Here is a 56,439-nt window from a genome sequence, read left to right on the forward strand (position 1 = left end):
GTTCATCCCGATGCCGAGTTCGCCGAGGTAGCGCGCGCCCTCGTCGGTCTCCAAGATCCCGGTCAGGACCTCCTCGTTGCGCCCGGCGCTGTAGGATTCGATGCGGCCGTCCTCGAACCGGACGCGGACGTCCTCGATCTCGCGGCCCTGCCGGTACAGCGGCATATCGAAGTAGACCTCGCCGTCGACCTCCTCGCGGACGGGCGCGGTGAACACCTCGCCGCCCGGGAGGTTCTTCTCGCCGAAGTCGTTGATCGTCTCGTTCCCCGCGAGGCTCATCGTCACGTCCGTCTCCTCGCCCGACCGGATGCGGACCTCGTCGGCCTCGTCGAGGATCTCGACCATCTGCTGTTGGTGCTCGCGCTGTGCGTCCCAGTCGAGGCTGACGGCGTCCCACACGAAGTCCTCGTAGGCCTCGGTGCTCATCCCCGCGAGCTGTGCGTTGCCGGTCGTCGGGAACTGCGTGAGGCTCCACGTCTTCGAGAGTCGCTCTTGGAGCACAGGCTGCATCGCGCGGCGGTACGCCGCGTTTCGCTCGGGTGCGACGTCGGCGGTCTCGGTCGCGTTGGCGTCGCCGCGAACCGCGATGTAGACGTCCATCTCCTCCTGCAGCGCGAGCAGGTGCTCGGGCGTCTCGAAGTCGCCGTCGTGGTTCCGGAGGAAGGCGCGCGTCGCCCGCGAGTCGCTGTTGAGAGAGACCGGGTGCGCCCCCCGCTCGGCGCACTCCTCGTGGAGCGCGACGACGAGATCCTCTGCGGCGGCCGGGGCGCTGATGACGACTTCGTCCCCGGGTTCGATCCCGGTGGAGTGGTCGGCGACGATCCGAGCGTGTTCGCGGATTCGCGGATCCATACACCGACGGACGGCCGTGCGGACCAAACCCCTTTCGCCACGGCGATCCGCGGGTTCCGATGCCGTCAGGCTCCCGGATCGTTCCGTACTCGGGCCTTGATATGTAGGGACTCTCCCTTTACGTCTCTAGTCCCTCCCTTCGAACAGAGCACCAATGACCGACCCCTCCGATCCCCGTTCTTTCGACGACGGCGACGTCGACGGCGGCGCCCTCGGCGACTCGGGGACGAGCGTCTACACGCGCGACCCCGACGAATCCCCCTCCACGAGCGTCATCCGGGCCGTGTCTGAGCACACCGACACCGACGAGGCGGCCCTGCCGCCGCTCTACGACGCGATCGACACCGACGCCATCGACGACCTCCTCGGCGACAGTTCGGGGTCGCGACGCTCCGGCCACGTCTGCATCACGTTCCGGTTCGCCGGCTGCGACGTGGCAGTGTACGCCGACGGGCGGACGCTCGTCTCCGAGCCCACGTCACCCAGTCCGTGACCGTCGCAGCCGCGGCGTCCCCACCTCCGTCGACGCCGAGGGGCTCACAGCTCCGCGAGTAACGCGGTGAGGAGCTTCCGCTCGGCCGCGTGGATGTGTTCGGAAAAGGTCGCCGAGGAGATCCCGAGACCGTCGGCGACCTCCTGACCGGTGGTCTCCCGCGGCCACTCGTAGTAGCCCGCCTCGAAGGCGGCGTCGATGACCTCTCGCTGCCTGTCGGTCAGGACGTCCTGGAGGAGTCGCTGGTGCGTCGACTCGGGGAACATCGGCGAGACCTCTCCTTTCTCCTGCTTGCCCGCTAGTTCGGCGTCCGGATGGGTCGCCAGGAAGGCGTCGACGATCGGACCCGGGTCGTACTGCGACGGGATCTCCGCGACGATGCGCCCCTCGCCGGCCTCCGCTCGGACGGAACGGGGGAGCGCGCCCAGTTCGGCCAGCCGGTGCGCCGGGCAGTCGCCGGAGACGCTGAACTCGAAGAGCCCGCCGTCCTCGTAGCGGCTGAGAAGCGAGGCCTCGGCCGTCTCGTGCTCGGCCGCGAGCGCGGTGACTCGGTCCGGATCGACCCCCGTGACGTTGAAGAACTCGGCGTATCGCCCGTCGTCGCGCGCGATCATCTCCGCGAGTTCGAACGTACACGACTCCGCTTCCGAGACCCTGACGAACGGATAGTTCGAGTCCCGAAGGATGAATTCGACTTCCAGTACGGCGTCGGCGCGCTCGCGGTGGGCTCTCTCGGACATCGGTGCTCTCGTAGGACTACCGCGTGTTCGGCTATGAAGGTTCGGCCAGTACTGCTCTCGCCGTTTCGGTGCGGGACCGCCTAGTTCGTCGGATCCCGTTCGCCGGCGGCGACGGCGACGTCGAGCCAGTTCTCCTCGGGCGGGAGCGGACACGAGAACGCCTCGCTGAAGGCGCAGAAGGGCGTGTACGCGAGGTTGAAGTCGATCACGACGGTCTCGCCGTCGACGAGGTCGCCCTCGGGGTGCAGTTCGAGGTACCGGCCGCCGCGGTAGGTCTGCTGCCCGGTCGTCTTGTCCCGAAACGGCACGAAAACGGGTTCGTCGGCGTCGTCCGGGCGCTGTTTGTATCCGTGGAGTCGGATGTTCGCCTCTCCCAGTTCGACCTCGAAGGTCACGACGCGCACGTACCGCACCTCCTCGCCGGTGTTCGTCTCCATCGGCACGGGGTCGGGGTCGTCGTGGCGCGTCGCGGTCGCCTCGACGCGGTAGTCGAGGTTCGGATCGAAGTAGTCCAGGCCCTCGAAGTCCTCTCGCTCCGCCGGCGGGACCGGCGACTGCGGGTGCGATCCGAAGAAGTCGTCCTTCTCCCGGCGGTTCGCGCGGAGCGTCTCGACGTAGTCGGCGTCGGAGTCGGTCATACCCGTACAATTCGCCCGGCGCCGTAACCTCTGACGGTTCGGGTCGGCAGCTACGGCTCTTCCGGGGCGACTCGCCGCCGGGGACTACTCTACTGGGCGGTCTCGCGGCTCCGGTCGCCGTAGCCGTGCCCGACGACCAGCGCGACGACGTTCGCGGAGAACAGCGCGAAGAAGACGGTCGGTTCGCTCCCGTCGAGGCCCCCGAGGAGCAGGGGGACGTACAGGAAGGGGAGGGCGACCGCCGTCCAGAAGGCGACGAACCGGAGCGGGACGGCGAGAAAGGCGACCGTACTGCGGACCGGCGACGGGTCCGGGAGCCGTTCGCGTGCGCGGTCGACGCGGTCGAGGGGATCGTGTGAGTTCGACATTCGGGGACACTCCGTGTCACATCCTACGGCGGACGCCGGCATATAGCCGCCCGAGCGTTCCCGTCAGTTTACGTCCGTTCACGACGCCCGGATCGAAGTTAAGGAGATACTTACTACGCCGCGAGATCGACGGATATCGTTTATCTGGAGCGCTAACGCTTTCCCATCCCTTCGGCGGTATCGGCGCGCGCTCGCGGCTGCCGACGCGTGCCGTGCGTTCACCTGTCGGGGCGGCGCGCAGTCCAGCGGCTTTTTGTGCACCGCGAGTAAGTCCCGAACGTCTATGACAGACGACGACGTCCCGACGGCGCGGTCGGTCGACAGCAACCTCTTCATCACTGTCTCGGGGCCGCCGGGCTGCGGTGCGACGACTCTCTGTGAGGGGCTGTCGGCGGCGCTCGACTGCGGGTACGTCTCGGGCGGGGACATCTTCCGCGAACTCGCGGAGGACCGGGACTTGTCCCTGTCGCAACTCATCGCGAAGACCGACGAGACCGACGAGATCGACCGCGCGCTGGACCGTCGCCTCCGGACCATCGCCGAGAAGTGGGGCGCGGCGAACAAGCCGTTCATCCTCGAATCGCGGCTGGCGGGGTGGCTCGCCGGCAACCGCGCGGACCTCCGAATCTGGCTCGACGCGCCCGAAGAAGTGCGCGTCGATCGAACTCGCGACCGCGAGGAGATGGAGGCGGAGATGCGCGTCCGGGAGGTCAGCGAGGCCGGTCGGTATCAGTCCTACTACGACATCGACGTCTCCGATCAGTCCTTCTACGACCTCTCGATCAACACCGCGCGCTGGAGTCCGGCCGCGACCTTAGAGATGGTGCTCACTGCGGTCGAGGAGTACGATCCGGACGTCGACGAGGGCGCGTTCCAGACGAAAGACGTCGAGCTGTAACGGCCCGTTACCGGTCTGTCAGGCCCGCCCTACGGCCGCGACACCATCCTCCTGAGCCGCGGCACCTCCGCGCGGATGGCGCGGCGCTTCAGGAGCAGGAAGCCGGCGAAGATGACGAGGAATCCGACGACGGTGTAGACGGTCGGCACCTCGTCGAGGACGGCCCACCCCGCGAGCGCCGCGAATATCGGCGCGACGTAGGAGACGAGATTGATCTCGATCGCGCCCAGCCGACCCAGCAGGTCGAAGTAGATGAGGAAGCCGAGCGCGCTCGCGACGAGCGAGAGGTACGCCAGCGCCGCCACGGACTCGACCGTCCAGACGACGTCGGCTACCGACTCTCCCATCCCGGCGCTCACGCCGTGCATGATGAGCGCGCCGCCGATCATCGACCACGCCTCCATCGTCTCGATCGGGATGTCGGCGTCGACGCGACGAGTGAGCACCGAGCCGAGCGCGAACGCCGCCGCCGCGCCGAATATCAGGAACTTCGCGACTGCCCCGCCGCTCAGGAGGTTGTTCGGGTCCGGATTCGAGAGGATCGCGACGCCGACCAGACCGAGGAGGAGCCCGGCGAGGCCGACGGTCGTCAGCCGCTCGTCCGAGAGGAACAGCCGGGCGAAGCCGCTCGTCAGGACCGGACTGAGGCTGACGATGACGGCCGCCGCCGCGGAGGTGACGGCCGGGTCGGTCTCGCCGATGAAGAGCAGGGTGTGATAGCCCGCGATGAGGAGCGTCGCGCCGATGGCGACGACGGTCCACTGCTCGCGGGTCCGCGGGAGCGGGCGGTCGGTGGCGTAGAACGCGTACGCGAGCATCAGAACGCCCGCGACGTCGTAGCGCAGCGCGGCGAAGAGCACCGGTGGGATGTACTCCAGCCCGGCCTTGATCGCCATAAACGCCGAACCCCACGCCGCCGCCAGGAGGACGAACAGGAGGAGATTTCGATACCGAGTCACAGCGAACGTGTCGTCGGCGTCGTCGTCAACGTTTCGTTACGGCGACGGGTTCCGACGGCGACGCCGTCGCACGCGCTGGCGACGCCTCGTTCACTCGGCCTCGCCCGCCCGCCGTTCGTCCCGGATCGCCCGGATGACGTCCTGCCGGGCGACGATCCCGACGAGCCGCCCCTCCTCGACGACCGGCAGCCGGTTGATGTCGCGCTCGTCGTCCGCGAGGAGGTCGAGGATCTCGTCTAACGACGTCTCCGGGGCGACGCTCACGACGTCGGCGGTCATCACCTCCCGGATCGGCTTGTTCGTGTTCCGCAGCAGGTCGACCCCGAGGTCCAGATCGTCCCACGAGACGTCGACCGCGTAGGTGAGCGTCTCGAGGAACGGCGGGAACCCGACGGGGATCCACAGCGTCCGGTCCTTCGTCTGAAAGAGCCCGACGAGGTCGTGTTGGGTGACGATCCCGACCACCTCGCCGTCGTCGACGACGGGGAACCCGTTGAAGTCCGCGCGGGCGAGTCGACCGAGCACCTCGCTCACGTCGTCGTCGGGCGAGACCGTCTCGACGTCACTCGTCATCAGATCGCGGGCCGTCAGGGATGTGAGCCGCGCCATAGCCCCCCTTCGTCGCCCGGCGGCCTAACGGTTGTGGGGAGGACGACTCCCCGAGTGACCCAGCGGCGTCTCTCTCCCCGTTCCGACCGACGGCGGTCACCCTCGGCTGAGATATCTTTATGGCCGTCCGTTGACTAGCGGGGGTATGGCCGCTCACGGCCGGTCGAGCCTCCGGGACCTGTTCGACGACTCCCCGACGCCGCACATCGCGCACCCGCCGCGCACCCACCACCGACACTTCTACGTCGCGACCGACGGGTCGTATCGCCGCAACGGCGCGGACGGCGGTCTCGGCGTCGTCATCGAGGCGCACGACGGGACCCGCGTCGCGCGGATCGCGCTGCCCGACGCCGCCCCGGACAACAACGTCGCGGAGTACCGGGCGCTGCACCTCGGCCTCGACGTCCTCGCGGCGCGCGCGCCGCGGCACGCCCGCGTGGGCGTCCTCGTCGACCACGACGACCTCGCCGCCGCGGTCAACGGCGAGGTGCTCGTCGAAGCGGGCGGCGACGCCGGGTGGCGACCGGGCGACTCGCCGAGCGTTCCGGGCGGCAGCGAGTCGCACTGGCGGGGCATCCGGGCGCGCATCGCCGGGTTCGGCGAACTCCGCGCGGCGCGGATCGACAGCCGCCAGAACCCCGCGCACCCCCTCGCGAACGCGCCGGAGGCGTACGCGCACGTGAACAGTCGCGCGGACCGCTGTGTCGTCCCCGACCTCGGCGGTCGCGTCGACGACGTCGAGGCGTTCGGCTCCGAGCACGCCGACCCGCAGTTCCCGCCGCCGTCGCGTTTCGAGGGGAGCGCGAGCGACTGAGACGCGTAGACGCGTGAATGGCGTGGCCGAGAAGTCGTGGGTAGTGTGACCGAGAGCCGCGAATGGCGCGACCGGACTTACTCCTGCGCGTCGACGACGGCGACGCCGGCGAGGTTGACGATGTCCTTCACCTCGTCGCCACGCTGGAGGACGTGCACGGGCTTGTCCATCCCGACGAGCATCGGACCGATTGCCTCCGCGCCGCCGAGCCGCTGCAGCAGCTTGTAGCCGATGTTGCCCGCCTCGAGGTTCGGGAAGACCAGCACGTTCGCGGGCTCGTCGAGCTGTGAGAACTCGTAGGTCCCCTCGAGGATGTCCTCGACGACGGCGGTGTCGGCCTGCATCTCGCCGTCGACCGGGAAGTCGACCTCCTCGTCCCCGTGGAGCGCCGAGACGGCGTCGCGGATCTTTCTGGTCCCCTCGTTGTCGACGCTGCCGAAGTTCGAGTACGACAGCATCGCCGCGCGGGGCTCGACGTTGAACCGCCGGGCGAGGTCGGCTGTGTGTTTGGTGATCTCCGCGAGCACGTCCGAGTCGGGATCGAGGTTGACCGTCGTGTCGGCCGCGAAGATGATGCGGTTCTTGAACGTCAGCAGGTAGACCCCCGCGGCGTAGTCGGCCTCGGGCGCGGTCCCGATGATCGACAGCGGCGGGCGGAGCGCCGAGGGGTAGTGGTGGGTCAGCCCCGTCAGCATCGCGTCGGCGTCGCCCTGCTCGACCATCACGCTCGCGAAGTAGTTGCTGTCCCCGCGGATCAGCTCGTGGGCCTCGTTCTTCGTGACGCCCTCGCGCTGGCGGAGCTCGTAGAGGCGGTCGGCGTAGTGGTCCCAGTCGCCGCTGCGCGGGTCGACGATCTCCGGCGAGAAGTCCAGTCCGAGCTCCTCGGCGGTCCGCTTGATCTTCGTCGCGTTCCCGACGAGGACGGGCTGGGCGATCCCCTGCTCTCGCATCTGGTAGGCCGCGCGGATGATCTTCTCGTCGCCGCCCTCCGCGAGTGCGACGCGCTTGGGGTCGGACTTCGCCTTGTTGAGCACGACGCGCATCATCTCGCGGGACTTGCCGAGCCGCGCTTCGAGGCGTTCCTCGTACTCGTCGAGGTCGACCTCCGTCCGGGCGCACCCGGAGTCCATCGCCGCCTCCGCGACAGCGGGGGCGACGGTGAAGAGCACCCGCGGGTCCAGCGGCTTCGGGATGACGTAGTCTGGGCCGAACTGCAGCGGCTGATCGCCGTAGGCCTTCACGACCGCGTCGGGGACGTCCTGTCGCGCGAGGTCGGCGAGTGCCTCCGCGGCGGCCCGTTTCATATCCTCGTTGATCTCCGTCGCGCGCACGTCCAGCGCCCCGCGGAAGATGAACGGGAAGCCGAGGACGTTGTTCACCTGATTCGGGTAATCGGAGCGGCCGGTCGCCATGATGACCGTGTCGTCGCGGGCGTCCTTCGCGTCCTCGTATTTGATCTCGGGGTCGGGGTTCGCCATCGCGAAGACGATCGGGTTCTCGGCCATCGACGCGACCATCTCCTGCGAGACGATGCCGCCGACGGAGAGGCCGACGAACACGTCCGCGCCCTCCAACGCGTCCGCGAGCGTGTCGTCGTCGGTGTCGGAGGCGAACTCGGCCTTGAACTCGTTGAGGTCCTCGCGGTCGGTGCCGATGACGCCCGAGGAGTCGCACATCGTGATGTTCTCGGTCTCGACCCCCAGCGATGTGTAGAAGCGCGCGGTCGCGATGGCCGACGCGCCCGCGCCGGAGAAGACGACGTCGAGGTCCGAGAGCTCCTTCTCGACGACGTCGGCGGCGTTCAGCAGCGCCGCCCCGGAGATGATCGCAGTGCCGTGCTGATCGTCGTGGAAGACCGGGATGTCGACCTGCTCGCGCAGGCGCGATTCGATCTCGAAGCACTCCGGCGCTTTGATGTCTTCCAGATTGATGCCGCCGAAGGTCGGCTCCATCGCGCGCACGGTGCTAATGATCTCGTCGGGGTCGTCGAGGTCGAGTTCGATGTCGAAGACGTCGATGTCGGCGAAGCGCTTGAACAGGACGCCCTTCCCCTCCATCACCGGCTTCGACGCCTGCGCGCCGATGTCACCGAGCCCCAGCACGGCGCTGCCGTTCGAGACGACGCCGACGAGGTTCCCCTTCGCGGTGTACTCGTACGCGCGCGTCGGGTCGGCGTCGATGTCGCGGCACGGCGCGGCGACGCCGGGAGAGTACGCGAGCGAGAGGTCTCGCTGGGTGTTCGTCGGCTTCGTCGTGGATATCTCGATCTTGCCGGGCGGCTCCTCGCGGTGGTACTCCCTCGCGTCGTCGTCTAGTCCCATAGCGGCGGCTTCCTCACCGGCACAAAAAAAGCTATCTGTCGAACCCCCATTCGACAGACGACGAACAGGGACTCGTCAGTCGAACAACCTCACCGCACGGGAGCGGCCGCCACTTCGGTCGCGCCGTCGGTCAGGAATCGAGTTCGAGCACCTCGTGGCGCTCGATGGAGAACCCGCCGTCCAGCCGGGAATCGACGGTGCGGGTGGGCCACTCGCCCGTCGCGGTCAACACCTCGCTTTCGCCGTCGGCGAGCAGCACCGTGTCCTCGGACTTCGCACCTGACACCGTCGGGTTGTAGGCGTACGCCAGCGGCGTCTCGACGCGCTCCTCTCCCTCTGGGGTGGCGATCCACTCGCGGCCCGCGTAGCCCGCGGCCCCGCCCTGGTGGTGGTTCCGCCACTCGCCGGACTCGCCGACGGCGTCGTAGGCCTCCCTGATCCGGTCGAACACGTCGCCGGCAGTCCCGATTTCTCCATCGTCCGCGGCGGCGCGAAGCGTCGCGTCGAGCGCGCTCGCCTCCACGCGCATCGCCTTCTCGTGCCGTTCGCCGAGCCACTCGGGGGCGTCCCCGAAGGCCACCGTGCGGGTCGTACTCGCGTAGAGGCCGCCTCGCTCGGCGGTCACAGTGACGAGCGCGTACTCGCCTAACTCCGCCAGCGTCGGCGTGAAGTGCCGGTACTTCCGGGCGCGTTCGCCGCCGCCGACGAGGACGACGGGCGATTCGATCCCCTGACTCGCGAGCGTGACCCGCAGACCGGCGGCGACTTCGTGTTCGGTGTCGTCTGGCTGGAGTTCGCGCGCGACGCGCTCGACGGCGGCGGCGACGTCCCCGGCAAACTCGCGGTAGCGCTCGACGTCGGTCGGGCTCAGCGGGCGGCGCAGGCGACTCGCGTTCAAGTGCTCGAACCCCGGGACGTCGAAGTCCGCCGCTCCCGCGCCGTCGGTCGTGGATGCGACGGCGTCAGCCAGCGACGACTCGTACCACGGGACGGCCTCGACGTCGAAGGCGTCCGGAAGCTCCTCGTCGGCGAGCCGTTCGGCCTCGATGTTGTCGGTGACGACCCGAAAGCCGTCCGCGCGGGTGTAGCCCGCGGCCGCGCTCCCGACGTCGGCGTCGCGGTTGACCACGTTGCTCCCGCCGGTGAGCCACGCGAAGGAGTTCGGACGGGCCATCCAGACGGCGTCCAGCTCGGCCTCGTCGAGGAACTCCGCGAGTCGCTCGCGGCGGTGTTCGAGGTGTCTTCGTCGCAACTCCGCTCTCGCGCCGTCGGCGCGTTCGGCGTCCTCCGGCGGCGTCTCGTCGCGCATACCCGCTCGTTCCGCTCCCGCGACTTGAAACGTGCCGAAAGCGAACTCCGGACGAGGCCGAAAGAGCGATTCAAGTAGCTCCGACCCCGACGTGCGCGTATGGACGCGCGTCTCCGACGACTCGTCGGCGCTTCCGCCGCGCTCACGGGTATCCTGATGGTGCTCGGCGTGTACACCGCCTCGACCGGGGCGGGGCTGACCTGCGCGGGCCGGTGGCCCCTCTGTGACGGGTTCTTGGGACTGTTCCCTGCCAACTGGAGCAGCTTCATCGAGTGGTTCCACCGACTCGTCGCGATGATCACCGGCTTCGTCGTCCTCGGCACGACCGTCGTGGCGTGGCGTCAGGGCGCGGAACGGCGCGTCCGGCTCGCGCTGGCCGGCGCGACGATCCTCCTGCCCTCGCAGATCATCCTCGGCGCGCTCACGGTGACGACCTACGAGTGGGCGATCCTGCTGGCGCACTTCGGCACGGCGTCGATCATCTTCACGGGCGTCGCGATGGCGGCTATCTGGGCCTACGAGCCCGCGTCCGGACCCGGCACCGTCGATCGGGTTCGCCGTCCGCTCGCCGTCGCGACCGCGTTGCTTCCCGTGATGCTCGTCTTGGCGCCGCACGCGTTCGTCACGTTCGGCCCGGAGGTCCAAGCGACGTATTACCTCGCCGGGCTCACGGCGTACGTCGGGCTACTCGCGACCGCGGTGTGGGTGACAGACGCCTCCGGTTCGTCCCGCCTGATCGGCCGCGTGAGCGGCCTCGCCGCGCTCGTCGTCATCTCGCTCTTGGTCGTCGGTCGACTGGTGTACGGCGGGACGCTCCAGTACGTCTCGGTCGCCGGCACAATCCTCGCTCTCGGCCTCGTCGCCGCGGCGTGGTTCCTCGCGCGGTCCGGCGGAAGTCCGGCCGACGCGACGGTCGCCTCCCGGAGCGATTGAGCACTGTCGCGGGTGCGGACGGGGAGAGAATTTCGCGGGAACGGCGCGAAACCCCCTGAAAGGGTGACAGACGCGCAATAAAGCGACACGTTGTTATACGGCTCTCTATTACGGGACGATGTTATGGACAGACGGACCTACGTGAAGACCGGCGCTGGCGTGCTCGCCGGCGGTCTGCTCGCCGGATGTACCGGCGGCGGGTCTGGCGACGGCGGAAGCGACTCGACGACCGAAAGCGGCGACTCCGGCTCCGACTCGACGGAGACGGAGGCGGCGACGACCGAATCGGTCGTCCCCTCGACCGTCGTCATCGGCTCGGACATCCCCTACCGGCCCTTCGAGTACGAGACGACGTCGGGCGAACTCACCGGCTTCGACGTCGACATCGCGGCGGCGATCTTCGAGGAGCAACTCGGCGTCGACTACGAGTTCAAGCCGACGAGCTTCGACTCGATCATCCCCTCGCTGAACAACAACAACTTCCGGATCATCATGTCCGCGATGACGATCAACGACCAGCGGGCCGAGCAGGTCGACTTCTCCGACCCGTACTTCACGGCCTACCAGACCGTCATCGTCCGCGCCGACGGCGACATCTCCTCGAAGGAGGACCTCCGCGGCAACCCCGTCGGCGTCCAGAAGGGGACGACCGGGGCCGGCGCGGCCGAGGAACTCAAAGAGGAGTTCGACGGCGAACTCGACATCAAGAGCTACGACCAGATCAACGGCGCGTTCCAGGCGCTCATCAACGGACAGGTCAACGCCGTCATCAACGACAACACCGTCAACGCCGGCTTCGCCAACGACCGCGACGACGTCGTCTTCCTCGAGGGCGAGGGCGTCGCCGCCGAGAGCGACCAGGAAGCGCCGCCGTACCTCACGCTCACGATCGAGAACTACGGCATCGCGTTCCGCCAGGACGACGACGAGTTCCGCGAGCGCGTCAACGAGGCGCTCGCGGCGATCAGAGAGGACGGCACGTACGACGAGATCTACTCGGAGTACTTCGACGGATAATATATCACGGTTCCGCACCACAACCTCGCAACTATGGCTGATTCATACTCGGGCGCATCACCCGAAGCCAACGCTGCGGCCGACGGGTTCCTCGACGACCAGACGCTGAAGTACCTCGGCGTCGGCCTGTCGAGCCTCGTCGCACTCGGGATCGCGCTGCTCGTGCTGTACATTCTGGCCGTCCAGGTCGATTACGCGCTCATCCCGACGATCCTGCCGCAGTTCATCAACGCCTACGTGTTGGTGCTGGGTATCGTCGTCACGGCCAGCGTCCTCTCCGTGACCGCGGGAATCTTCGTCGGTCTCGCTCGCGTCTCGAAGACGTCGATCACGAGCGGGATCTCGGCGGCCTACGTGCAGTTCTTCCGCGGGACGCCGCTGCTCTTTCAGATCTTCGTCGTCTACTTCGGCATCCCGACGCTGTGGCCCGGCACGTTCCCGATCTCGAACTGGGGGATCCCGACGGCGATCATCTCGCTGACGCTGAACCACGCGGCCTACGTCGGCGAGGCGGTCCGCGGCGGGATCGGTGCGGTCCACGACGGCCAGATGGAGGCGGCCCGCTCGCTCGGGATGGGCTACGTGCAGGCGATGCGCGAGGTCGTCATCCCGCAGGCGTGGCGCAACGCCCTGGCGGCGGTTGGCAACGACCAGATCATTCTGGTGAAGGACACCTCGCTGCTGACGGTCATCGCGGTGCCGGAGCTCATCCAGCAGTTCCGCGACGTCAACAGCGCGACGTTCGATCCGTGGACGCCGCTCGTGCTCGTCGCCATCGCGTACCTGTCGATCACGATTCCGATGGGACGGCTCGTGGAGTACCTCGAAGACCGCGCGGACTGGGGCGGTGACTCACAATGAGCGACGCGATCCGATCCGATGACGAGGGGCGAACCGACGGCCACGCGCTGCTCGAATTCGACCACGTGGACAAGTACTTCGGCGAGACGCACGTCCTCAAGGACGTCTCCCTCGACATCCAAAACGGCGAGGTGTGCGTCGTCGTCGGCCCCTCCGGCTCGGGGAAGTCGACGCTGCTGCGGTGTGCGAACCGCTTAGAGGAGATTCAGAACGGCGAGATCCGGCTGGACGGGCGGTCGATCTCCGACCCCGACGCCGACATCAACCGGCTCCGTCAGCGCATCGGGATGGTGTTCCAGTCGTTCAACCTCTTCCCGCACAAGACGGCGCTGGAGAACGTGACGCTCGCGCCGCGGAAGGTCCGTGGGATCCCCGAGGCCGAAGCCCGCGAGCGCGCGGAGGAACTCCTCGCGGACGTCGGCCTACTGGATCAGGCCGACTCCTACCCGAACCAGCTCTCCGGCGGGCAGCAGCAGCGCGTCGCCATCGCCCGCGCGCTCGCGATGGACCCGAAAGTGATGCTGTTCGACGAGGTCACGAGCGCGCTCGACCCCGAACTGGTCGGTGAAGTGCTCGAAGTGATGCGCGGGCTCGCGGCCGACGGAATGACGATGATGGTCGTCACCCACGAGATGGGCTTCGCCCGCGAGGTGGGCGACCGAATCGTCCTGATGGACGAGGGGCGGCTCGTCGAGAGCGGCGATCCCGAGTCGTTCTTCGAGCACCCCGAGACCGAGCGCGGCGAGCAGTTCCTCTCGAAGATCCTCTGAGCCGTCGGGAGATTCCCTCTCGACGCATCACTTCCCGACAAAGCACTTACCGACTCTCCGCGTAGCGTCGCCCGTGACAAACGTTCCCGGACTCGGGCTCGTCGCGGTGCTCGCGATGATCGCGGTGCTCCTCGCTCTCCCGCTTTTGGCCGCGGTGAGCCTGCTCGCCGCCCGTGCAACGGGGATCCGGATCGAGTTCACGCTGCTGGGAACGAACGCCCTCGCGATCGTCTGCGGCGTCGCGGTCGCGGTCGCCAGCCCGCTCGGACTCCAAGAGGTCTCCCTCGGCGCGCTCGTCGGACTGGCGAAGTTCACGGCGGGCGTGCTCGCGGCGGGGCTGTTCGTTTCGGCCGTCTTCGAGGGGCTCCCTATCGCGACGGGGGCCGCGCTGACGGTCGTGTTCCGCGAGGTGTCGTGGTCGCACGCGCTCCAGTACGCGACCGCGGGCTACGCCGTCGGCGGTCTCGGCGGCGCGGTCGCCGGGCTGCTCCTCACCGGCGCGGCAGAGGCCGCGGCGCTCGGCGCGTTGCTCTCGGTGCCGGGCGCGCTCGGGAGCGTCCTGCTGGCCGTCGCCGTCTCGCAGCTTCGTCGGCAGAGAGCGATGTCGGCCTCGTGAGCGTTCGCTCCGACGCGTTCCCCGCATCAGAATCCACGTTCACATAAAGTCGGAGAGCCCCGACTGGCCGTCGTCACCCTCGGAGTCGCCGTCGTCGACCGTCGCCTCCGCCTCCGCTTCGCGGTCCAACACGTCGGCGTCGAGCGTCTGCTGATCCTCGTCGTCTCCGTCGTCGCCGCCGTCGCCCTCCTCGTCGGTGGCGTCCGCGGCCTCTGCGCGTTCCCGGCCGACGAACGCGTCACCGGCGTGCGCCTCCACCGCTTCGGACCGCAACTCTCGGGCGTCCTCGACGATCGACTGCACCTTGTTGGTCGTCTCGCCGCTCCCCGTGACGTAGGAGACGGCCGCCTCGTCGAGGTCGTACCACGCGGCCATCGCGACCGTCAACTCGCGGGGCTTGCAGTGGTGCGTCATCGCCGCGAGGAACGGCAGGACGTCGAGGCGAGCGGTCGTCATCGAGAAGCCGCCGGACTCCGCGATCGAGCGGACGACCTCGTCGCGGGTGCTGTCCCGCGTCGAGCGGTAGGGCGCGCCGCCGTACTGCGTCCACCCGCCGCGGGTGCGGTCGCGCGCGGCGGCGACGCCGCCGGCGAGGTTGTCGGTCGCGTAGCGCCACCACGAGTAATCGAAGTCCGTCGAGTAGACTCGGCTCGTCCAGACCTCAGCGTTCGAGAGGAACTCGTAGGCCCGGGCGAGTTCCTCGCCCTCGTACACCAGCGACACCTTGTCCTCGACCCACTTGAGCAGGTCGTCGGGGGTCTCGTCGACGTCGTAGGCGGTCCGCAGCGCCTCCTCTGCGGGCTTTTCTTTCAACACCGCGTCGAGGAACTCGAAGAGGCCGACCGCGCGGTTTCTCGACCCCGTCGTCACGTCCTCGAGGGTCACCTTCTCCAGTCCTTCGGCGGTCGCCTGGAGGTCTTTCACCGCCGCGCGGAGGTCGCCGCTGTTCGCCTCGGCGATGCGTTCGAGCGCCTCCTCGTCGAACTCGATCCCCTCCTTTCGGAGGATGTCCCGCAGGACGGGCACGATCGATCGCGCGGAGACGTCGCGGAACTCGATTTCCCTCGCTGCGTTGCGCAGCCCGTTCGACATGTCGTAGTACTCGTTGGCGATCAGGACGATCGGCTGGTTCGCCTCCTTCAGGAGGCTCGTGACCGCCCGCTTGCCGCCGCGGTCGTACTGGTAGTGAATGTTGTCGGCCTCGTCCATCACGACGAGCTGGCGGCCGCCGCCCGCGCCCCCGAGCGACCCCGCGAGCGTCGCGTTGCGGGAGGCGCGCCCCGCGAAGCGCTCGATGGCGTCGGCGGTCCGCTCGTCGGAGGCGTTGAGTTCGACGACCTCCCACCCCATATCGTTCGCCAGCGCGTGCGCCGCCGACGTCTTGCCGACCCCCGGCGCGCCGTGGAGGACGACCGGTTCGCGGTGGTCCGGCCACGTCTCCGCCCACTCCTTCAGGGCGTCGCGGGCCTTATTGTTGCCGCGGACCTCCGAGAGGGTCGATGGGCGGTACCGTTCGGTCCAGTCGGTCATTGGTTGTTGATGGGGAGAGCCCCGTTTAGCTTCTGCGGGTCGGACGCTGCTCGCCCGGCGTGGCGTACTGTCCACTTTGTTCGAGATGGTTTCACTTGTTCAATCTGGCCGACAGTTTAACCGTCCACGGAGCGAACGACGGGTATGACCGACGACGAGAGCGGCGTCGTACTGAACGACGAGGAGATCGACGAACTGCTCGGGACTGGCGGCATCGCCGTGTTGGCGCTCGCCGACGAGAGCGACCCCTTCGCGATCCCGGTCTCGTACGGGTACGACGCCGACGAGGGCGTGCTGTATCTCCGCCTCGCCTTCGCCGAGGATTCAGAGAAGGAGCGGTATCTCGCCCGTTCGGATCGAGCCGCTCTCGTCGTCACCCTCGAGCGCGATCAGCAGTGGGCGTCCGTCGTCGCTCGCGGCACTCTGTCGACGATGCCGGAAGCGAGTATCGACGGAACGGTTGTCGAGGCGATCCGCTCGATCGACATCCCGTTCGTGACGATCTACGAGGAGGAACCGCGGGAACTGGACTACCGCCTGTACAAACTCCACCCCGACGAATTGACCGGCCGCAGGGAGAAACCGCGGGTCGGTATCGAATGACAGGCGTCTGATACCCCTCCCACTCAACCAGAAAGTACCTATGTGAGCGTGGCCACCCGTCGACGATGTCACGCCCTGAATCGACCACGACGTCGCGCGGCGGTATCGCACCGACCGGCCGAACCCTCGGTATCGCGGCGATCGGCGGACTGCTCTCGTATCTCGTCACCTACGCCCTCACCTACGCGGTGACCGGCCAGCAGATCGCGAACTCGCTGGCGCCCGCGTCCTCGAACTCTCGACCGGCGATCCCGGCACGTGGAAACTCGTCGGCTGGGTGTTCTACAGCGCCCACTACGTCACGAGCGAGATCCCCGGGCTGTTCGGATCGACGGCGGTCAACCTCATCAGCCGCGGGGACGCCTTCCCGTCGGCGCTCTTCGTCGTCCCGCCGCTCGTCCTCGTGATCGCGGGCGCGCTCGTGGCGGTCGCGGGACGCTCGGAATCGCCGCTCTCGGGCGCGGTCGCCGGCGCGTCGGTCGCGCTCGGGTACCTCCCGCTCGCGGTCGCCGGCGCGTTCGCCTTCTCGATCTCCGTCGGCGACTCCAGTGCCGGCCCGACGCTCGTGACCGCCATCTTGCTGGCGGGTCTCGTCTACCCGCTCGCGTTCGGCGGGGTCGGCGGTGCGCTCGGATCGTTCGCCTCGAACCGGTGACCGGTCGAACCCCGGTTCTGTCCCTCGATTCGACTCCGACTACAGTTCTCTGGCGACCATCTCGGCCCAGTGCTCGAAGCCGTACCGGTCGTAGAACGCTCTGGCCCTGTCGTTCTCGCGGTCGACGTCCAACACGAGTCGGTCGAGCGGCAGGTCCTGCGAGCGGGCACACGCGAGGACCGCGTCCATCAGGTCGTCGGCGACGCCGCTGCCCCGGTAGTCGGAGGCGACGAAGACCTCGTTGAGGACCGCCGCGTCCCAGATGAACGACAGGGTCTCGGGGAGGACGAATGCGTAGCCGACGAGATCCGCTTTCCCTCTCGCCTCCGGATCCGCTTCTGCCTCGGCGTCCGTCTCCGCACCCGCCTCGTCGACGGCGACGATCACGCACTCGGGGTCCTCCGAGACGCACCGCTCGACCCAGTCGAGCCACCGCCTGCGGTACGCCGCGGTCAGCTTCTCCTCGTAGATCCCGCCCTTCTCCTCGCCACCGGTCCCCTCGCCGATCCCCAGTTCGAAGCCGCGTTTGAGCGTCCAGAGGCCGTCCGCATCGGTCGATCCCTCGTACGGCCGGATCGAGATACCCGAATCCGTCGGATGTTCGGTCATCGGTGCTGCTCCGCGTGGGACCGACAAGAGTACTTGTATCTCGTTCGGGCGGCCTCCGACGCGCGAGGTCGATACCGATGACGTGCGGACTGCGGCCCCGCCGCGCATTCTCGTATCGGCGTTCGTCGAACCCCTCCTTCGATACGCTTTTGCGGCCGCCTCTCCCAGATGAGGCAGATATGAACCGAGAGCGCCCGGTCGCCGGGGGGTGTGGCGTATGACGACGGTCCCGCGGGAGGACCTCGCGCGGCGAATCGCCGGCGAAATTACGTTGAGTGACGATCCCGGCGCGACGCTCCGGAAGTGGCGGACCGACTTCGACGTCTCCCAGACCGCGCTCGCCGAGCAGTTGGACGTCTCCTCCTCGGTGATCTCCGATTACGAGAGCGGTCGTCGCGAGAGCCCCGGCATCGGCGTCGTCCGACGGATGGTCGTGGCGCTGCTGGACATCGACGAGTCCCGCGGCGGCGGTCGCATCCGGCAGTACGCCCGCGTCATCTCCGCGGGCTTCGAGAGCGACATCGTTCAGGACCTCCGCGAGTATCCCACGTCGATCCCGCTGGAGACGCTGTACGAGGCGATGGACGCGACCGAACTCGTCCGCGGCGATCAGGACCGGATCAGCGGCCACACGGTCATCAACAGCATCGAGGCGATCACGCGGCTCTCCTCCGAGGAGTTCTACCGTCTCTACGGCCAGTCGACCTCTCGGGCGCTCGTCTTCACCGGCGTCACGCGCGGGGAGTCGCCGCTGGTGGCGATGCGCGTGGTCAACCCCACGCCGAACGCCGTCATCCTGCACGGTCTCACCGAGGACGACCTCTGGGAGCACGCCCCGGCGCTCGCGACGATCGACGGCTTCTCGCTGGCGATCTCGAACCGGGATCTGGACGAGATGCTCGACGACTTGCGTCGGTTGCCGTAAGCCCGCTCGCGGCGAAAGTCCGGCCGATCGACCCTCAACAGGGCGAGACGTCGGTCCCGTCGAGCCGCCGCGTGTCGTTCTCGGTCACGAGATACCGCGCCTCGGAGCCGACGTCGGCGTCTACTTCCGCCGTCGAGTACCAGAACGGCTGGCTGACATCGACGTAGACGCCCTCGGACGTCCGGTTCGCCACCGTGGCCTCGCGCTCGACGCCGGTGTAGGACTCCAGCCCCCACTCGTCGACGCAGGAGGCGTTCTCGAACTGTTGGGTGACGTACTCCGCCTCGGCTTCGAGCGCGCGCTCTTTCGCGTCGCCCGTCGAGACCGTGTCGCCGCCGAGACAGCCGGCGGTCAGGAGAAGCGCCGCGAGCGAGAGGTGGAGGGCGGTTCGCGGCGTGGAGCCCATCGGCTCGTCGACTCGATCTGTCGGAACAAATGCCTTCTGTCGGGTGTCGGAGCCGTTTCCGACTACTCGACGTACTCGTAGCGCCGCTCGTTCATCCGGCCCCAGCCGGTGAAGACGAACTCCGCGGAGGGCTGAGTGAACTCCTCGACGTCGGTCTCCTTCTCGTGGTTGTGGACGTCGTGGACGAGTTCGTACTCCTCGAAGGAGAGGTCGTAGCGCTCTTCCAGTTGCTCTTCGACGTCGATCGCGTCGACGGCCTCGCGCCAGCCGTCTCGGACGGTCTCGGCGTGGATCTCCGCTTGCGCGCCGGAGCCGTAGGAGCCGACGAGCAGCTTCTCACCCGCGAGGTCGACGTCCGCGGCGGCGGCCGCTCGGAGCGCCGACAGCCGTGCGACGTGCACCGAGCCGGTGTACCAGTTGCCGACCTGCCCGGCGATCTGGATCGTCGGCTCGATGGCCGCCTCGTACCACTCGCGGTACAGGCGCGTCTCCTTCAGTTCGTCCATGTAGGCGCGGATGGCCTCCTCGAAGTCCTCGCGCTCCTCGAAGTCGGCCTCGCGGGGCTGCATCCCGATGTCGTCGGCGAGGATGTCCTCGATCTCGGTGTCGCGCGTGATGTGTCGGTAGCCGAGCAGCGCGGCCTTCCGGACCATCCCCGGGTACGGCGTGTGGAAGGGGAAGTACACGAAGTCGTCGGGGTGGGTGTCGCCAGCGACCGACTCGTAGTCTTCCAGCGCCTCGCGCATCCGCGCCAGGTAGACCTGGATCGAGCGCTTGCCGTCGACGCTCGGGAACTGTTGGTTGGGTTTGAGGAAGTCGGTCTCGTCGGCGCTGCCGTAGCCCTGCTCGGTCGAGAGCGCGACGATGTCCGGATCTTCGTCGATGAGCATCGCGACCGCACCGGCACCCTGGGTCGCCTCGCCGGGGTCGCCGCGCTCGTACAGCGCGGTGTCGGTCGCGATCACCAGCGCCGCGCGCCCGCGGTTTCGCCCCGCGCGGATCCAGTTGTACGCGTCGTCAATGACCTGCGTCCCCGAGAGGCAGGCGAACTTCCGCTCGCCCTTGTTCGCGTGGTGGAAGTCGCCGTCGTGGACCTGTTCGAGACAGCCGGCGATGTACGTCGAGACCGGTTTAGAGTTGTCGAACGCGGACTCGGTCGCGACGTCGATGCGTCCGATGTCGTCGGGCGTGAGGTCCTTCCGGTCCATCAGGCGCTTGGCGGCGTTCGCACCCATCGTGACGATGTCCTCGTAGACGTCCGGCAGCGAGGAGTACGCGATGCCGATCCCCTTCGTGTACTTTCCGGGGTCTTCGCCCTTCACCGGTGCGAACGTGTTGGCGAGATCCAGCCGGAGCTTCCCGCTCTGGAACTCGATGGCGTCGATGCCGACGTCGGTCATACCTTCCGTATCTCGCGTACCGCTTATTGGTTTGTCGATAGCGCTGTCGACGATCGTCTAGACCTCGGCTATCTCTTGCTCGCCCGCACGAAGACGGTCTCCGCGGCTCGGTCGCCGTCGCCGTCGGTGACCCGGATCGTCACGGGAACCCGGACTTCGTCGCCCGCGGGGACGAACAGCCAGAGGGGACCGGGTGAGACCCGCAGGCTGGCCTCCGAACCGGCCGATTCGACGGCTCGCGCGTTCACCAACAGCCGGTCGAGGACTCCGCCTCCGACCCGGTAGTCGTACCGCAGTTCGTCGGTCGGGTGCGTGGCGTTCACGCTCACGTCGACGTCGACAGACTCGCCGTCGAGCACGACGCGCTCGGGATCGAGCGACGTCGACTCGATCGTCGGACCGACGTCGGGGTACATCGTCACGTTCACACGGTCTCTCGCGGTCGCGCCCGCAGGATCGGTCACGGTCAACTGCACGGTGGCGACGCGCGTCTCCGACAGCCGCGGGGCGAGCAGGACGAACCGCGGAGTGGGCGTGTCGGCCCCCACGAGTCGCAGCGCCGACTCCGAGAGGCCGCCGGTGTCGACGATCGACCACTCGTAGCCGAGGTCGTCGCCGTCGGGGTCGTAGCTGCCGGTGCCGTTCAGTTCGACGAACGGCCCCTGTGGGTCGCCTCCGTCACCGTCGTCGGCCGCCGCCGCTCCGACGGGCGCGACGGCGCGCACCGGCGGCAAGAGCGAATCCGACTCGCGTTGACCGGGATTGTCCGGCGGTCCGCGCCCGCCGCGGTCGTCCGCTTCTCTTCCGTCCTCGCTATCGTCTCCGCTTGCCCGCTCTCCCCCGTCGACGCCTTCGAGGGCGACGTCGTCGCCCGCGTCGGCGACCGGCGGGCGGTTGCGCGCGAGCACGGTCACCGCCGTCCGGTCGACGTCGGAAGCGACGCCGTCGCTCGCAGTCACCTGGACTGACACCGTGTGGTTCGACCGGGTCACGTTCTCGCGGACCTCGACGGTCGCGTTCGGCGACCCCGCGTCGGTGAGTTCGACTGCCGACTCCGGGAGACCGCCGTAGTCGACGATCCGCCAGCGGTATTCGACCGATCCCGTCGCCCCGCCGACCGTCGCGTTCAGACCGACGATCGCGCCGCGTTCACCGGCGACAGATCGCTCCGGGCCGGCGTCGACGATCAGGCCGTCGTCACTCCCCTCGGCGGACTCGGACCCGCCCGTCGCTGTCGACTCGACGGTCGCGGTCTCGCTGAACAGCCGCGTTCCGGAATCAGCGTCGACGAGTGCGACCGTCACGGTCGCTCCGGCGGTTCGATTCCACGCCAGCGTCCACGTCTCGCCCGGGTCGAACGCGCCGTCGCCGCTGCCGCCGCTGAGCGTGCCGTCCGCCAGTCGGTACGTGGTCTCGCCGCCGCCGTCGGCGACGGTGACTTCGAGCGCGTCGGCCGAGAGCGACGACCCGCCGTCGTGCGAGAGCCGGAGTTCGCCCTCGGTCGCCGACAGGGCGAACTCGACGTTGGTCCCCGCCGCGCCGCCCGCCCCGCCCGCGGCACCGCCGGCTCCGCCGCCACCGCCGGAGGTGACGTAGTAACCGCCGAACGTCACCGCGCTGACGACCACGACCGTGACGAGGAGCAGGCTCCCGAGGGAGTCCGCCTGCGCCCGGTCGATACCACTCATTACAGACCGTAGCGCCGGGGGCGTCCTGAACCTTTCCCGCCGATTATAGCTAGCAAGGAGAATACCTGCGGCTTTAGCCGCAGAATGAATCCGACAAGCCCTTTCACAAACCACCGTTCGATGGAAGTTCTGAGTTTCCAATCCGTAGTTTCAAGTGTTGTAAATTCGTAGCAGAGAACAAGGTCAGGTCGGAACGGAGCGATTCCGAACGGCCTTCGGAGGCGGCCACGCCGCCACTAATGAGACAGTATCTGAAAAACCAACACGGTGAACACGAATGCTAGAAGCGTTCGCCTCTGTGCCGGTTGGTCGAGCAAGCCCAAGATACCTCTGAGTCCGTCGAAGCGACGTTAACTCCTTGCTGGCAAAAACAACAGATGGGATTTACCAACGCCGAGGATAAGAGTAACGGCGGTTTGGCACCGCCAGTCAGCCACTGTTCACGATGACTGGGTTAAACGGGTTCCCGTTAAGTGGCAGAATCTTGGTTGCAAACCTGAAACTCCCACCGCTCGGGATTCCTCCGCGTTCACGCGGAGGAGGATGTCAACAGGGCTGGAAGCCGAAGTGCCGCCCGGCGGGGCCGGAGGACGGTTTCAGGGCTGTTCGAAGTAGAACGTCTTCTGGGATCCGTCGGAGGCTTCGAGTACCACGTACAGGTCCGCCGTCGACGTCGACGAGTCGGGTGCGTACTCGAGATCACGGAGGTCATTCCGTGAGACGGGGGTCCCACCACTTTCGAGGCCGTCTAGTCGGACCTCTGGAGTCTGCCCTCCGGAAACTGTCGCGTTGGTGTCCAAGGAGTAGATCCGCCCGTCGGCGACATACGGATCGTCGTTCGCACGCCCGTTGTCAAGCCTGAACTCGGGGTTCGCATCGGTGAGCGAATCAACGAGCGATCCACCGACGCCGAACCCAATCACTTCGACCACTGTACTTCCGGTGTTTTCGATTCCAAACCTGAACCGGCCGTCGTTGCTGCTTTGCGTCGTTCCACCGAAGTCCAATTGATCTGCGCTTCCCGTCCCGTCGCCCCCACCGCCGCCTCCGCCGCCTCCGCCGCCTCCGCCGCCACCGTCGGCCTGCACGTCGAGTTCGTACCGGACGTTCTCGACCCGTTCGCCGTCGAAGTCGCCGCTGTCGACGTCGTAGGCGGGGTCGCTCGACCCGACCCGCGTGGTCACTTTCACCGAGTCGTCGCCGGACGTGCTCGGCGCGGTGTACTGGTACCGGTACCGACCGGGTTCGACGACGACCCCGTCGGGAACGCTCCCGCGGACCGCAGCGGCCTCGACGGACGTTCCGATGGGGTTGTTGTACTTGTCTCGCGACTCGACGGTGAACGGGTACGTCCTGTCGGTGAACGGGCTCGCCGGCGGGTCGTCGACGCTCGTCAGGTACGCGGGTTCGGTCCCGCTGACGTTCCCGCCGACCCCCACTTTCGAGAGTTCGAGCTGATAGGTCTCACCCGGCTCGAAGTACAGTTCGACGCCGTCGGGTCGGTCGGCCACCCGGTAGACGTACGCCCCGTCTGTCCCGTCCGCGTCGGGATCGTACGCCCCGCTTCGGTCGAGGAGGGCGCGCCAGTCGTCGGCTCCGAGCCGCGAGGGGACGAACACCGAGACGTTCCCGCCAGCGTCGGTGACGCTGATCGTTCGCGTCGAGACGCTCACCGCCCGCGGATCGACCGACAGGGTGGCGCTGCCGCCGCGCGAGAGCTCACCCGAGAGCGCGACGAGGGAGATTCGCTTCCCGGAGACGATCGGCTGCCCCGTCTGCGTGACGTTCCCGCCGTCGAAGCGGTTGTACACGACGCCGTTCTCGTAGACGGTTTCGGGCGCGTCGTCGTAGTTGGCGTAGCTCGGGCGGTACGAGAGCGCTCGGGTCTCGTAGCTGTGCGTCGTCCCGTTCCAGAAGTCCGCCGTCTCGGGGTAGTCGGCTCCCGGCGTGGCGGCGTCGTCGGCGGTCGCGTTCCGCACCTCGATCGAGCCGAGCGCGTCCGTCGAGAGCGTCCCGCCGGGCGGCCCGGGGTTGACGGCGACGACCCGCGTCGGATAGCGCGTCCCGAGTTCGACGCCGACCGGAGCCGACGACCCGGTCGACGCGGTGCCCAAGATCGCGTTCCGGAGTTCGACGAGATCCGCCTGGACCCGCTCGTTGTGCTGGAACTCGACCTGCCGGTTCTCCGCGGGGACGACCGTCGCCTGGTACAGCGACAGCGAGACGACGAGAAACCCGAGGAGGAGCACCGCCCCGATCTGGACGGTCACCCCCCTGTCGTCGCCTCGGAGCATCATACCCCGGAATCCGCAGGTGCCGGATAAAAACGTGCCGCCGGGAGGCGGCCGAGGCCGAAGGGGATCTCGGTTCCACGCCCGTGCATCGTCCGGTCCGTTTCGGCCGGTCGCGCGCCCGACTCCGACGCTCCGTCGCGGACGCCCGATCGACGACCGAGCGACGCGAGCGCGCTCAGTCCTCTTCTTCTTCGACGACTTCGGGATCGCTCATCGCGCTCTGGAGGCTGTCGAGTCCGTTGACCCACTCGGAGACGAGGCCGTACTCGAGTTCCTCGGCGACGGTCATGTCGAGTTCGTCGCCAGCGATGATCCGCGTGCCCGCCTGAACGAGGTAGCCCAGCGCGGCGTCCATATCGTCTTCCTGCTCGGCCGCGGCGGCGGCCTCGACGTACTCTTCGAGGGGCGCTTCCTCGGACGCGCCCGCGACGATGTACTCCTCGGCGGCGTAGAACACGCAGACGAGGCTCGTCTGGACGCCGTCGATGAGCATCGCCTTGTCCTCGCGCGCGGCCTCGTCGTCGATCTCCAGTTCGGGTTCCGCGAGGACGATCGTCCGGACGCGTTCGAGCTCCTCGATGGCCTCCTCGTCGTCGAGGCGACCTTCCTCGAACGCGGAGACGATCTTCGCGACCGCGATGGCGGCGTCGTCCTGCAGGTTCAACAGCAGCCGCGCGGAGTCTTCGTTCTCGGGGTCGAGCTCCTCCTCCTCGACGCGCGAGAGCCAGTTCTGCCAGCGTTCTTCGGTGTAGTAGGTCTCCTCGGCCTCGGTCATACTCCACCATTCCCGCCGGGATTCAAATGCCTTTCTTGTCGGCAGCCACGTGTCGGGTGAGACCGGGTGCCACCGAATCCGCCGCTGCGTCCCCGTCGAGGACTTCGTGAGCACGCTCTCTCCTCGTCGTCGCCCTCACCGCGACAGCGTCTCTCGCGTGTCGATGTCGTAGACGCGCGCCGGGGTTTCGACGTGCGCGCGCTCGACGGCCTCGTCGCACCCCTGGTCGAGCAGCCACCGCACGCGACGTGGCACGGTCTTCGGGCCGAGGACCGCGCCGGGTCGGTCGGGGTCGTCGACGAAGTCCGTCTCCATCAGGAACGGTTCGTCCGCGTCGGCCGCCGTCCTCAGCCGATCCTTCTCGCTCATCACGCTCGGCGTCGGACCCGCGAGCGTCCCGCCGGCGTAGTGTTTGACGACCCGGTGAGCGGGGAGCCCGCGCTCTTCGGCCCACTCGGCGACCTCGGTGAGGTCCTCGGCTGCCTCGGTGTGCAACTGCACGGCGCAGTCGAGGTCCGCACCCAACTCGAAGGCGTGTCTCATCACGTCGTTGGAGGCGTCCCAGACAGCCTCCGTGACGTCGTAGTGGGGGCGACCGGATTTCAGCGCGAGCGCGTCGCCCGCGCGGACGTACTCGGCGGCACAGTCGAGTCCGGCACACATCAGTTCCCGCGCCTCCGCGGGTGAGTATCCGCGGTCGTCGACGAGTCGGGAGACGAGACCGGGGTGAACGCCGAGGACGGGCCACGCGCGCCCGGGGAGGATCTCGTTCGCCTCGCGGACGACCTCGCGGGTCGTCTCGAAGACCGGGCGGAAGTCCGCCCCGGACTCGGGTTCGACGCCGAGGAGCCACGACGGTTTGTTCACCACGAGGAGGTGCGTGCCGCCGAGCCGAGCGAAGTCGCGGACGGCGTCGAGTCCCCTGCCGTGTTCGGGGTCGAGATGGAGGTGGTTGTCGAGCACCGGCGTGCCGAGTTCTTCCATACGCGGTCTCTGCCCCGCGATCCCAAAAGTTCGTCCGCTTTCGCCCCGGCCGCTGCGACTCGCCCGGCGGCGTTCGGCCCCGTCGTCAGGGTTCGGTCGCTTTTCGCACCCGACGTCCGGACTCGATCACTCGTCGTATCCGACGAGCGTCGGGCCGTCCTCCTCGCTCTCCTCGATCGTGATCTGTTCGGTCGCCGCGTTCCGGAGCGCGTCAGACCGGCCGAACTCGCCCGGCGCGATGGCGAACGTCCGGCAGCCGTACGCGTTGGCCGTCTCGATCGCGGGCTTGAAGTCGGTATCGCGGGAGGCGATGGCGATGACGTCCGCGCGGTCTTCGATCGCAAACTGGGTCACGTCGATCGCCAGTCGGACGTCCACGTCGCCGCTCGTGACGACCACCTCGAAACCGCGCGCTTCGGCTGCCTGAATCAGCCCCGGGGTCGCGTGCTCGTCGAGGTACAGACGGAGCGCCGTGATCTGTCCCGCCGTCGCTGCCGCCTCCCGGACGTCGTCGAGGTCGACGTCGAACTCGTCGCGGAGCACGTTCGGCCCGTCGACGAAGAGCGCGACCCGTCGTTCGCCGTCGTGGCCGCCGTCGGCGACGAAGCGGCCTGCCCGCGAGTCCAGCGGGCCTCCCTGCGAATTCATACCCGCCTTTCTCGGGAGCGGACATAACGGCGGCGGATCGGTGATGTACCGGAGGCGCTCGGAAAACCGATCGACTGCGGTGCCGTCTTCCGCAATGCATATTTGCCCCTGCAGCGCCGCCACCGGCTCGAATCTCGACATCGTCGAGATGGGACTGGTGCAGTCAGTCGAGGCCGCGGAGCCGGAACGCTGAACGCGCTCGGGGCCAGCGGACGATACGGGACAGTGAGTCGCCGTCGGGACGTCCGTACCGCGTTCAGTACTGCTAAGTGCTACCAAGCGTACTAGCACTTATGTCAGATATCCGTCCCCCAACGGCGGAGGAGATCGAACAGTACGCCGCCGAGCAGTTCATCTCACTCTCCGAGGAGGAAGTCGAAGAGCTCAGCGCGGTCATTCCGCAACTCCTCGGTGCGTACGAACGGCTGGACGAACTGTCCCCGTCAAAACCGGCGGTGAAGTACCCCGACCGTGAGGAGGGTGACGAGCCGACGCCCGAGGAGGACCCACTCAATGCCACCATCCGTGCGTGTACGGTCGAGGGAGCCGACACCGGGCTGCTGGCGGAGTACGACGTCGGCCTGAAAGACAACGTCTCGCTGGCCGACGTCGAGATGACGTTCGGATCGGACGTCGTCCCGCAGTACGTTCCCTCGATCGACGCCACGATTGTCACGCGACTGCTCGACGCCGGGGGAACGATCACGTCCAAGCTCAATATGGAGAACCTCGCGTTCTCCGGGAGCGGCGAGATGTCCGCGTACGGCCCCGTTCTCAACCCGCACGACGAGGGCCACCTCGCGGGCGGCTCTTCGAGCGGCTCGGCCGCCGCGGTCGTCGCCGGCGACGTCGACATCGCGATCGGCGGCGACCAGGCCGGCTCGATTCGCATCCCCGCATCGTGGTGCGGGTGCGTGGGACACAAGCCGACCTACGGGTTGGTTCCCTACACGGGGATTCTCGGGCTCGGCCGCTCGTTCGACCATACGGGCCCCCTCGCCCGGACCGTCTCCGACTGTGCCCGCGCGCTCGAAGCGATCGCCGGTAAGGACCCACTCGACCCGCGGCAGGGGGCCGTCAGAACCCAACCGTACGCGGACGCCGTCGACGAAGGGCCGACGCCGGACGAGTTCACGATCGGCGTCGTAGACCAGGGGTTCGGCCGCGAAGAGAGCGAGCCGGGCGTGGACGAGACCGTGCGAGCGGCCCTAGACGACTTCGCCGACGCCGGCGCGACAGTCACCGAGGTCGCGATTCCGATGCACTTGGACGGTGTTCCCATCTGGAACGGCATCGCCAACGAGGAGACGACGGCGACGATCGACGGCGAGGGGATCGGCCACTTCGGAAACGGCTACTACGACACCGAGCTGATGGCCGCGTTCGCCGAGGCCCGCCGCGAGAACGCCGATCGGTACCCACCGACGGTCAAACTCGTCGCGACCATCGGGGAGTTCCTCGCCGAGGAACACCACAGCCACTACTACGGGAAGGCACAGAACCTGTCGCGCGACCTCGCGAAAGCCTACGACGAGGTACTCGCGGACGTCGACCTGCTCGCGATGCCGACGACGCCACAGACGGCACACGAGCGGATCGACGAGCCGACCAATCTCCAGATCATCGAACGCGCGGTAAACCAGATCCAGAACACGTGCCCGTTCGATGTCACCGGCCATCCGGCCGTTTCCGTCCCCGCCGGCAGCAGCGACGGGCTCCCGGTGGGCCTGATGTTCGTCGGCGAGCACTTCGACGATGCGACCGTGTTGCAGGCGGCTCACGCCTTCGAGCAACACGTCGCGTAGCGCTCTCGATCCTGGTCGTCGATCGCTGACGAAAATCTCTGCCATATCTCGGACGGCTCCCCTGTCGCTCGTTGCCTCTCCTCCCGTCTCCCGTCGCTCGTTTCGAAAGCGGTGCTGAGATTCGGCGTTGCGACGGTGATTTACGACCCTCGATCGCACTACTCGTGTAAGCTCGCCCCCGCAGAGGGGGAGGGTGTCAATGCTGTCGGAACACGGGAGTCCGAGGGACGAAAACCAATCTGACCACACGAACGAGACTCCGGCGTGAGACATAGAGGGAAGTTATCTACGAGTATGTCCCACTACAGGGCCTCCTTCGAGATGAACTCGAAGACCGATTCGTACGCCGCCCGGCGCATACTGGAGCAGGCATACGATACAATCCGAGAAGAGTCACGGAGCGTTCGAGAAGGGACGGACGACGCCGATGAACTTCTGGCAGCGTTCCGGACGCTTCGAGACGCAGCGAAGCGGCCCACGCCGGGGCGACTGACCATCACCTACGAACAGTACGACGGAGAATTCGAGGACTGATGTCGTGGGCTCTTCGCCGGAGCCGCCCCAGTTGCCTCTGAGAACTTACGGCTACACGCGGGTTGTCGGCGGGGCGAATACAGCCTCTGTCGTCTGCTGGCTCCACCGAGTATTAGTAACATTTGCAAGTCTTCACTCACTCGATCGCACGACTGCGTGCGATCGGATGAGCAATTAGTTGCAAATGCTACTAACAGTGCGTCAACGTCACTACCTGCGACTGACGGTCTCGTACGAACGTTAATTCTCCTGGCCGTCCTACTATACATATGGTCGAGTTTCCAGACGAACGACAGCTCGTACTACTTGCTCGTTCACACTTGGACGAATGGACGAAAAGTGCCCGAATGGAGGCGTACACGGAACTGTTCGAAGGTGACGATCCCGTCCTCTCCCCCGAAGAGGTGCAACTTCTCGACGCACTCGACTCGGAACTGGAGCGACAGGGCGGCGACGGGATCTGGGGGACCGATCAATACGGAATCCACACGGCGGGGACTTCGGGCTCTGCCACCTCACTCGGCGTCGTCTGTGTCTATCACCCACAAATCACTGAGGACTCCGTCCTCCGCGGCGACGACAAACTCGACGACGAGACCGAAGAGCGACTCAACGCGGCACTCTGGCAATACAGCCAGCGCGTCGCGACACTCATCGAAGCCGAACTCGATGAGTTCGTCCGTCGAACGGAGCGTTGACATCTCAGAGCACCGAATCGACGTGGCTGTGCTGACCGTCGGGAGTCCGAATGGAACCGCGATTCCAACCAATCAGGGGCTCGAACTGTTCTGACTCTGCGACTGGAGGGAAATACCTAGCAGTGGGGAAGCCAGCTAGAGACGGATCGACGTCGTGTATTCATCCACCGAGCCACCACCCGTAGAGCCGTTTCTGCTCGTCTGCGTCGGGATGCTTTTTCGACTTGCCGTAGGTTTTCCCTTTGAGGAGTTGGCGCTCGACTGCGTTCGCTGCGAGACGAAGCGCGTGGGAGGCACCGTACCCCTCCCCATCAGCAGTAAAGTAGCCGCGGTCGGTGACCAGTCGAATCCGCGCTAGCACCAGCGGCACGCCCCGGGTCTGTTCCTTGTGCTCCTGCAGTTCGATGCTGGCTTTGATTACGCTCATCTCACCGTACTTCGAGGCCATCTTCTCGATTAACGTCGAGACGTCGTCGTAGGTCATCTCTTCCAACAGGTCGAGCCCGAACACCTGCACGGCGTTCCGGTCGTCGCGCTCCCAAGTGAGTGCCTCGATGACGTCTGTCTTTGTGATGATACCGACCGGCTCGTCGGTGTCGTTGTCCGTGACCACGAGCGAGGAGATCTCTTGCTCGAACATCGTCTCGACGACCTCGTCGAGCGGTTCGCTCCGTTCGACTGCTACGACTGTGTCGGACATCAGATTCCGTATCGGGAGATCGAGCATCCGGTCGACGTCGCCCTCGCGCGCGCCGAACCCACCGCGGTTCTGCCCCCCGCCACCGCGGCCACCGAAACCGCTCGACGACCCGCCCTGACTCTTGCTGCCGCCCCGCGTCGTGAACTCGATGACGTCGTACAAGCTCACCATTCCCGCGAGGTCGTCTCCGTCGACGACTGGCAGATGAGCGATCCCAGCTTCTCGAAGTATGTGAAGCGCTTTCCCGATGGTGGTTTCAGGGGTCGCACTGATCAGTTCCGCCGAGTAGGCGTCGCCGACGGTCACCGCATCGAGAAACGGCCGGACCGCCTCAAGCACGTCATCGCCAGTCACCACTCCGTAGACCCGGCCCTCGTCGAGGACGGGGAGCGTTTTGGCGTCGCTGCCGATCATAAGCCGCGCGACCTCGCGGACGTCTTCGGTACGGTCGACAGTCGGAACGTGCTGTACCTGTGAGCCGACCTTCGCAGACGGCTGGTTGGACGAGGACGCCAGCTGTCGGCGACTCACCACGCCACGGTACTCCTCGCCATCAGTTACGATGACGGCGTCGAGTTCCTGATTCTCGAACGCCCCGGCGACCTTCGAGAGCGGTGTACCGACGTCGAACTCGGTGAATTTCGTCGAGAGTATCTCGGAGATGTTCATGAGTAGCTCCCTAACAGTAGGGGCGCTGGACGGTTATGCCTACCCTTGATTTTGAAAGGCGAGGATGCTGGGCCTCGCTCGTGTTCACGGAAAGTATCTCGGTCGATGGATACGACCGAGATTTGATATCGCACTATAGGATTTATTCGCCTCACGATACGCGCCGCTCACGGCCGACATACCAAAACATTTCTTGCCGCAACCCTACGCTCCGGATATGGCCCTTCGGAAGCCGCCGCTGCACGACGTGTACGCCGCGGACGCGAGTTTCACCGGCTTCGGCGGGTGGGAGATGCCCGTCGAGTTCGACTCGATCCGGGCGGAACACGCCGCCGTTCGGGAGTCAGTCGGGATCTTCGACGTATCACATATGGGTGAGATCGCCGTCAGCGGTCCCGACGCGACCGCGCTGATGCAGCGACTCACCTCGAACGACGTGACCCGGCTCTCGCCGGGAGAGTCGCAGTACTCGGCGATCACCGACGAATCGGGGATCATCATCGACGATACGATCGTCTACCGACTGCCCGAAACGAGAGACGCGGAGTTCCTCTTCGTCCCGAACGCCGGTCACGACGAGGAGATCAACCAACGCTGGGTCGACCACTGCGAGGAGTGGGGGCTCGACGCAGACGTCGAGAACCAGACCGAAGACTGGGCGATGGTGGCAGTACAGGGGCCAGACGCCGCCGCGACCGTCGACAGCGTGACCGACGCCGACGTGACGTCGCTGTCGAAGGGTAACCTCGTCGAGAGCGACGTCGCTACCGTCGAGTCGCTCGTCGCGCGAACGGGGTACACCGGCGAGGACGGATTCGAGATCCTCTGTCCGACGGCGGACGCCGAGGCCGTCTGGACGGCCTTCGCCGGGGATTGTACGCCCTGTGGGCTCGGATCGCGGGACACGCTCCGAACCGAGATGGGGTTCCTCCTCTCGGGGCAGGACTTCGATCCCGAGGACGAGCCCCGGACGCCCTACGAGGCCGGAATCGGCTGGACCGTCGCGCTCGACACCGAGTTCGTCGGCCGCGACGCGTTGGCGGCAGCCGAATCCGAGGGGGTCGAGGAAACCTTCGTCGGGCTCGTCCTCCGCGAACGCGGGGTCGCCCGCCACGGCTACGACATCGTCGCCGACGGCGAGTCCATCGGTCACGTGACGAGCGGGACGATGAGTCCCACGCTGGGCGAGGCGATCGCCCTCGGCTACGTACCGACGTCGTACGCCGAGCCCGGAACGGAGGTCGCCGTCGACGTTCGCGGTCGGGAGAAACGCGCTGAAATCGCCGCTACACCATTCATCGAGGACCACTAATGTTCGAAGCACCTGAAGACCGGAAGTACCTGGAATCGCACGAGTACGCAACCACCGACGGCGAGACCGCGACGGTCGGCATCTCCGACTTCGCGCAGGACGAACTCGGCGACGTCGTGTTCGTCGAACTGCCCGAGGTCGGCGACGAGATCACTCAGCACGAGGAGTTCGGCGTTGTCGAGTCGATCAAGGCCGTCTCGGACCTCTATGCGCCGGTCTCGGGGACGGTCACCGCCGTCAACGAGGCGCTGTTCGACCAGCCCGAACTGGTCAACGAGGACCCCTACGGCGACGGCTGGCTGCTCGAAGTCGAGGTCGCCGACGACCGGAGTTCGAAGACCTCCTCTCCGCCGAGGAGTACCGCGAGCAAACCGAGTGAGCGCCAGTGAACGAGAACGCCGCTTCGGCGGTGCACCGACTCGAAACCGCCCGACCCAGCGGAGACAGAGATGACTGACACGTCACGACACGAACGAACCGACGGAAGCCCCTACGCACCGCACACGTCCGAGGAAACCGCCGAGATGCTCGCGGCCGTCGGCGTCGAGAGCGAGGCGGAGCTTTTCGACGTTCCCGAGCCAGTCCGTTTCGACGGCGAACTCGGGATCGACTCCCGCAGCGAACGAGAGCTCCGCGCGGAGCTCTCGGAGACCCTCGCGAAGAACGACGATCTGACGGAGTTCCTCGGCCGGGACCACCACTCACACTACGTCCCGTCGGTCGTCGAGGACCTCACGCGCCGCTCGGAGTTTCTGACCTCCTACACGCAGTACCAACCCGAGATTACGCAGGGGTTCCTGCAGGCGCTGTTCGAGTACCAGTCGCTGCTCGTGGAGCTGACCGGGCTGCCGGTCGCGAACTGTTCGATGTACGACGCGGCGACGGCGCTCGGCGAGGCCGCGCGTCTGGCCGGCCGCGTCCGGCAGGCGTCGGGAACGACGGTGTTGATCCCCGAGATCCTCCACGACAACAAGCGCGAGGTGCTGGCGAACTACGTCGACGGCACCGACCTGGAAATCGGGACGTACCCGATGGACGACGGCAACGTCGACGTCGACGCCCTCGCCGAGCACGTCGGCGACGAGACGGTGATGGTGTACGTCGAGAACCCGACCGTCCGCGGGACGATCGAGGAGCGCCTCGCCGAGGTCGGCGAGATCGCCGACGGGGCCGACGCGCTGTTCTGTCTCGGCACCGACGTCGTCGCGCTCGGCCTGCTCGAAGAACCGGCGAGTGTCGGCGCCGACGTCGTCGTCGGCGAGGCCGACGCGCTCGGGCTGCCGACGGCGTACGGGATGGGCCTCGGGCTCTTCGCCACCCGTGAGACGTTCCTCCGACAGGTACCCGGACGCCTCGTCGGCGCGGGCGAGGACGCCGCCGGCAAGCGCGCGTTCACGCTGACGCTGCAGACGCGCGAACAACACATCCGGAAGGAGCGCGCGACCTCGAACATCTGCACGAACCAGGCGTGGGTGGCGCTACGGACGGCGATGCACCTCGCGTATCTGGGGCCCGACGGGCTCGTCGACCTCGCGGGTCAGTGCGTCCGCGAGGCAGAATCGCTCTCGGAGGCGCTGAACGGCCTTCGCGGCGTCAAAGCGCCGGTTCACGAGCGACACCACTTCCGCGAGTTCCTCGCTCGGACCGACCAGCCCGCGCCCGCCATCGCGCGGGATCTCGAAACGAACGGCTTCGCCGTCCACGTCGTCGACGATCACCTGTTGCAGGTGTGCGTCACCGACGTGAACGCCGCGCAGACGGACGCCCTCGTCGAGGCGTTCGAGGAGGCACTATGAACTACGATCAGGCACGCTACGGCGACGAGGACCGCTACGAACCGCTGCTCTCGGAGAAGGACACCACGAGCGTCGACGTCGACGAGGCGTCACCGCTGCCGGAGGACCTGACCCGCGACAGCCTCGAACTCCCGAGGCTTTCCGAGCCCGAACTGGCCCGCCACTACACGCGGCTCTCGCAGATGAACTGGAGCGTCGAGAGCGGGCCGTACCCGCTCGGCTCCTGTACGATGAAGTACAATCCGTCCTTCACCGAGGACGTCGCGGCCGATCCCAGCGGGGCGGTCCACCCGGACCGCTCCGACGGAACGATCCAGGGCACGCTCGAACTGCTCTACGGGCTGCAGGACTACCTCGCGCGGATCGGCGGGATGGACGCGGTGACGCTGCAGCCGCCCGCGGGCGCGGCCGGCGAGTTCACCGGCATTCTGGTCGCGAAGGCGTACCACGAGGCCAACGACGACGAGCGCTCCGAGGTGATCGTACCGGCGTCGGCGCACGGGACGAACTTCGCGAGCGCGGCGATGGCCGGCTACGACGTCGTTGAACTCCCATCCGGCGAAGACGGCCGCGTCGACCTCGAAGCCCTCGAGGCCGCCGTCTCCGAGGAGACCGCGGCCTTGATGCTCACGAACCCCAACACCGTCGGGGTGTTCGAGCGCGACATCGAGGAGATCGCCGAGATCGTCCACGACGCGGGCGGCCTGCTGTACTACGACGGCGCGAACCTCAACGCGCTGCTCGGACAGGCCCGCCCCGGCGACATGGGCTTCGACGTGATGCACTACAACGTCCACAAGACGTTCGCGACGCCGCACGGCGGCGGCGGTCCCGGTGCGGGCCCCGTCGGCGTCACCGAGGAACTCGCGGAGTTCCTCCCCAGCCCGCAGGTCCGCGAACGCGAGGGCCACTACGAGCTGTACGAGCCCGAACAGAGTATCGGGAAGGTCCACGGCTACCAGGGCAACTGGCTCGTGTTGGTGAAGGCGTACGCCTACATCGCCCGACTCGGCGACGCCGGGCTGAAAGACGCCGCCGCGAAGGCGGTGTTGAACGCGAACTACCTCGCCTCACAGATCGATCTCGACATCCCGTACGGACCGTTCCATCACGAGTTCGCCGCCACGGCGGGCGACCGAGATGCCGCGGACGTCGCAAAGCGGATGCTCGATTATGGCGTCCACCCGCCGACGACGAAGTGGCCCGAATTCGTCCCGGAAGCAATGCTCACCGAACCCACGGAGGCCGAGAGCCTCGACTCTCTTGAGGACCTCGCGGACGCCTTCGACAGCGCGATGAACGACTCAACGGAAGAAATCGAATCCGCGCCCTCGAAGACGACTGCAGGGCGAATCGATCAGGCGGCCGCCGCGCGGAACCCGCGGCTCTCCTGGCGTGCGCTCGGCGAAGAAGAATAGGCTGCTTTTATAATTCGGCTTTCGCGGTGCTGATACCGTTGATCTCGATGAAGCCGTAGCCGCACTCGTTGCAGCGCCACTTCGTCTTCGTCCCGAGGTGAAGCGTCGTTGACGCCGTCTTCCAGAATCCCGTGTGACCACACTCGGGGCACTCATATTCGCGTTCGAGGCTCATACCCGCGGTTTTCGTGTGGATCGTGTTGAAGATACTGATTCCGGGGAAAAGACACCACTGTTAAATCACATATCGCGATATTAATTCCGTCTATTCAGAAGTTGAGACCGGTTGTCTCAATTCACTCGTTCGTTGACCGCTCTCCCTCGTAGGCGTCGAACCAGCCGCTGACCGTCTGTTGGAGCGCTCCGGTGGTGCTCCCGAGGTTCAACATCTGGTAGCCGTTCGCCGCTTTTTCGTTGACATCGTCCATCCCGAAGCCGAGACCGGCGACGGGAACACCTGCGTCGACGGCGTTCGAGCGGATCGTCTCGACGGCCTTCTGCACGTCCGGATGGTCGATTTCCCCGGGACAGCCGAGCGATACGGAGAGGTCGAGCGGGCCGATGAAGACGAACCCCAGTTCCGGGACATCTAAGATCGCCTCCAGATTTTCGACGGACGCCTCGGTTTCGATGGTCACGCCCACCATCGTCTCCCGGTCTTCGGCGGCGATGTAGTCGTCAGCGAGCCCCCAGCGTCGGGCCCGGGGAGAAGCCAGCCCCCGATGACCGGGGGCCCCATCGTAGCGGAACCGAGCGGATTTGACCGCCTTACGGACCTCTTCCGCCGTCTCCACGCGTGGGAGAAAGACGTTCCTGGCCCCGAGATCGAGAGCCTTCCGGACCAGCGTCGGGTCCGTATCGGGGAGTCTGACGAGCAGTTCGAGGTCCGTCCGTTCGGCCGCGCGTAGTAGGTCTTCCATCAGATTCGCGTCCCACGGATCCGGCCCACCGTGTTCGAGATCGATCCAGACGAAATCCACGTCGAGTTCACCGTAGAACTCCACGAGTGTGGGGCTGTACGTGTTGTCGAGCAGGCCGAGCGCAACGCCTCCGCTCTCTAACGTGTCTGCAAGGTCGTTCGTCGACGCTGGCTGATCCATAGACATATGTTCCGGCACGGGTCGGAAACGTCTACTGCACAGATAGCCATATTTAGTTGAGCGATTACAGCCGTACAACCGGCTTCGAGTGGGAAATGAGAGGGGGCGCTCTCGACGAATACGGCTGATTCACGGAGCGAAGGCACGGGTTCTGCAATGCGATCCCGACAAGCGTCCACACAGTTATCCGAATCGGACGCCTATCTGAAAGTATGTCAGACGACAAACGAGACCGAGACGAGAACGCAGACGACGACCAGCCACAACAGGCAGAGCGGAAGCAAGAGAGTGTGCGTAACCGCGCTACCGAAGACCGAGCAATGAGTGGCGACGCCGGTGGGCGGCTTGGTGACCTCGACGAGGCACTCGAATCTCATACTTATCCAACCACGACAGATGAACTGGTTGGGGCCTACGGAGACTACGAGGTCGAAACGCAGGGTGGAACGGAGTCCCTCGAAGAAGTGCTCGCCTCAACCGACAACCAGACCTACGACTCCGCCGATGATGCCCGAAGTCGAATACTGGGGTTAATACATCGATAACGGATCGCACCGCCCCGATTTCTGTTCGGTCTCGAGATCGTCGCTACGCTTTTGTTATTTCGCTGTGATTTTCTCGTATGGCTTCGTTCACTGACGGCGTCGCGGTCGTCACGGGCGGCGGATCGGGAATCGGCGAGACCACGGCGATCGAGTTCACCGAGCGCGGAGCGAGCGTCGTCGTCGCCGACGTCGACGTCGCGGGCGGCGAAGCGACCGTCGAGGCGATCAAGGAGGCCGGCGGCGACGCGCGGTTCGTCGAGACCGATGTCACCGACCCCGACGCGGCGCGAGAGATGGTTGACGTCGCGGTCGAGGAGTTCGGGGGGCTCGATTACGCGTTCAACAACGCCGGGATCGGCGGTGCGCAGACGCCGATCACCGACTACGACCCCGAGGACTGGCAGCGCGTCGTCGACGTGAACCTGGTTGGCGTATTCAACTGCCTGAAACCCGAGATCGAACAGATGCAGGCGGAGGATGGCGGTGCGATCGTCAACAACTCCTCGATTCTGGGGCACGTCGGGTTCGCGTCCTCGTCGGGCTACGTCGCGGCGAAGCACGGGATATTGGGGCTGACGAAGACCGCTGCACTGGAGAACGGCGAGACCGGCGTCCGCGTCAACGCCGTCTGTCCGGGGTTCATCGAGACCCCCCTGCTGGAAGAAGGCGGGATCACCTCTGACCCGGAGATGCGGAAACAGATCGAGGGGCTGCACGCGATGAACCGGTTGGGGACGCCGCAGGAGATCGCCGACGCGGTCTGCTGGCTCTGCTCCTCGGAAGCGTCGTTCGTCACCGGTGAGGCGCTCGGCGTCGAGGGTGGCTACCTGAGTCGTTGAGTCGAGGGAAGCGCGCTCCTCACCGTTCGTCGTCGCCTTCGTCTCCGGGCCGACCGTTGGCCGCCTCTCGGAGTTCGATCGCTCGCTCGCTGGAGACGTCCAGATCGGGGACGGGAACCGGTTCGTTGTCGTCGTCGATCGCGACGTAGATGAAGTGCGACTCGGTCGTGAGTTCGGCGTCGGCCGTGAGCGGGTCCTCGCTGAACGCGCGCAGGTAGACGTTCACGCTCGTCGTGCCCGCGTCGTAGACGTACGCCTTGATCAGCGCCGCGTTCCCGCGGGGGATCGGCCGGTGGAAGTCGACGCGCTCCATCCGCGCGGTGACGACCGGCTCGCCCGCGAAGCGCATCGCCGACATCGCCCCGACCTCGTCCATCCACTTGACGACGTTGCCCCCGTGGGCCACGTCGTTGTAGTTGATGTCGTTGGGTTGGACGAGCACGCGGTTCTCGACGTACGTCTCTTCGAGCGGGATCATTACCCGACGTTCCGCGACGTCCGTAATTGATCTGTCGTCTGCGGACCGGTCCGACAGCGCGGCACGGCCGGTCGACCCCCGACGCCGGGACGCTTACGGTTCTCGACGCCCTTGTGCACCCGTGGACGAAGACGGACTCGTCATCGGACTCACCGCGGTGCTCGCCGGGACGACGGTGCTCTTCGTCGTCCTCGGATTCGCCTATCAGCCGCTGTTGCTGCTGTTCGCGACCATCTTCGGCGCGGCGACGTATCTGCTCTGGTACCACGCGAGCGGGCGACTCGGCGAGCGAGTCCGGCGGACGGCCGCGAACGCCGAGCGCGGGCGTCGGCGGCGCGCCACCGCGGCCGGGCGGGGACCGCGAGACTTCCAGGGATTCGGCCCGGGCCGGCGCGCGTCCGCCGGGGGCCAACGCCGGCAGCGACGCGAAGCCGCCGGTGAGCGACGACGGTCGGGCGGCGCGCGAGGCGACCCGAACGAGCCGACGCTCGCGGAGGCGTACCGGACGCTCGGCCTCGACGCCGACGCCGACGACGCGGCGGTGAAAGCCGCCTACCGCGAGCGCGTGAAGACTACCCATCCCGACACCGACGGTGGCGACGAGGAGCAGTTCAAGCGCGTGAACCGCGCGTACGAACGCATCAGGGAGTGAGTCGAGCGGGCGGGAGTGACCGATCGACCGGGAGTGAGTCGATGACGATATCTGGGCCCCGCATCTCCGACAGCGTCTCGGTAGCGTTACTGTGACACGGCAACCCACACCACGAAAAGGGTTTTAGCGGGTGCTTCCCTATCCGCGGCCATGAGCGCTGATCGGGCCGTACTGGAATCGGCCCTCGAGCGCGGAGAGGAGGAGGGCGGCAACGTCGAGTTCAAAGAGCGGCTCTCGCGAGAGCTGCACCTCGCCGACGGTCGCCTGGAGAGCCTGGCGGCGCAACTGCGTCACCGCGTGCTCTCCGGGGACGGCACGGCGACCTACGTCGTCGGCGTGACCGACGACGGCGGGATCGCCGGGATCGCCCCCGAGAAGTTCTCCGAATCGATGGACGTCCTCTCGATTCTCGCAGAGGAGGCCGGCGCACACATCGAGGACGTCGAGACGTGGGGGGTCGGCGACGACGGCGACCGCGGACTCGTCGGTGTCGCGACCGTTCAGGAGGGTGCGATGCTCGACGTCGACGAGGACCACCTCGTCGTCGGGACCGCGGGCCACGTCGACCACGGGAAGTCGACGCTCGTCGGCTCGCTCGTCACCGGCACGGCCGACGACGGGCAGGGACAGACCCGCGGCTTCCTGGACGTTCAGCCTCACGAAGTCGAACGCGGTCTCTCGGCGGACCTCTCGTATGCGGTCTACGGGTTCACCGACGAGGGGACGGTCCACATGGACAACCCGCACCGCAAATCCGACCGCGCTCGCGTGGTCGAGGAGTCCGACCGGCTGGTCTCCTTCGTCGACACCGTCGGCCACGAGCCGTGGCTGCGGACGACCATCCGCGGGCTCGTCGGCCAGCGCCTCGATTACGGCCTGATCGTCGTCGCCGCCGACGACGGCCCGACGAAGACGACCAGAGAGCACCTCGGCATCCTGCTGGCGATGGAGCTCCCGACGGTCGTCGCGATCACGAAGGCCGACGCGGTCGAGGCAGACCGGCTCGCCGAAGTCGAGCGCGAGGTCGAGCGGCTGCTGCGGGATGTCGGACGGACGCCGCTGCGGGTCGATCGCCACGGCGTCGACGCCGCCGTGGACGAGATCAGCGACTCGGTCGTGCCGGTGCTGACGACCAGCGCGGTGACGATGGATGGCCTCGACGACCTCGATGCGATGTTCGAACAGCTCCCGAAGACGACCCGGGAGTCGGGCGCGGACTTCCGGATGTACGTCGACCGGACCTACTCGGTGACGGGGGTCGGTGCGGTCGCCTCCGGCACCGTCGACGCCGGCAGCGTCGAGGCCGGCGACGAACTCCTGGTGGGACCGATGCCCAATGGAGACTTCCGCGAGGTCGAGGTCCGCTCGATCGAGATGCACCACCACCGCGTCGACCGGGCGAAGGCGGGCCGGATCGTCGGTATCGCGCTGAAAGGCGTCAGCGAGGCCGAGATCGAGCGCGGGATGGCGCTGCTCTCTCCCGCGGCCGACCCCGACGCGGTCCGCTCCTTCGAGGCCGAGGTGATGGTTCTCAACCATCCGACGCGGATCCGCGAGGGGTACGAGCCAGTCGTCCATCTGGAGACGGTGAGCGAGGCGGTCGTGTTCAAACCCGAGGGCGGGCAGTTGCTCCCCGGCGACACCGGGACCGCGACGGTTGAGTTCAAGTTCCGGCCGTACTTCGTCGAGGAGGGCCAGCGCTTCGTCTTCCGCGAGGGCCAGTCGAAGGGCGTCGGAACCGTCGTCGACGTCGGCGGGACGGAGTAGCTGGGTCGACGGGAGACGGGACGTCGGCAAAACCGACGGCGCGACGTTGAAGTCCGCCGGGGTCCGAGTGTCCCGTAATGGTATCCACGGCCGCGATCGCGCTCGTCGTTCTTCTCGGGGGCGTACAGTTACTGGAGACGGTGCTCGACCGGCTGAACCTCCGGTACGGCGCTCGCGCCGTCCGCGACGCCGACGCGTGGGTCCGATCGGCGCTCGACGTCGACGACCCCGACGAGATGCTGGCGTATCAGCGCTCGAAGACGGTTCTCTCGAACGTCCAGTCGTGGCTCGGCGTCCTCGTCGTGCTGGCCGTCGTCGTGTCGGGGCTCTACGGCGACGTCGCGACGATGCTCTCGGGAACCGGCCTTCCGAGCGTCGCACAGGGCGTCCTGCTCCTCGCGGGGGCAGTCCTCGCCGGGCGGCTCTTCTCCGTTCCCTTCGACCTCTACGAGACGTTCGTCGTCGAGGAGCGCTTCGGATTCAATAACCAGACGCCGCTGCTGTGGCTGCGTGACCTCCTCGTCGGGACGGTCCTCGCGCTCGTTCTCGGTGGCGTCATCGCGGGGGCTGTCCTCCTCGCCGTCGAAGCGCTGCCCACACTCTGGCCGGTCGTCGGCTGGGCGCTCGTGGTCGGCTTCTCGCTTTCGATGATGGTCATCTACCCGCGCGTCGTCGCGCCACTTTTCAACGACTTCGAGCCGATCGAGTCCGGCGAGCTCAGGGAGGCCGTCGACGACGTCTTCGAGCGCGCGGGCTTCTCCTGCGAACAGGTCTACGAGATGGACGCCAGCCGGCGCTCCTCGCACTCGAACGCCTACTTCGTCGGGTTCGGCAGAGCCAAGCGGGTCGTCCTCTTCGACACGCTCGTCGAGCAGATGGATCGCGAGGCGATTCAGGCGGTCCTGGCGCACGAACTCGCCCACTGGAAGCGAAACCACATCTGGAAGCAGTTGGCCGCCTCAGCCGTCCAGATGGCCGTCGTCTTCGCGTTCCTCTGGTGGGTGACGACGTCGCAGTGGGTGTACGCCGCGTTCGGCCTGCCCGCGGAGACGTACGCCGCCCTCGGGATCGGCCTGCTGTACGCCGGGCCGCTGCTCTCGCTTTCGGCACCGCTGACCAATCAACTGTCACTCGCACACGAGCGCGAGGCCGACGACTTCGCCGCGCAGACGATGGGCGAAATCGAGTCGATGACGCGCGCGCTGGAGACGCTCGCTGGCGAGAACCTCTCCAATCCGTTCCCGCACCCGGCCTACGCTGCGTTCCATATGACGCATCCGCCGATCCCCGAGCGGATCCGTCGGCTTCGCGAACAGCACGGCGAGGGGGCTGGCGAGCGCGATATCGAGGTACCGCCGTCGGCCACGTAGCGAGCGCGGTGTCTGCGTTTGTAGCGAGGGCGCTCGGTCACTCGACCCGTACGTAGCCGCCGTCGCGCTCGGCGGCCAGATCCAAGAGCACGGCCCACCCGAGGATGCGCTCGACGCGCTCGCGCCACACGTCCCGCCAGTCGCCGGCGGCGCGGTGGGTCTCCCAGACGGGGACGCGTTCTTCGAACTCGTCGAACACCTCGTCGACGGTCCGTGGCTCGGAACTGAGACTGTCGAGCACCTCCCGCGCGCCGTAGACGCGTTCGCGAAACGCCGTACGGACCTGTTCGGGTGTCGGCTCCCGCTGTTTCCTGACGAACCCCGACGGTGTCTCCTCGGCGAGTTCGAGCGCCCGGAGGAAGGTGAGCCACGTCCGGGCGACGTCGCGACTGGGGAAACCGACCCGGCGCATCAGACGGGCACAGCAGTCGTCCTCGGTTCCGGGGACGAGCGGGACGGCGCGCTGGGCGTCGGCGACGAGGTCGAGCGACTCCGGGGGTTCGGGGAGGAGTTTGAAGCGCATCGGTTCCCTCCTAGGAACGGTAGTCGAACGAGTCGGCCAGGAGTTCCTCGCTCTTCTCACCGTGGACGTACGTCGGGCCGTCGACGACGTCTACCGTCACCTTCGCGGGCGCGAAGATCGTCTCGGGCACCTCGTAGAAGTCCCAGCCCGCGTCGTCGAAGATTTGCTCGAACGGCGTGCCGTACTCCTCGCCTGCGCTGGAGGGCACCGCGTCGAACTCCTCGAAGTCTTCGGCGACCGTGAGGTGCACTTCGCCGCCGTAGGCGACGGCGTCGTTCGTGCGGGCCATCGCGACGCTCTCGTCGTAGCTGACCGGCGCGACCGGCGCGGAGCCGAACGCCGACTGGACGTTGCGGACGTCGTAGCCGAGTTCGAAGAGCCGGAAGCACGCGAGTTCGGCGGCCCGGGCGGCCCCGGTGACGCTGCCGACGGTCGAGCCCGTGGCGTACGAGGGGAGGAAGACCGCACTGGGTTCGACGCCCGTCTGTTCGGCGACGTGCGCTGCGATCCGGTCGCCGGGGAGGTCGATGCTCTCGACAGCGAGGACGGTGAGGTCGAACTCGTCGAAGTACTCCATCGCGTGGAACTCGTCCTCCTCGGCGACGAGCGCGCGGGCGGGCCCGGAACCGAGGCCGTCGTACGGCGGGTCCTCGAAGGTGAGTTCCCACCCGGCCTTCTGCGAGCCGAGAAGTGAGAGCGCGGGGTGGTCGGTCTGCAGTTCGATATACGGTGTGGGCGCGCCCGCGACGTCGTCCATCCGCGATTGGACGGTCGAGAGGCCCGCCGTCTGGATCTCCGCGAGCAGCATTCCGGCCTCGATGCCGCCGGGCGAGTCCACACCGAAGTCGAGGACGGTCGCCCCCGACTCGAGTTCGTGCGGGACGACGCGGAGTTCCTCCGCGAAGTCGATGGCCTCATCGACGAGTTCGATGGCCATCCGATTGATCGAATCCATACAGGGCCGTTGGGCGTGATACGGTAAAGACGTTGGTTGTGTGGCCCGCACGGGACCGTTCGTCGTGTCCGAATTGTTGTATACAATGAAACAAAAACCATCTCGATCTCATCTCAGAACTCGAAGCACGGCGCGTGATTTTGAGCACGCTCTAGCACGTTCGGCGCACTCCACGGCTCCGAAGCGTCATCCACCGCGATGGCAACGGGACTTTACGTGCTTCTCCCCTACGTCGATGCGTGAATTCTCACGACGTTCGGCGAGCGTGGGCAGACCGCTCCGGAGCGTACTCCCCGGAGTACTACGCCTACCACGGTCCGAACGAGACGAGCGATCGCCTCTGCGGCATTCTCGACCGGTTCCTCGATCGAAACGCGGCCGTCTTGGAGCTCGGGTGTAGCTCGGGCCGCCACCTCGCGTCTCTCTACGACCTCGGCTTCGAGAACCTCTCCGGTATCGACATCAACGACAGCGCCTTCGAGGTGATGGAGAGCGAGTACCCCGAACTGGCTGCGGCCGGAACGTTCTATCGTCGCCCGATCGAGGATGTCGTCGTCGAATTCGACGACGACGAGTTCGACGCGGTCTACTCCGTCGAGACGCTCCAGCACATCCACCCGGAGTCTGAGTGGGTGTTCGAGGAACTCGCCCGAATCACGTCCGAAGTACTCGTCACCGTGGAGAACGAGGGGGATTCGGGAGACGCAGCAGTGACCGATCCGGGAGTGAACTACGTCGACGGCGAGTTCCCGCTCTACTACCGCGATTGGAACGCGGTGTTCACCGAGCTGGGATTCGCCGAAATTGAGGCCAGCGTCGGACAGCGAGATACCGTCCGGACGTTCCGAGCCGCGCCCTGACGGAGCTACCGAGGGCGACGACCGCCTGCGTTTCTGCCGACGTCGCTTCCGACTCGCTCAGCGCCGAGCGTGGTGACTGCGGGTCAAGTCTTCGGGAGTGAACGGATTGTTAAAATATCGCGAGTGTCGTAGCCGGATCGAACCGGAGTTAGCTCGCTCGCGCGGCGTCGATAGCCATTCCGGAGGAACGCAGACTCGATTGGGTCTCGTCGGTCGAGCCATCGTTAGTCGAGCCGTCCGTGGAGCCATCGTCGGTGGAGCCGTCGTCACCGGAGCCGCCGCCGATCTGCAGTTCTTGTTCGGTGCGTTCGAGTTCGACGCTAAGGTTGCCGTCCTCAGCGCCGTTGACGTCACCCTCCGAAACCGAAAGGTTCGATTGGTAGGTGACAATCGAGCCGTTCTCGAACTCACCGGGTGCGGAGATCGTGTATGGGCCGGTTGCGCGCACGCTGACGTTCGTGTAGCCTTCGTCGGGACCGTACTCGTCGTAGCCGGTCGTCGAGTACGGCAGCGTCATCTCGAAGTTCCCGTTTTCGTCGGTTTCAGCGCGCTGAGCGTAGGTGAACGTCGAGTTCGTGTTGGGGATTCGAAGTTCAGTCTGAGCGGTGATATTCGTGTTCGCAGGCGCGCCGCTGCCCTCGACAGTGGCACCGGGCACGCGCTCGAAGGTCTTCACCCATGCGGGGTTACTCGGAACAGCGGCCTGTGGGTTGACGCCGGCGATCTGGGAGTTCCGGCCGGTCGTCTGCAGGATCGAGTTGGCTGCGGAACTGTTGCTGACGTGCGCCAACCGGTAGTGTTCGAGCGCCTCGACACGCTCGGCCGGGTACGCGCCGATTCCTCCAATTTGGGCGGAGCCGTCTTCCTCGACGAATTCCTCGGCGGCACTCATATTGTCGAACGTCCGGACGAAGGTTTCACCCTGTGGGTTTGCGGGAACGGTAACTGAATCGCCGCCCTGTGTCTGAACCTGTCGCTCCTCCCAGTCGTAGACGACCGGTGACGGATTCCGAGCGCTACCGTGGTAGTAGTACAGCCTCGTCATCGTGCTGTCGTAGAAGCGATCGGTGCGCATTGAGGTCGTCCCGACGAAGCGTCCCTCGTTCTCATCGTCGAAACGGTACATCGTCTGCAGGAAGTCCTGACGGGAGACGTTCTCTTCGGCGTTGTAGAAGACAGTCGGTGCGCCGAACTTCGAGCCCGGCGTGGCCATCTGCCAGTCGACCATCACATAGCGCGTTTGGTCGCCCTCGGTACTCTGAGAGGCGAGGACTTCTTCAGACTGGGTCTCATTCGGCGCGAGCAGGAAGTTCGCGGCCGTATCGGCATTCTGTTGGAACGGGTTCGCGTTCGGAATCCGTTCTCCGTTGACGGTGATCCAATGGCCGTAGTCCCACCACGACATTACGCCGTAGGCTCCGTCTGGGTAGTCGAAGTCGTCGGTGTACTCGTACGTTCCGTAGTACTCCATTTCGTCCGCATTGCCTGCTCCACCAAGGTTTCCTTCTTCAGGTGTGTTACCCTGCATCCACTCGAGGGATTCGTCCCAGACGGTGACTTCGTCAGGGTTGTTGTTCTGTGCAGACTGCCACGCCGTCGCGGTTTGGGTGTTTCCGACGGTGACTGGGACTGCAAGAACGGGGGCGAGCACGAGCAGTAGCGCAGCGACGACTGCGAGCACTTGGTAGCCGTCGATATCGTCGACACTTTCGATGTCCGGAATGCCGAGGTACTTCGAGTTGACGACCTGGCCGACGAGGTAGGCATTCATCACTGCGACGCCGGGTGCGAGGTAGTAGTTGAAGCGCACCTGCGTGAACGCGGCAGAGGTAATAAAGGCGATCCAGACAAGCACGAAGAGCTTCTCGGGTTCGTAATCAGCCTGCAGGATCGCGCCCACGATGAGGGCGGTGACGATAATGAGGCTGACGAGCGAGGATTCGATACCGATCGCGTTGCCGATGCCAGTCGGGATTGCGGGGATGAGGAAGAGCAATCCGATCACTGCGAGCGCGCCTGCGACGTAGCCCGTCTTTTGGATGTCTTCGTCTTTTATTAGGGGCTTCGCTGCGAGCCAGATTGCCGCTGCGAGCGCGGAGAAGAAGGTAAAGCCGTACTGGGGGATGACCTGCTCGGAGAAGGAGGCTCCCTGGGCGAGCATCGGCTGGGCTTCCCCGATCGTCCGGGTCGTCGCGGTGGCGCTGAACCCGACCGTATTGAGGAAGTTACTGACGATGCTGCCGTAGACGCTCGGGAGGATCACGGAGAAGAGCCCAAGCGAGATGGCGACGATGCCAAACACCGCGATAGGGTAGCCACGGTCGTCAAGATCGTTCGACTCCCACAGTCGGGCGAGGCCCGCGAGGAAGACCGCGCCGAGGCCGACTGCGAGTGGGAGGATCACTTGGAGCAGCGTGAAGCCGGTGACGCCGAATCCAGGCTCGTTAATCCGGACGACCATCAAAATCGCAGCGACGATCATCGAGACGCCTGCGACAAAGGCGACGTGTTCGGGGGAATCCCCTTGGATGTGGGAGGCGACCATCTGTAGGAGGAAGTACACGCCGGTGATCCCAACGAGCAGGATGCCTGGCGGCCACACCCACATATACATCGCGATGGCGAAGCCCGCAAGCGCGGCCCACTTCAGCGAGCCGCGAAGCCCGTCGAGATCGCGGTCGACGATGAGTTCCCAGACTGGCCGTTCACGTTCGGCGACTGTGAGAGCGACCATCGTCGCGAAGACGGCGATCATCATAAACAGCGGCTCAGCGACGTTGTGGTCGGCAAACCCAACGAGGCTCCGGCGCAGGAACGTCCCGGGCAGGAGCATCAGGATGATCGCTGCGAAGACACCACCGAGTTTTCCACCCAGACGCTTGCCGACGGCGTACGTCGGGAGTGCAACGAGTGCGCCTAGAATGGCGGGTGTAACGAGCAGGGTTTTGGCGATGAGTTCTTGAGAGGGATCGCCTAGGCCAACGATCAGGGCAGCTGTCGCGATCAGCTGATCGTAGAGGGTTCCGAACTGGCCTGCTAGGTTCCCATAGGGGAATCCAGTCCACGGATCGAACGGCATCGTGGAGGGCCAGTTTCGAACTGTGTAATTCACTTGTCGGAGGTGATACCACGCGTCGTTCCCCGAGAAGAACACTTCGCCGTTCTGGAGGAAGTTGTCGTACGTCTGGAGGCGAATCCAGAGCATCACGGCGACGACGGCCGAGAGGACCGCCTTCGGGTAGTGTTCTCGGAGGAGAGCTACAACGGAGGGCGAGTTGTCTCCTTGCGACTCACTCATTGTCACGAACGACTGGTAATACGTTCATAAGCCTTGTGATGCGGTTTTTCGGGGTATCCGTTGGCCGTTTTGCTGACTGAAACCTATTTAATGGCGGCTACATAACTCCGCGGTATGCAAGCAGTCGTCCTTGCGGCTGGAGAAGGCACGCGTCTCCGCCCGCTCACGGAAGACAAGCCAAAGGGGATGGTTGAAGTTGCGGGTAAGCCAATCCTTACTCACTGTTTCGAGCAACTGGTAGAGTTGGGGGCAGACAAACTCGTCGTGATCGTCGGCTACAAGAAACAGAATATCATTAGCCACTACGGCGACGAGTTCGAGGGTATTCCTATTACCTACGCCCACCAGCGTGAGCAAAACGGACTGGCTCACGCGTTGTTGAAAGCCGAAGAGCACGTTGAAGATGACTTTATGTTGATGCTCGGTGACAACATCTTCCAGGCGAATCTGGGGGATGTGGTTAATCGCCAGCAGGAAGATCGAGCAGATGCGGCGTTCTTAGTGGAGGAGGTACCCTACGAGGAAGCGAGTCGGTACGGCGTGTGTGATACGAATGATTATGGAGAGATTCAGGAAGTTGTCGAGAAGCCCGACGATCCTCCGTCTAATTTGGTGATGACCGGGTTCTACACGTTCTCGCCGGCGATTTTCCACGCGTGTAAATTAGTTCAGCCATCCGATCGCGGGGAGTACGAGTTATCTGATGCGATCGATCTCCTGATTCAAAGCGGGCGGACGATTGATGCGATTCCGATGGATGGCTGGCGGATCGACGTTGGATACCCAGAAGATCGAGAAGAGGCAGAGGAACGGTTAAACGCAAAACGTGATCAAGCCACATCGTAATCAGAAAATGGCGTTCTGAAGGTCTTGTAGAATTCGTATTTGTCTACTGATAGATCACCAGTCCGTGAGTGGGAATCTCGAAGGCAGATTGTCGGTGACCGTCGTTCGGAAGCGCGCTGAAATTTCAAATAGAACGAGGAAATACACTGCTGCCCCCAAGGTGACGAGCGTTAATACTACTGCGAGGTTATTATTCACGCTCAGATAGGCCGATTCAAGCCATAAACCGATATAAACAGCAACCCCCATAACTCCAGCTGCAGTCCATTGCTTTATAATATCATCAATTGGAATAGAAAAGTCGATCAGCGAAGAGAGATAAATGTACGCTACTCCCAAGCTTATCGCAACTGACGAAGCAGTTGCAACTGCCGCACCAATGATTCCATAGAACGGGATCAATCCGAGGTTCAACGTCACATTTGCCACGATGAATATTGTGTTGATTCGAAATGCGATATCTGGTCTATCGATAGCGTTGAGAGTCGTCGTGAATTGTCGTTGGTAGCCCTGAATGAGGGTAGCAACAATGAGGGCTGAAAGGACAACCGTGCCCTGTGTGAATTCCTCGCCGTATACTCGAAGGAGGTGTTCACCAAGGAGGCTGCTGCCAACTAATCCCGGTATCAAAATCAGTCCCGCATACGCGAGTGCCGTCTCAAATAACCCTGCCGCTGATTGGGGGTCGTCTTCGGCTGAGACTGAACTCATCTCAGGGAACAGTGTTTGACTGAGCGATCCGCCAAACAACATCAAAAAGACCGCAATGTTCCACGCTGCAGTATATACTCCAATAATCGACGATGATACGAAAAAGCCGAGAATTGCGATATCAACCCAATTGAAGGCACGCGAACGGAGAGAACCCAGCCAGGAGTATTTGGCGTAGGAGATAAGATCACGATAATGCCTGCGGAGCGGGAGTGAGGCCCCCGTCAGATGGCGGGCAATGATCCAAAGTCCAACTACTGATACGAGTAGATACCCAACGGCATATCCAACAAAGAGGCCTGTGATGCCGACTCCAGCGAGAAGTGCAGTGATCTGTACGATACTTCGGCTTCCGATTCTGACAGGGGTCAGGGCACCAGAGATATGGACAAGGTGTTGACCATTCAGTATCGCGTTTACTATCGACTGGGCGAGGTTGACAAACAAAAACAATATCACAATTTCTGCGGCAGAGTATCCGATGTAATCGTTTACTTGCTGCTGAAAAATGAGAACGAATACAGACATAACCACGAACAGCCCTGTACTGATTGTCCCTCCAGCGATTGCGTAAGCTGCTTCGTCCTCGCTGTCACTGATGCGCTTCGTTACAGCGCCTCGAACCCCCATCGTGACAGCAATCCCTAGCCAGGATACCATCGAAATGATAAGATAATAGATTCCGAGCGTATCTGAGCCGAGAATGCGGGCAATAGCGATCGTTGCGACGAACCCCAAAGCAGACGCCAGTAGCCGTGATACAAAATGAATGATCGACGTCTGACCCAACCGCATACGTATCCTGCTGATGGTGAGGACAATAAGACCTCCTTTTTACTACTGGAGTGTCCGTCCGACGCACCATACCGTGCAGATTCGTCTTGGAATCGATACGTCGGTTACTCGTCTAAGTATCCAAGTGCAGCCAAGTCCTTGCGGAATTCGCGCCTGTCGACGTCGGAAGCGACTCTGACTGGATCGAAGTCTCGATCGAGTTCTTTTTCTAACTGCTCTCGTTCTCCCGGTGGTATCTCTTCAATTGGGATTATCTCTTCATCATCAGCTGTAAGACGCGTCGAGAGACGCTCATCTCCTCTGTCGATTAGTTTGTATTCCGTTCCTCGAACTCCACGAAGTTCATCACGGTAGTTTGGAACTTCGGCGTAGGCGTACTCTGAGCCACTCTTAGTGAGCTCGAAAAGACCCGTTCCTTCTACGATCGACTCCTTTAATAATCGAAGCGGTGCCTGCCCGTCGACGGATTTCGACGGTTTATCGGGATGATAGACGATAAGTGGGACAGCAATGAGCGTATCCCACAGTTCGTCCGCGTGACCAAACTTCTCGAACTCTCCGAAACCCTCTCCGTGGTCACCCGTCACAATGATGAGTGAATTTTTGAGTTCCCCCTCGGCACGGAGATGATCGACGATACGACCGATCTGCTCGTCGACGTACCGAACTGAGCAGTCGTAGACGTACTCCATCTCGGGGATATCTTCATCAGTGATCTCATCTTGGGCACTCCTGGTCTTCTGTGAGAGTCGTTTGATTCGCTCCTTCGAGTAGACTCGGCCGTATTGTTGCTGGATGCGCTCAGGCGACAGATACGGGTGGTGAGTATCCATATAGTGCATCCACAAGAATCGCTTTCTATCGGTTTCAGCCATCCAATCGAGCGCTCTATCGGTGATGATTTCGGCCCCTTCGTTTCTCAAAAAGAGACTGCGACCGAGAAGTTCCATCGCGAGGTTATTCGCGTGATGTGCCAACTGCATCAGTGGCGTGTCCTCTATTGCGTCACGGACTTTGAGTCGCCATACGCCGCGGTCGTTTTCCTCTCGCGCTTCCCTACTGACGTCATCGAAGAGGTCGAATCCGCGATCGATGTTGTATCGTCTGGCTGTGAAATTGTTGTGGCTGAACCCTGCCGTAGCAAACCCGCGATCAGCGAGTTCCTCGGCGATCGTAAGTGGCTCCGTCCCGGATTTGGGTAAGCCGTACTCGTCGAACTCTGAGGGATATTTGCCGGTGAGCATCGACGGGATCGAATCTCGTGTTGAGGGGCCGGGGGCGACTCCGGGCTGAAATTCAATCGCGTCTTCTGCGAGTTCATCGAGTGTCGGTGTCAATGGCACCCCGTTGCGGCTCGCGTGGATACGATCGAACCGCAACGAATCCGCAGACAGGAGAATGATGTTGGCGAATTCATCCGCCGGAGCGGAGTCGCTCTGGTCGCTCATACTGTACGGGATTCGGGTGAGTCAATTAGCCTTTTGGAATTGTTGACTTTCACTATGGAGTACTTCTCTCTTAGCTGAAAGTAGGCGCTAAGCCCCCTTCCTCAGCGAGCGACGTCAGCCGTGAGCGAGTAGGGAAGGGTAGTTCACACGATAGACCGATTCCATTCGACTCTGGGGATCGAATCAGCATCGTTTTATCCACTTACCAATAGCTCCTTACGAACGATGGGAGGTTCATTCTGGGACTGGGTAGGAGAACACTGCGAACAAATCACGTCCGACCCAATTCGCGGTCTGATGCACGCGGTTTTCACGGTATATCTCGGACTCTGGTATACGATTACATCTCGCTGGCCCTTCGGAACGCACATCTACGATAAGGATTGGGATTTGCTGATAATCCTCGATGCGTGTCGGGTAGATGTCCTCGAAGATGTTGCCGACGAGTACGACTTCATCGAGACCGTGGAGTCGCGCTGGTCTATCGGAAGCCACTCTCACGAATGGCTCGCGAAGACGTTTTCCGAGAAGTACTCGGACGAAATCGCGAACACCGCTTATATTAGCGGCAATGGACACACTCACGAGACGTTTATCGAGAAAGACCACCCACCAGATGAGACCGTGCCGTTCTGCTGGCCGAAATGGCAGACTGTCGGGACGGACGATTTCGGCCAGTTGGATATGCTCTGGGAGACAGCACACCAAGACAAGCTCGGCGTTCCTCCACGTGCAATCACTGACCGGACTGTCGAAATCGCGCGCGAATCGGATTATGATCGGCTGATCGCCCATTATATGCAGCCGCATATTCCGTACATCGCCGGGGCGTTGGCGGAGGATCGGACACCAACTGATGTAGAAGCAAAGGGGTGGAAACTGCTCGAATCAGAAGGGGCGAATTACAATGAGGTCTGGCAACTCTATGAGGAGAACTTGCGGCTTGTGCTTAACGAAGTCGAATTACTGCTAGAGAATGTGGATGCCGAAAACGCTCTTGTGACTGCCGATCACGGGAACGCATTCGGCGAGTACTCGATTTATGGTCATCCCGAAGGAATGCTATTGCCCTGTGTGAAGAAAATTCCTTGGGTGGAATCTGACGCAACAAACAGAGAAACGTATGAATCTACAACCGATCACTCACATAACGGAACCAACAAAACAGATATTGAGGATCACCTTGAGGATTTGGGATATCTGTAGGTGTATTCCGTTCAATAATTACTTCAAAAGAAGAGCTATTACACCAGACTCAATTTATTTTAATAACAATGGCGCTTGATGACTTAATAGCGCAAATTAGTCACGCTTACGCTACATATGGACCTATAACTGGAAGCCACCTCACTGCGTCAAAAAATAGTTGAGCGCATACTAGCTCGGATAGGGTCACAGATCAATTACGGTTACCGGCCACTTGACTACGATTGGGACGTTATGATAATTTCTGGATGCCTGTCGTGCTGACTTATTCCAGGAATTCGCTCCAGATCACCCCGTGTACGATCGTTTCGACAGCGTTTCTTCCAGTATTCGTGTGCGAGTACCAGTAGAGAGTGGTTCAAAAAGGGATTCGGTTCGGTATCTGATGACGAGACCTCGAACGTACACTACGTTACGCAGAACCCGTTTTTGCCGAGAGCCGGCTCAAATAGTTTTTACGACGTGGAGCGACTCTGGGAAGTAGAAGTCGAAGACGAATCTGGAAGGCTGGCCCCGTCGACGGTAACAGATATCGCCCTCGATGCCTATAATTCATCTGGGGCTGACCGATTCGTCGTACACTATTTACCGCCTCACGCACCGTTTATTCACTGTGAAAAGAAGTATGATCTTGGAGAGAAGTCTTGGGGTGGAGAGTCTCACGATGTGTGGTTTGGTCTGCAAATAGGCGAGTTTGATGAAGCAGAGGTTTGGGAGGATTATGGTCAGAACCTTTTAACTGTACTAGATGAAGTAGAGCGTCTTGCCAAATACGTAGATGGAGATATCGTCGTCACTGCCAATCACGCGAATGGTATGGGTGAACTAGGGCAGTACGGTCACCCAGGGTATGTTCCCATACCCGCGGTGAAAAAAGTACCTTGGGCTAGAATGGCTGGTGAAGGACAAAAGTACGATATTGAACATCTCCAGTCAGTAGAGTCCAGTGGGGGGTCAAAGGATATAGTGGAAAAGCGGTTGGAATCGCTGGGTTACGTCTAGTCAACACTGACCGATCACTGTTCTTTGTACTCTAATGCATATGAATTTAAAGCATACCACTGAAAATTGGTTCTAGGCCTTTGCTCGATAGCTCATAAGTCTAACAACACTACCATCTAACAGGACTGCTCTTTATTGGGCTTTGATAGATTCTTCGAGGGGTTTTTATTTTAGATGTTAGTCTAAAACGTAAATGGCTGAGTCCAATCGTGAAGACATTACTATAAGTCAATTGCTTGAAAAGAGTGCCCAATCTGCGCTCAATATTCAGCGAGAGGATGGGTCTTTTCCAGCAGGACGGAATTATACTTATGATGAACCAGAGACACCTGTTCGAACAACATCACACTGGGCAGTAACCCTATCAGAAGTATACAAAATAACAGGTGCGGATAAATTCCAGGAAGCCGCAAATGCAGCTTTAGACTATCTTCTTAGTGACGAAGTTCGGCCATACGGGTATACTTTTCACTGTCGAAAGACCACAAACAAAGACCAATGCAATGGGATAGTCGGACAGGGAGGTCCGATTAGGGCGCTTGGACACGCAGGATCAATACTTGGGAGAGAGGATGCAATCGAAACCGCCTTAAAAGTATATACACTTCATCCGTTTGACGAAGACCTCGGGTTATGGGAACGTGTTGAAATCAATGGTAAGAAACTCTCGTTTGATAGGACCCTTAATCACCAAATTCTGTTTGCAGCCTCCAGTAGCAAACTAGCTTCAGAATCAAACTTAGTTGCCGATCAGATTGAGACCTTTCTCAATAATTTAGAATCAAATATGCGCCTTCATTCGAATGGCCTAATTAAACACTATATTCGGCCACCACCGACTGATATTATAAAAAAGGTGTTCTATACACCGCGTCATTACGAAATGATCGTAAATGAATTGGTTTACCACTACTACTCGCGATCGTATGAACGAAGAAAGAAAGAACGAGGATATCACACAGTAAACCTCTCCGCGTTATCTCGTCTCAAACGTTCCTTTGAGAATCATAGTGTGTGGGAGAGCGATAAGATCAAACAATGTCTAAAATTTTTGCTAGCTAACAAGGAGGAACTTCTTGCAAAAGAAGATACTAAACATGGCTCAGGCTTGCCAGGTATTGCAACCGCAAAAACATTGTACTGGCTCCAAAACAGAAGTGCCGAAGAACTAACGGAATTAGTGAGTAGAGACATTTCCGAAAATGTAAATAGGAAATCATATTTACTGAATGCTGGTGGCTCTAACTTGCATAACCAAGCCGCACGAATATCGCTACTCGTTGAGTTCCCTAATATAAAGCTATCCCTTAAATAGGCTTGTTGTACCGATCGAGGTGGCACTGAGAGCATCCTAGAATTATAAAAAGCTTTTTCTTCAATTATACTAAAACAAGGATGATGGGTTCCAAAAAAAGGGTTACCGTTGTCGATGCTTATCACGATTCTGATCGGGGGGGTGCAGGCATTCTAGCAGGCGTGATTGACACCCTGCATCATATCGAAAACGAGGAAGAATCGGATATTGCAATAGATGTCGTGTATCGATTCTCTGATGGTGATTCTCGATTTGCAGATGCGGACAGACACACCAGTGTGCGGTATCCTGACGTCCAGACACACGGACAGACGATTTCGACTAGCTGGCCCGATAAGTTCCCAATAAATTACATATATGCCTTGAAGATGGTCCTTACTTCGTTGGTGGTACTTGTTCTGCCCCAATTATCCAAACGCTCTGGTGTTCACGCAATCAGAAATTCGGATTATGTTATTAGTAAAGGCGGCCATTTTTATCAGTTTCAAGACAACAACTCACTTCGTTCCTACTTTTCAGCATATCACAAGCTGTACACTCTCCTACTAACAATTAGACTACAAAAACCACTAGCTATTGTTTCACATTCATTCGGCCCATTCAACAACTATGCCGCAAGAATTCTCATAAAATACGTGCTACGTCACGCATCGTATACAAGTGCAAGAGAAGTTCGCTCGCTTGATATCATTGAACAGTTAGGAGGGGACCGGTACAATTTAAACGCAGATACAGCCTTTGCAATGGATCTTGAGGTCAATGAGGGTGCCAAAAAGATAATTAATGAGAATTCACTTACAGAAAAGGACTTTGCCGTCTTGACAGCACGCCAGTGGGACTTTCCGAACTACGATCGAGCGGAAGTTCCACAACTTTACGACGATTATCTTTCCGAAATGGCAGAACTTGCGGATTGGCTTGTGGCCGAGGAATACGTGACAAACATTGCTCTAGTCGTACACAATAATGGTACACACCAGCCTCATGAAGATGACAGCAAGCCTGTAAATAGTATCTGTAGACGAATGAATCACTCCAACAGTACCATAATTATTGATGATGATCTCTCTCCCCAAACACAG

General features: G+C 63.8%; 54 protein-coding genes and 1 pseudogene (1 of these 55 only partly in view). 29 read left to right on the forward strand and 26 right to left on the reverse strand.

What is annotated here, in order from left to right; genetic code table 11:
• Window positions 1–852 (reverse strand): aminopeptidase (locus tag ACP99_RS08605; RefSeq protein ID WP_049986212.1); only part of this gene is annotated, 852 nt, incomplete at its 3' end.
• 154 nt (window positions 853–1,006) lie between these two features.
• Here ACP99_RS08605 and ACP99_RS08610 point away from each other — a divergent pair.
• Complete coding sequence (locus ACP99_RS08610) at window positions 1,007–1,345, forward strand: HalOD1 output domain-containing protein (protein WP_049986213.1); 339 nt, start codon at window positions 1,007–1,009, stop codon at window positions 1,343–1,345.
• A 44-nt stretch (window positions 1,346–1,389) separates the two neighbouring features.
• Here ACP99_RS08610 and ACP99_RS08615 read toward each other — a convergent pair whose 3' ends face one another.
• From ACP99_RS08615 to ACP99_RS08625, 3 genes are all read right to left on the reverse strand, one after another.
• The gene (locus ACP99_RS08615) at window positions 1,390–2,085 is read right to left on the reverse strand and encodes a helix-turn-helix domain-containing protein (protein ID WP_049986214.1); all 696 of its coding nucleotides are present in this window, start codon (window positions 2,083–2,085) and stop codon (window positions 1,390–1,392) included.
• Window positions 2,086–2,165: 80 nt separating this feature from the next.
• Window positions 2,166–2,723 carry a DUF1684 domain-containing protein gene (locus tag ACP99_RS08620; protein WP_049986215.1) on the reverse strand — a complete coding sequence of 186 codons (558 nt, stop codon included), beginning with the start codon at window positions 2,721–2,723 and terminating at the stop codon, window positions 2,166–2,168.
• Window positions 2,724–2,812: 89 nt separating this feature from the next.
• On the reverse strand, window positions 2,813–3,091 hold the full coding sequence (locus ACP99_RS08625) for a hypothetical protein (protein ID WP_049986216.1): 279 nt from the start codon (window positions 3,089–3,091) through the stop codon (window positions 2,813–2,815).
• 283 nt (window positions 3,092–3,374) lie between these two features.
• Between ACP99_RS08625 and cmk the strand changes: the two genes are divergently transcribed.
• Window positions 3,375–3,989, forward strand: coding sequence for a (d)CMP kinase (cmk, locus tag ACP99_RS08630; RefSeq protein ID WP_049986217.1), 615 nt, complete (start codon window positions 3,375–3,377; stop codon window positions 3,987–3,989).
• A 29-nt stretch (window positions 3,990–4,018) separates the two neighbouring features.
• Here cmk and ACP99_RS08635 read toward each other — a convergent pair whose 3' ends face one another.
• Both ACP99_RS08635 and ACP99_RS08640 read right to left on the reverse strand, forming a co-directional pair.
• Window positions 4,019–4,948 carry a DMT family transporter gene (locus ACP99_RS08635; RefSeq protein WP_049986218.1) on the reverse strand — a complete coding sequence of 310 codons (930 nt, stop codon included), beginning with the start codon at window positions 4,946–4,948 and terminating at the stop codon, window positions 4,019–4,021.
• A gap of 90 nt (window positions 4,949–5,038) precedes the next feature.
• Complete coding sequence (locus ACP99_RS08640) at window positions 5,039–5,557, reverse strand: CBS domain-containing protein (protein ID WP_049986219.1); 519 nt, start codon at window positions 5,555–5,557, stop codon at window positions 5,039–5,041.
• Window positions 5,558–5,702: 145 nt separating this feature from the next.
• On the opposite strand from ACP99_RS08640, the gene ACP99_RS08645 reads away from it, so the two are divergent.
• A complete protein-coding gene (locus tag ACP99_RS08645) occupies window positions 5,703–6,371 on the forward strand; it encodes a reverse transcriptase-like protein (RefSeq protein WP_049986220.1) in 669 nt (222 codons plus the stop codon).
• Window positions 6,372–6,448: 77 nt separating this feature from the next.
• Here the strand turns inward: ACP99_RS08645 and ACP99_RS08650 are convergent, their stop codons facing one another.
• On the reverse strand, window positions 6,449–8,692 hold the full coding sequence (locus ACP99_RS08650; RefSeq protein WP_049986221.1) for an NADP-dependent malic enzyme: 2,244 nt from the start codon (window positions 8,690–8,692) through the stop codon (window positions 6,449–6,451).
• Between the two features lie 130 nt (window positions 8,693–8,822).
• Complete coding sequence (locus ACP99_RS08655; RefSeq protein WP_081927309.1) at window positions 8,823–10,001, reverse strand: M24 family metallopeptidase; 1,179 nt, start codon at window positions 9,999–10,001, stop codon at window positions 8,823–8,825.
• 99 nt (window positions 10,002–10,100) lie between these two features.
• On the opposite strand from ACP99_RS08655, the gene ACP99_RS08660 reads away from it, so the two are divergent.
• From ACP99_RS08660 to ACP99_RS08680, 5 genes are all read left to right on the forward strand, one after another.
• The gene (locus tag ACP99_RS08660) at window positions 10,101–10,934 is read left to right on the forward strand and encodes a COX15/CtaA family protein (protein ID WP_049986222.1); all 834 of its coding nucleotides are present in this window, start codon (window positions 10,101–10,103) and stop codon (window positions 10,932–10,934) included.
• Window positions 10,935–11,057: 123 nt separating this feature from the next.
• On the forward strand, window positions 11,058–11,951 hold the full coding sequence (locus ACP99_RS08665; protein ID WP_049986223.1) for a basic amino acid ABC transporter substrate-binding protein: 894 nt from the start codon (window positions 11,058–11,060) through the stop codon (window positions 11,949–11,951).
• Between the two features lie 33 nt (window positions 11,952–11,984).
• On the forward strand, window positions 11,985–12,812 hold the full coding sequence (locus ACP99_RS08670) for an amino acid ABC transporter permease (RefSeq protein WP_049986224.1): 828 nt from the start codon (window positions 11,985–11,987) through the stop codon (window positions 12,810–12,812).
• Window positions 12,809–13,582, forward strand: coding sequence for an amino acid ABC transporter ATP-binding protein (locus ACP99_RS08675; protein WP_049986225.1), 774 nt, complete (start codon window positions 12,809–12,811; stop codon window positions 13,580–13,582). Before ACP99_RS08670 ends, ACP99_RS08675 begins: the two co-directional genes overlap by 4 nt.
• 73 nt (window positions 13,583–13,655) lie before the next feature.
• Entirely contained in the window at window positions 13,656–14,198 is a 543-nt protein-coding gene (locus tag ACP99_RS08680; RefSeq protein ID WP_049986226.1) for a hypothetical protein, read from the forward strand.
• 39 nt (window positions 14,199–14,237) lie between these two features.
• Here the strand turns inward: ACP99_RS08680 and ACP99_RS08685 are convergent, their stop codons facing one another.
• Window positions 14,238–15,728, reverse strand: a complete 1,491-nt coding sequence (locus tag ACP99_RS08685) for a replication factor C large subunit (protein WP_049986227.1) — start codon at window positions 15,726–15,728, stop codon at window positions 14,238–14,240.
• Window positions 15,729–15,872: 144 nt separating this feature from the next.
• On the opposite strand from ACP99_RS08685, the gene ACP99_RS08690 reads away from it, so the two are divergent.
• Together ACP99_RS08690 and ACP99_RS20850 are read left to right on the forward strand one after the other, a co-directional pair.
• The gene (locus ACP99_RS08690) at window positions 15,873–16,331 is read left to right on the forward strand and encodes a pyridoxamine 5'-phosphate oxidase family protein (RefSeq protein WP_049986228.1); all 459 of its coding nucleotides are present in this window, start codon (window positions 15,873–15,875) and stop codon (window positions 16,329–16,331) included.
• Between the two features lie 277 nt (window positions 16,332–16,608).
• Complete coding sequence (locus ACP99_RS20850; RefSeq protein ID WP_231554255.1) at window positions 16,609–16,986, forward strand: hypothetical protein; 378 nt, start codon at window positions 16,609–16,611, stop codon at window positions 16,984–16,986.
• A gap of 39 nt (window positions 16,987–17,025) precedes the next feature.
• Here ACP99_RS20850 and ACP99_RS08700 read toward each other — a convergent pair whose 3' ends face one another.
• Window positions 17,026–17,595: a GNAT family N-acetyltransferase gene (locus tag ACP99_RS08700; protein WP_049986229.1), complete on the reverse strand. Its 570-nt coding sequence runs from the start codon at window positions 17,593–17,595 to the stop codon at window positions 17,026–17,028.
• A gap of 217 nt (window positions 17,596–17,812) precedes the next feature.
• On the opposite strand from ACP99_RS08700, the gene ACP99_RS08705 reads away from it, so the two are divergent.
• Window positions 17,813–18,520, forward strand: a complete 708-nt coding sequence (locus ACP99_RS08705) for a helix-turn-helix domain-containing protein (RefSeq protein WP_049986230.1) — start codon at window positions 17,813–17,815, stop codon at window positions 18,518–18,520.
• A gap of 34 nt (window positions 18,521–18,554) precedes the next feature.
• Here the strand turns inward: ACP99_RS08705 and ACP99_RS08710 are convergent, their stop codons facing one another.
• The 7 genes from ACP99_RS08710 to ACP99_RS08740 all read right to left on the reverse strand — a co-directional run bounded on the left by ACP99_RS08710 (window position 18,555) and on the right by ACP99_RS08740 (window position 26,715).
• Complete coding sequence (locus ACP99_RS08710; RefSeq protein WP_049986231.1) at window positions 18,555–18,926, reverse strand: hypothetical protein; 372 nt, start codon at window positions 18,924–18,926, stop codon at window positions 18,555–18,557.
• Window positions 18,927–18,988: 62 nt separating this feature from the next.
• Window positions 18,989–20,326 (reverse strand): hydroxymethylglutaryl-CoA synthase, encoded by a 1,338-nt coding sequence (gene hmgB, locus ACP99_RS08715; RefSeq protein WP_049986232.1) that lies wholly within the window; start codon window positions 20,324–20,326, stop codon window positions 18,989–18,991.
• A gap of 68 nt (window positions 20,327–20,394) precedes the next feature.
• Window positions 20,395–22,014, reverse strand: coding sequence for a PKD domain-containing protein (locus ACP99_RS08720; RefSeq protein ID WP_049986233.1), 1,620 nt, complete (start codon window positions 22,012–22,014; stop codon window positions 20,395–20,397).
• Between the two features lie 596 nt (window positions 22,015–22,610).
• Window positions 22,611–24,311 (reverse strand): hypothetical protein, encoded by a 1,701-nt coding sequence (locus ACP99_RS08725; RefSeq protein ID WP_049986234.1) that lies wholly within the window; start codon window positions 24,309–24,311, stop codon window positions 22,611–22,613.
• A gap of 172 nt (window positions 24,312–24,483) precedes the next feature.
• Window positions 24,484–25,083 carry a DUF2150 family protein gene (locus tag ACP99_RS08730; RefSeq protein ID WP_049986235.1) on the reverse strand — a complete coding sequence of 200 codons (600 nt, stop codon included), beginning with the start codon at window positions 25,081–25,083 and terminating at the stop codon, window positions 24,484–24,486.
• Window positions 25,084–25,218: 135 nt separating this feature from the next.
• Entirely contained in the window at window positions 25,219–26,067 is an 849-nt protein-coding gene (locus ACP99_RS08735) for a TatD family hydrolase (protein ID WP_049986236.1), read from the reverse strand.
• Between the two features lie 126 nt (window positions 26,068–26,193).
• Window positions 26,194–26,715 (reverse strand): NYN domain-containing protein, encoded by a 522-nt coding sequence (locus ACP99_RS08740; RefSeq protein ID WP_081927311.1) that lies wholly within the window; start codon window positions 26,713–26,715, stop codon window positions 26,194–26,196.
• Between the two features lie 293 nt (window positions 26,716–27,008).
• On the opposite strand from ACP99_RS08740, the gene ACP99_RS08745 reads away from it, so the two are divergent.
• The 3 genes from ACP99_RS08745 to ACP99_RS08755 all read left to right on the forward strand — a co-directional run bounded on the left by ACP99_RS08745 (window position 27,009) and on the right by ACP99_RS08755 (window position 29,752).
• Window positions 27,009–28,520, forward strand: a complete 1,512-nt coding sequence (locus ACP99_RS08745; RefSeq protein ID WP_049986237.1) for an amidase — start codon at window positions 27,009–27,011, stop codon at window positions 28,518–28,520.
• A 294-nt stretch (window positions 28,521–28,814) separates the two neighbouring features.
• Window positions 28,815–29,054: a hypothetical protein gene (locus ACP99_RS08750; protein ID WP_049986238.1), complete on the forward strand. Its 240-nt coding sequence runs from the start codon at window positions 28,815–28,817 to the stop codon at window positions 29,052–29,054.
• Window positions 29,055–29,323: 269 nt separating this feature from the next.
• Entirely contained in the window at window positions 29,324–29,752 is a 429-nt protein-coding gene (locus ACP99_RS08755; protein ID WP_049986239.1) for a DUF7539 family protein, read from the forward strand.
• 160 nt (window positions 29,753–29,912) lie between these two features.
• On the opposite strand, the gene ACP99_RS08760 is transcribed toward ACP99_RS08755, so the two are convergent.
• Window positions 29,913–31,121, reverse strand: coding sequence for a CBS domain-containing protein (locus ACP99_RS08760; RefSeq protein ID WP_049986240.1), 1,209 nt, complete (start codon window positions 31,119–31,121; stop codon window positions 29,913–29,915).
• A gap of 217 nt (window positions 31,122–31,338) precedes the next feature.
• On the opposite strand from ACP99_RS08760, the gene gcvT reads away from it, so the two are divergent.
• From gcvT to gcvPB, 4 genes and pseudogenes are all read left to right on the forward strand, one after another.
• Entirely contained in the window at window positions 31,339–32,433 is a 1,095-nt protein-coding gene (gene gcvT, locus ACP99_RS08765; RefSeq protein WP_049986241.1) for a glycine cleavage system aminomethyltransferase GcvT, read from the forward strand.
• A pseudogene (gene gcvH, locus ACP99_RS08770) lies at window positions 32,433–32,812 on the forward strand (glycine cleavage system protein GcvH). The gene gcvT and the pseudogene gcvH overlap by 1 nt, the downstream one beginning before the upstream one ends.
• Window positions 32,813–32,882: 70 nt before the next feature.
• Complete coding sequence (gene gcvPA / locus ACP99_RS08775; protein ID WP_049986242.1) at window positions 32,883–34,229, forward strand: aminomethyl-transferring glycine dehydrogenase subunit GcvPA; 1,347 nt, start codon at window positions 32,883–32,885, stop codon at window positions 34,227–34,229.
• Entirely contained in the window at window positions 34,226–35,647 is a 1,422-nt protein-coding gene (gcvPB, locus tag ACP99_RS08780; RefSeq protein WP_049986243.1) for an aminomethyl-transferring glycine dehydrogenase subunit GcvPB, read from the forward strand. The genes gcvPA and gcvPB overlap by 4 nt, the downstream gene beginning before the upstream one ends.
• Before the next feature lie 7 nt (window positions 35,648–35,654).
• On the opposite strand, the gene ACP99_RS20480 is transcribed toward gcvPB, so the two are convergent.
• Window positions 35,655–35,822 carry a DUF7838 family putative zinc beta-ribbon protein gene (locus ACP99_RS20480; RefSeq protein ID WP_197052401.1) on the reverse strand — a complete coding sequence of 56 codons (168 nt, stop codon included), beginning with the start codon at window positions 35,820–35,822 and terminating at the stop codon, window positions 35,655–35,657.
• A gap of 121 nt (window positions 35,823–35,943) precedes the next feature.
• Window positions 35,944–36,747: an aldolase/citrate lyase family protein gene (locus ACP99_RS08785; protein WP_049986244.1), complete on the reverse strand. Its 804-nt coding sequence runs from the start codon at window positions 36,745–36,747 to the stop codon at window positions 35,944–35,946.
• Window positions 36,748–36,959: 212 nt separating this feature from the next.
• On the opposite strand from ACP99_RS08785, the gene ACP99_RS08790 reads away from it, so the two are divergent.
• Together ACP99_RS08790 and ACP99_RS08795 are read left to right on the forward strand one after the other, a co-directional pair.
• The gene (locus ACP99_RS08790) at window positions 36,960–37,292 is read left to right on the forward strand and encodes a DUF5789 family protein (RefSeq protein WP_049986245.1); all 333 of its coding nucleotides are present in this window, start codon (window positions 36,960–36,962) and stop codon (window positions 37,290–37,292) included.
• 77 nt (window positions 37,293–37,369) lie between these two features.
• Window positions 37,370–38,131, forward strand: coding sequence for an SDR family NAD(P)-dependent oxidoreductase (locus tag ACP99_RS08795; protein WP_049986246.1), 762 nt, complete (start codon window positions 37,370–37,372; stop codon window positions 38,129–38,131).
• 19 nt (window positions 38,132–38,150) lie between these two features.
• Here the strand turns inward: ACP99_RS08795 and ACP99_RS08800 are convergent, their stop codons facing one another.
• Complete coding sequence (locus ACP99_RS08800; RefSeq protein WP_049986247.1) at window positions 38,151–38,609, reverse strand: acyl-CoA thioesterase; 459 nt, start codon at window positions 38,607–38,609, stop codon at window positions 38,151–38,153.
• A gap of 121 nt (window positions 38,610–38,730) precedes the next feature.
• Between ACP99_RS08800 and ACP99_RS08805 the strand changes: the two genes are divergently transcribed.
• The 3 genes from ACP99_RS08805 to ACP99_RS08815 all read left to right on the forward strand — a co-directional run bounded on the left by ACP99_RS08805 (window position 38,731) and on the right by ACP99_RS08815 (window position 42,398).
• Complete coding sequence (locus ACP99_RS08805) at window positions 38,731–39,261, forward strand: DnaJ domain-containing protein (RefSeq protein ID WP_049986248.1); 531 nt, start codon at window positions 38,731–38,733, stop codon at window positions 39,259–39,261.
• Window positions 39,262–39,411: 150 nt separating this feature from the next.
• Window positions 39,412–41,028 carry a GTPBP1 family GTP-binding protein gene (locus tag ACP99_RS08810; RefSeq protein WP_049986249.1) on the forward strand — a complete coding sequence of 539 codons (1,617 nt, stop codon included), beginning with the start codon at window positions 39,412–39,414 and terminating at the stop codon, window positions 41,026–41,028.
• A gap of 77 nt (window positions 41,029–41,105) precedes the next feature.
• The gene (locus ACP99_RS08815) at window positions 41,106–42,398 is read left to right on the forward strand and encodes a M48 family metallopeptidase (protein ID WP_049986250.1); all 1,293 of its coding nucleotides are present in this window, start codon (window positions 41,106–41,108) and stop codon (window positions 42,396–42,398) included.
• Window positions 42,399–42,435: 37 nt separating this feature from the next.
• Here ACP99_RS08815 and ACP99_RS08820 read toward each other — a convergent pair whose 3' ends face one another.
• Both ACP99_RS08820 and mch read right to left on the reverse strand, forming a co-directional pair.
• On the reverse strand, window positions 42,436–42,921 hold the full coding sequence (locus ACP99_RS08820) for a hypothetical protein (protein WP_049986251.1): 486 nt from the start codon (window positions 42,919–42,921) through the stop codon (window positions 42,436–42,438).
• A gap of 10 nt (window positions 42,922–42,931) precedes the next feature.
• Window positions 42,932–43,876 carry a methenyltetrahydromethanopterin cyclohydrolase gene (gene mch / locus ACP99_RS08825; protein ID WP_049986252.1) on the reverse strand — a complete coding sequence of 315 codons (945 nt, stop codon included), beginning with the start codon at window positions 43,874–43,876 and terminating at the stop codon, window positions 42,932–42,934.
• 239 nt (window positions 43,877–44,115) lie between these two features.
• Here mch and ACP99_RS08830 point away from each other — a divergent pair, with 239 nt between their 5' ends.
• Window positions 44,116–44,736 (forward strand): class I SAM-dependent methyltransferase, encoded by a 621-nt coding sequence (locus ACP99_RS08830; RefSeq protein WP_049986253.1) that lies wholly within the window; start codon window positions 44,116–44,118, stop codon window positions 44,734–44,736.
• A 148-nt stretch (window positions 44,737–44,884) separates the two neighbouring features.
• Here ACP99_RS08830 and ACP99_RS08835 read toward each other — a convergent pair whose 3' ends face one another.
• A complete protein-coding gene (locus tag ACP99_RS08835; protein WP_049986254.1) occupies window positions 44,885–48,034 on the reverse strand; it encodes an oligosaccharyl transferase, archaeosortase A system-associated in 3,150 nt (1,049 codons plus the stop codon).
• A 114-nt stretch (window positions 48,035–48,148) separates the two neighbouring features.
• Between ACP99_RS08835 and aglF the strand changes: the two genes are divergently transcribed.
• Window positions 48,149–48,880: a UTP--glucose-1-phosphate uridylyltransferase AglF gene (aglF, locus tag ACP99_RS08840; RefSeq protein ID WP_049986255.1), complete on the forward strand. Its 732-nt coding sequence runs from the start codon at window positions 48,149–48,151 to the stop codon at window positions 48,878–48,880.
• A gap of 54 nt (window positions 48,881–48,934) precedes the next feature.
• On the opposite strand, the gene ACP99_RS08845 is transcribed toward aglF, so the two are convergent.
• Complete coding sequence (locus tag ACP99_RS08845; RefSeq protein ID WP_049986256.1) at window positions 48,935–50,386, reverse strand: oligosaccharide flippase family protein; 1,452 nt, start codon at window positions 50,384–50,386, stop codon at window positions 48,935–48,937.
• A 104-nt stretch (window positions 50,387–50,490) separates the two neighbouring features.
• The gene (locus tag ACP99_RS08850) at window positions 50,491–51,834 is read right to left on the reverse strand and encodes a sulfatase (RefSeq protein WP_049986257.1); all 1,344 of its coding nucleotides are present in this window, start codon (window positions 51,832–51,834) and stop codon (window positions 50,491–50,493) included.
• A gap of 225 nt (window positions 51,835–52,059) precedes the next feature.
• Here ACP99_RS08850 and ACP99_RS08855 point away from each other — a divergent pair, with 225 nt between their 5' ends.
• From ACP99_RS08855 to ACP99_RS19095, 4 genes are all read left to right on the forward strand, one after another.
• Window positions 52,060–53,040 (forward strand): hypothetical protein, encoded by a 981-nt coding sequence (locus tag ACP99_RS08855; protein WP_049986258.1) that lies wholly within the window; start codon window positions 52,060–52,062, stop codon window positions 53,038–53,040.
• A 462-nt stretch (window positions 53,041–53,502) separates the two neighbouring features.
• A complete protein-coding gene (locus ACP99_RS20485; RefSeq protein WP_197052403.1) occupies window positions 53,503–54,042 on the forward strand; it encodes a hypothetical protein in 540 nt (179 codons plus the stop codon).
• Window positions 54,043–54,235: 193 nt separating this feature from the next.
• Window positions 54,236–55,357, forward strand: coding sequence for a hypothetical protein (locus ACP99_RS19090; RefSeq protein WP_081927313.1), 1,122 nt, complete (start codon window positions 54,236–54,238; stop codon window positions 55,355–55,357).
• A gap of 83 nt (window positions 55,358–55,440) precedes the next feature.
• Window positions 55,441–56,439 carry the 5' portion of a polysaccharide pyruvyl transferase family protein gene (locus ACP99_RS19095; protein WP_197052404.1) on the forward strand. The gene runs 303 nt beyond the window's last position, so the window shows 999 of its 1,302 coding nt (coding positions 1–999); it begins with the start codon at window positions 55,441–55,443; its stop codon lies beyond the right edge, outside the window.

Origin of the sequence: Halobellus rufus (assembly GCF_000739575.1) — an archaeon.
Lineage (GTDB): Archaea > Halobacteriota > Halobacteria > Halobacteriales > Haloferacaceae > Haloquadratum > Haloquadratum rufum.

Bases quoted from the DNA above. Each gene is read 5' to 3' on its own strand.
- ACP99_RS08665 (WP_049986223.1), top strand. From the start codon at position 11,058: ATGGACAGACGGACCTACGTGAAGACCGGCGCTGGCGTGCTCGCCGGC.
- ACP99_RS08720 (WP_049986233.1), bottom strand. From the start codon at position 22,014: ATGAGTGGTATCGACCGGGCGCAGGCGGACTCCCTCGGGAGCCTGCTC.
- ACP99_RS08640 (WP_049986219.1), bottom strand. From the start codon at position 5,557: ATGGCGCGGCTCACATCCCTGACGGCCCGCGATCTGATGACGAGTGAC.
- aglF (WP_049986255.1), top strand. From the start codon at position 48,149: ATGCAAGCAGTCGTCCTTGCGGCTGGAGAAGGCACGCGTCTCCGCCCG.
- gcvT (WP_049986241.1), top strand. From the start codon at position 31,339: ATGGCCCTTCGGAAGCCGCCGCTGCACGACGTGTACGCCGCGGACGCG.
- ACP99_RS08850 (WP_049986257.1), bottom strand. From the start codon at position 51,834: ATGAGCGACCAGAGCGACTCCGCTCCGGCGGATGAATTCGCCAACATC.
- ACP99_RS08735 (WP_049986236.1), bottom strand. From the start codon at position 26,067: ATGGAAGAACTCGGCACGCCGGTGCTCGACAACCACCTCCATCTCGAC.
- ACP99_RS20480 (WP_197052401.1), bottom strand. From the start codon at position 35,822: ATGAGCCTCGAACGCGAATATGAGTGCCCCGAGTGTGGTCACACGGGA.
- ACP99_RS08750 (WP_049986238.1), top strand. From the start codon at position 28,815: ATGTCCCACTACAGGGCCTCCTTCGAGATGAACTCGAAGACCGATTCG.
- ACP99_RS08675 (WP_049986225.1), top strand. From the start codon at position 12,809: ATGAGCGACGCGATCCGATCCGATGACGAGGGGCGAACCGACGGCCAC.
- ACP99_RS08810 (WP_049986249.1), top strand. From the start codon at position 39,412: ATGAGCGCTGATCGGGCCGTACTGGAATCGGCCCTCGAGCGCGGAGAG.
- ACP99_RS08650 (WP_049986221.1), bottom strand. From the start codon at position 8,692: ATGGGACTAGACGACGACGCGAGGGAGTACCACCGCGAGGAGCCGCCC.
- ACP99_RS08710 (WP_049986231.1), bottom strand. From the start codon at position 18,926: ATGGGCTCCACGCCGCGAACCGCCCTCCACCTCTCGCTCGCGGCGCTT.
- ACP99_RS08705 (WP_049986230.1), top strand. From the start codon at position 17,813: ATGACGACGGTCCCGCGGGAGGACCTCGCGCGGCGAATCGCCGGCGAA.
- ACP99_RS08795 (WP_049986246.1), top strand. From the start codon at position 37,370: ATGGCTTCGTTCACTGACGGCGTCGCGGTCGTCACGGGCGGCGGATCG.
- ACP99_RS08785 (WP_049986244.1), bottom strand. From the start codon at position 36,747: ATGGATCAGCCAGCGTCGACGAACGACCTTGCAGACACGTTAGAGAGC.
- ACP99_RS08835 (WP_049986254.1), bottom strand. From the start codon at position 48,034: ATGAGTGAGTCGCAAGGAGACAACTCGCCCTCCGTTGTAGCTCTCCTC.
- ACP99_RS08815 (WP_049986250.1), top strand. From the start codon at position 41,106: ATGGTATCCACGGCCGCGATCGCGCTCGTCGTTCTTCTCGGGGGCGTA.
- ACP99_RS08755 (WP_049986239.1), top strand. From the start codon at position 29,324: ATGGTCGAGTTTCCAGACGAACGACAGCTCGTACTACTTGCTCGTTCA.
- ACP99_RS08610 (WP_049986213.1), top strand. From the start codon at position 1,007: ATGACCGACCCCTCCGATCCCCGTTCTTTCGACGACGGCGACGTCGAC.
- ACP99_RS08615 (WP_049986214.1), bottom strand. From the start codon at position 2,085: ATGTCCGAGAGAGCCCACCGCGAGCGCGCCGACGCCGTACTGGAAGTC.
- ACP99_RS08845 (WP_049986256.1), bottom strand. From the start codon at position 50,386: ATGCGGTTGGGTCAGACGTCGATCATTCATTTTGTATCACGGCTACTG.
- ACP99_RS08660 (WP_049986222.1), top strand. From the start codon at position 10,101: ATGGACGCGCGTCTCCGACGACTCGTCGGCGCTTCCGCCGCGCTCACG.
- ACP99_RS08645 (WP_049986220.1), top strand. From the start codon at position 5,703: ATGGCCGCTCACGGCCGGTCGAGCCTCCGGGACCTGTTCGACGACTCC.
- ACP99_RS08620 (WP_049986215.1), bottom strand. From the start codon at position 2,723: ATGACCGACTCCGACGCCGACTACGTCGAGACGCTCCGCGCGAACCGC.
- ACP99_RS08625 (WP_049986216.1), bottom strand. From the start codon at position 3,091: ATGTCGAACTCACACGATCCCCTCGACCGCGTCGACCGCGCACGCGAA.
- ACP99_RS08725 (WP_049986234.1), bottom strand. From the start codon at position 24,311: ATGATGCTCCGAGGCGACGACAGGGGGGTGACCGTCCAGATCGGGGCG.
- gcvPB (WP_049986243.1), top strand. From the start codon at position 34,226: ATGAACTACGATCAGGCACGCTACGGCGACGAGGACCGCTACGAACCG.
- ACP99_RS08685 (WP_049986227.1), bottom strand. From the start codon at position 15,728: ATGACCGACTGGACCGAACGGTACCGCCCATCGACCCTCTCGGAGGTC.
- ACP99_RS08760 (WP_049986240.1), bottom strand. From the start codon at position 31,121: ATGAACATCTCCGAGATACTCTCGACGAAATTCACCGAGTTCGACGTC.
- ACP99_RS08800 (WP_049986247.1), bottom strand. From the start codon at position 38,609: ATGATCCCGCTCGAAGAGACGTACGTCGAGAACCGCGTGCTCGTCCAA.
- hmgB (WP_049986232.1), bottom strand. From the start codon at position 20,326: ATGACCGACGTCGGCATCGACGCCATCGAGTTCCAGAGCGGGAAGCTC.
- mch (WP_049986252.1), bottom strand. From the start codon at position 43,876: ATGGATTCGATCAATCGGATGGCCATCGAACTCGTCGATGAGGCCATC.
- ACP99_RS08745 (WP_049986237.1), top strand. From the start codon at position 27,009: ATGTCAGATATCCGTCCCCCAACGGCGGAGGAGATCGAACAGTACGCC.
- cmk (WP_049986217.1), top strand. From the start codon at position 3,375: ATGACAGACGACGACGTCCCGACGGCGCGGTCGGTCGACAGCAACCTC.
- ACP99_RS08655 (WP_081927309.1), bottom strand. From the start codon at position 10,001: ATGCGCGACGAGACGCCGCCGGAGGACGCCGAACGCGCCGACGGCGCG.
- ACP99_RS19090 (WP_081927313.1), top strand. From the start codon at position 54,236: ATGGCTGAGTCCAATCGTGAAGACATTACTATAAGTCAATTGCTTGAA.
- ACP99_RS08790 (WP_049986245.1), top strand. From the start codon at position 36,960: ATGTCAGACGACAAACGAGACCGAGACGAGAACGCAGACGACGACCAG.
- ACP99_RS08730 (WP_049986235.1), bottom strand. From the start codon at position 25,083: ATGACCGAGGCCGAGGAGACCTACTACACCGAAGAACGCTGGCAGAAC.
- ACP99_RS08855 (WP_049986258.1), top strand. From the start codon at position 52,060: ATGGGAGGTTCATTCTGGGACTGGGTAGGAGAACACTGCGAACAAATC.
- ACP99_RS08740 (WP_081927311.1), bottom strand. From the start codon at position 26,715: ATGAATTCGCAGGGAGGCCCGCTGGACTCGCGGGCAGGCCGCTTCGTC.
- ACP99_RS08700 (WP_049986229.1), bottom strand. From the start codon at position 17,595: ATGACCGAACATCCGACGGATTCGGGTATCTCGATCCGGCCGTACGAG.
- ACP99_RS08820 (WP_049986251.1), bottom strand. From the start codon at position 42,921: ATGCGCTTCAAACTCCTCCCCGAACCCCCGGAGTCGCTCGACCTCGTC.
- ACP99_RS08690 (WP_049986228.1), top strand. From the start codon at position 15,873: ATGACCGACGACGAGAGCGGCGTCGTACTGAACGACGAGGAGATCGAC.
- ACP99_RS08670 (WP_049986224.1), top strand. From the start codon at position 11,985: ATGGCTGATTCATACTCGGGCGCATCACCCGAAGCCAACGCTGCGGCC.
- gcvPA (WP_049986242.1), top strand. From the start codon at position 32,883: ATGACTGACACGTCACGACACGAACGAACCGACGGAAGCCCCTACGCA.